This window comes from Halosimplex aquaticum (assembly GCF_028747785.1).
GTDB lineage: Archaea > Halobacteriota > Halobacteria > Halobacteriales > Haloarculaceae > Halosimplex > Halosimplex aquaticum.
This window is the reverse complement of sequence record NZ_CP118158.1, coordinates 2,961,481-3,018,691: the sequence shown is the minus strand read 5'-3', so window position 1 is coordinate 3,018,691 and position 57,211 is coordinate 2,961,481. Positions and strand designations below refer to the sequence as shown.

At 68.5% G+C, this 57,211-nt stretch carries 49 protein-coding genes (1 of these 49 cut by a window edge); 14 read left to right on the top strand and 35 right to left on the bottom strand.

Translation table 11 applies throughout. The features are described 5' to 3' along the window. Positions 1-905: the 5' portion of a branched-chain amino acid transaminase gene (locus PSC72_RS15130; RefSeq protein ID WP_274322253.1), read on the bottom strand. Its footprint begins 34 nt before the window's first position; 905 of the gene's 939 nt are visible here — the first part of the coding sequence; its start codon is at positions 903-905; its stop codon lies beyond the left edge, outside the window. Positions 906-1,067: 162 nt separating this feature from the next. Here PSC72_RS15130 and PSC72_RS15125 point away from each other — a divergent pair, with 162 nt between their 5' ends. Continuing rightward, positions 1,068-2,321 carry an RNA-guided endonuclease InsQ/TnpB family protein gene (locus PSC72_RS15125; protein ID WP_274322252.1) on the top strand — a complete coding sequence of 418 codons (1,254 nt, stop codon included), beginning with the start codon at positions 1,068-1,070 and terminating at the stop codon, positions 2,319-2,321. Positions 2,322-4,100: 1,779 nt separating this feature from the next. Here the strand turns inward: PSC72_RS15125 and PSC72_RS15120 are convergent. From PSC72_RS15120 to PSC72_RS15045, 16 genes are all read right to left on the bottom strand, one after another. Next, entirely contained in the window at positions 4,101-4,559 is a 459-nt protein-coding gene (locus tag PSC72_RS15120; protein WP_274322251.1) for a plastocyanin/azurin family copper-binding protein, read from the bottom strand. 70 nt (positions 4,560-4,629) lie between these two features. Then, positions 4,630-5,298 carry a 3,4-dihydroxy-2-butanone-4-phosphate synthase gene (gene ribB, locus PSC72_RS15115; protein ID WP_274322250.1) on the bottom strand — a complete coding sequence of 223 codons (669 nt, stop codon included), beginning with the start codon at positions 5,296-5,298 and terminating at the stop codon, positions 4,630-4,632. Position 5,299: 1 nt separating this feature from the next. Then, positions 5,300-6,007, bottom strand: a complete 708-nt coding sequence (locus PSC72_RS15110) for a CTP-dependent riboflavin kinase (RefSeq protein WP_274322249.1) — start codon at positions 6,005-6,007, stop codon at positions 5,300-5,302. 195 nt (positions 6,008-6,202) lie between these two features. Next, positions 6,203-7,786: a methyl-accepting chemotaxis protein gene (locus tag PSC72_RS15105; RefSeq protein WP_274322248.1), complete on the bottom strand. Its 1,584-nt coding sequence runs from the start codon at positions 7,784-7,786 to the stop codon at positions 6,203-6,205. Then, positions 7,779-8,075, bottom strand: coding sequence for a hypothetical protein (locus PSC72_RS15100; protein WP_274322247.1), 297 nt, complete (start codon positions 8,073-8,075; stop codon positions 7,779-7,781). Before PSC72_RS15100 ends, PSC72_RS15105 begins: the two co-directional genes overlap by 8 nt. Positions 8,076-8,188: 113 nt before the next feature. Beyond that, positions 8,189-9,172, bottom strand: a complete 984-nt coding sequence (gene twy1 / locus PSC72_RS15095; protein WP_274322246.1) for a 4-demethylwyosine synthase TYW1 — start codon at positions 9,170-9,172, stop codon at positions 8,189-8,191. Positions 9,173-9,252: 80 nt separating this feature from the next. Beyond that, a complete protein-coding gene (locus PSC72_RS15090) occupies positions 9,253-9,489 on the bottom strand; it encodes a type 1 glutamine amidotransferase family protein (RefSeq protein WP_274322245.1) in 237 nt (78 codons plus the stop codon). Positions 9,490-9,592: 103 nt separating this feature from the next. After that, on the bottom strand, positions 9,593-10,099 hold the full coding sequence (locus tag PSC72_RS15085) for an HTH domain-containing protein (protein ID WP_274322244.1): 507 nt from the start codon (positions 10,097-10,099) through the stop codon (positions 9,593-9,595). A 148-nt stretch (positions 10,100-10,247) separates the two neighbouring features. Next, positions 10,248-13,082: a polyphosphate kinase 1 gene (ppk1, locus tag PSC72_RS15080; RefSeq protein ID WP_274322243.1), complete on the bottom strand. Its 2,835-nt coding sequence runs from the start codon at positions 13,080-13,082 to the stop codon at positions 10,248-10,250. 5 nt (positions 13,083-13,087) lie between these two features. Next, complete coding sequence (locus tag PSC72_RS15075; RefSeq protein WP_274322242.1) at positions 13,088-13,825, bottom strand: metallophosphoesterase family protein; 738 nt, start codon at positions 13,823-13,825, stop codon at positions 13,088-13,090. 179 nt (positions 13,826-14,004) lie between these two features. Continuing rightward, positions 14,005-14,793: an inositol monophosphatase family protein gene (locus PSC72_RS15070; protein ID WP_274322241.1), complete on the bottom strand. Its 789-nt coding sequence runs from the start codon at positions 14,791-14,793 to the stop codon at positions 14,005-14,007. Further along, complete coding sequence (locus PSC72_RS15065) at positions 14,790-16,385, bottom strand: ABC transporter ATP-binding protein (RefSeq protein ID WP_274322240.1); 1,596 nt, start codon at positions 16,383-16,385, stop codon at positions 14,790-14,792. The genes PSC72_RS15070 and PSC72_RS15065 overlap by 4 nt, the downstream gene beginning before the upstream one ends. Further along, the gene (locus PSC72_RS15060; RefSeq protein WP_274322239.1) at positions 16,382-17,449 is read right to left on the bottom strand and encodes an ABC transporter ATP-binding protein; all 1,068 of its coding nucleotides are present in this window, start codon (positions 17,447-17,449) and stop codon (positions 16,382-16,384) included. Before PSC72_RS15060 ends, PSC72_RS15065 begins: the two co-directional genes overlap by 4 nt. Continuing rightward, on the bottom strand, positions 17,446-18,909 hold the full coding sequence (locus PSC72_RS15055; protein WP_274322238.1) for an ABC transporter permease: 1,464 nt from the start codon (positions 18,907-18,909) through the stop codon (positions 17,446-17,448). Before PSC72_RS15055 ends, PSC72_RS15060 begins: the two co-directional genes overlap by 4 nt. Before the next feature lies 1 nt (position 18,910). Further along, positions 18,911-19,930 carry an ABC transporter permease gene (locus PSC72_RS15050; protein WP_274322237.1) on the bottom strand — a complete coding sequence of 340 codons (1,020 nt, stop codon included), beginning with the start codon at positions 19,928-19,930 and terminating at the stop codon, positions 18,911-18,913. A gap of 161 nt (positions 19,931-20,091) precedes the next feature. Next, positions 20,092-21,960, bottom strand: a complete 1,869-nt coding sequence (locus tag PSC72_RS15045) for an ABC transporter substrate-binding protein (RefSeq protein ID WP_274322236.1) — start codon at positions 21,958-21,960, stop codon at positions 20,092-20,094. A 146-nt stretch (positions 21,961-22,106) separates the two neighbouring features. Here PSC72_RS15045 and PSC72_RS15040 point away from each other — a divergent pair, with 146 nt between their 5' ends. The 7 genes from PSC72_RS15040 to phoU all read left to right on the top strand — a co-directional run bounded on the left by PSC72_RS15040 (position 22,107) and on the right by phoU (position 30,350). Beyond that, entirely contained in the window at positions 22,107-22,589 is a 483-nt protein-coding gene (locus PSC72_RS15040; protein WP_274322235.1) for a DUF7529 family protein, read from the top strand. Then, complete coding sequence (locus PSC72_RS15035) at positions 22,586-23,584, top strand: metallophosphoesterase family protein (RefSeq protein WP_274322234.1); 999 nt, start codon at positions 22,586-22,588, stop codon at positions 23,582-23,584. The genes PSC72_RS15040 and PSC72_RS15035 overlap by 4 nt, the downstream gene beginning before the upstream one ends. Before the next feature lie 160 nt (positions 23,585-23,744). Next, positions 23,745-24,905 (top strand): substrate-binding domain-containing protein, encoded by a 1,161-nt coding sequence (locus PSC72_RS15030; protein ID WP_274322233.1) that lies wholly within the window; start codon positions 23,745-23,747, stop codon positions 24,903-24,905. Between the two features lie 65 nt (positions 24,906-24,970). Then, entirely contained in the window at positions 24,971-26,083 is a 1,113-nt protein-coding gene (gene pstC, locus PSC72_RS15025; RefSeq protein ID WP_274322232.1) for a phosphate ABC transporter permease subunit PstC, read from the top strand. Beyond that, on the top strand, positions 26,080-28,749 hold the full coding sequence (pstA, locus tag PSC72_RS15020) for a phosphate ABC transporter permease PstA (RefSeq protein ID WP_274322231.1): 2,670 nt from the start codon (positions 26,080-26,082) through the stop codon (positions 28,747-28,749). The genes pstC and pstA overlap by 4 nt, the downstream gene beginning before the upstream one ends. Next, the gene (pstB, locus tag PSC72_RS15015) at positions 28,742-29,674 is read left to right on the top strand and encodes a phosphate ABC transporter ATP-binding protein PstB (protein WP_274322230.1); all 933 of its coding nucleotides are present in this window, start codon (positions 28,742-28,744) and stop codon (positions 29,672-29,674) included. Before pstA ends, pstB begins: the two co-directional genes overlap by 8 nt. 4 nt (positions 29,675-29,678) lie before the next feature. Beyond that, entirely contained in the window at positions 29,679-30,350 is a 672-nt protein-coding gene (phoU, locus tag PSC72_RS15010; protein WP_274322229.1) for a phosphate signaling complex protein PhoU, read from the top strand. A gap of 72 nt (positions 30,351-30,422) precedes the next feature. Here phoU and PSC72_RS15005 read toward each other — a convergent pair whose 3' ends face one another. Then, the gene (locus PSC72_RS15005) at positions 30,423-31,550 is read right to left on the bottom strand and encodes a hypothetical protein (protein WP_274322228.1); all 1,128 of its coding nucleotides are present in this window, start codon (positions 31,548-31,550) and stop codon (positions 30,423-30,425) included. 338 nt (positions 31,551-31,888) lie between these two features. Here PSC72_RS15005 and PSC72_RS15000 point away from each other — a divergent pair, with 338 nt between their 5' ends. Beyond that, positions 31,889-32,011 (top strand): hypothetical protein, encoded by a 123-nt coding sequence (locus PSC72_RS15000; protein WP_274322227.1) that lies wholly within the window; start codon positions 31,889-31,891, stop codon positions 32,009-32,011. A gap of 51 nt (positions 32,012-32,062) precedes the next feature. On the opposite strand, the gene argS is transcribed toward PSC72_RS15000, so the two are convergent. The 3 genes from argS to PSC72_RS14985 all read right to left on the bottom strand — a co-directional run bounded on the left by argS (position 32,063) and on the right by PSC72_RS14985 (position 35,495). After that, positions 32,063-33,826: an arginine--tRNA ligase gene (gene argS, locus PSC72_RS14995; RefSeq protein WP_274322226.1), complete on the bottom strand. Its 1,764-nt coding sequence runs from the start codon at positions 33,824-33,826 to the stop codon at positions 32,063-32,065. A 120-nt stretch (positions 33,827-33,946) separates the two neighbouring features. Continuing rightward, positions 33,947-34,615, bottom strand: coding sequence for an AIM24 family protein (locus tag PSC72_RS14990; RefSeq protein ID WP_274322225.1), 669 nt, complete (start codon positions 34,613-34,615; stop codon positions 33,947-33,949). 76 nt (positions 34,616-34,691) lie between these two features. Beyond that, entirely contained in the window at positions 34,692-35,495 is an 804-nt protein-coding gene (locus PSC72_RS14985; protein ID WP_274322224.1) for a MinD/ParA family ATP-binding protein, read from the bottom strand. A 292-nt stretch (positions 35,496-35,787) separates the two neighbouring features. Between PSC72_RS14985 and prf1 the strand changes: the two genes are divergently transcribed. Then, positions 35,788-37,032, top strand: coding sequence for a peptide chain release factor aRF-1 (prf1, locus tag PSC72_RS14980; RefSeq protein WP_274322223.1), 1,245 nt, complete (start codon positions 35,788-35,790; stop codon positions 37,030-37,032). Positions 37,033-37,428: 396 nt separating this feature from the next. Here the strand turns inward: prf1 and PSC72_RS14975 are convergent, their stop codons facing one another. From PSC72_RS14975 to ahaH, 13 genes are all read right to left on the bottom strand, one after another. Then, positions 37,429-37,821, bottom strand: a complete 393-nt coding sequence (locus PSC72_RS14975) for a DUF6276 family protein (protein WP_274322222.1) — start codon at positions 37,819-37,821, stop codon at positions 37,429-37,431. A 94-nt stretch (positions 37,822-37,915) separates the two neighbouring features. Next, positions 37,916-38,617, bottom strand: coding sequence for a V-type ATP synthase subunit D (locus PSC72_RS14970; RefSeq protein WP_274322221.1), 702 nt, complete (start codon positions 38,615-38,617; stop codon positions 37,916-37,918). A gap of 142 nt (positions 38,618-38,759) precedes the next feature. After that, a complete protein-coding gene (locus tag PSC72_RS14965; RefSeq protein WP_274322220.1) occupies positions 38,760-39,842 on the bottom strand; it encodes a Brp/Blh family beta-carotene 15,15'-dioxygenase in 1,083 nt (360 codons plus the stop codon). Beyond that, entirely contained in the window at positions 39,833-40,558 is a 726-nt protein-coding gene (locus PSC72_RS14960) for a lycopene cyclase domain-containing protein (RefSeq protein WP_274322219.1), read from the bottom strand. Before PSC72_RS14960 ends, PSC72_RS14965 begins: the two co-directional genes overlap by 10 nt. 101 nt (positions 40,559-40,659) lie before the next feature. Beyond that, positions 40,660-42,654, bottom strand: a complete 1,995-nt coding sequence (locus tag PSC72_RS14955) for a bacterio-opsin activator domain-containing protein (RefSeq protein ID WP_274322218.1) — start codon at positions 42,652-42,654, stop codon at positions 40,660-40,662. A 143-nt stretch (positions 42,655-42,797) separates the two neighbouring features. Continuing rightward, entirely contained in the window at positions 42,798-44,210 is a 1,413-nt protein-coding gene (locus tag PSC72_RS14950; RefSeq protein WP_274322217.1) for an ATP synthase subunit B, read from the bottom strand. A gap of 2 nt (positions 44,211-44,212) precedes the next feature. Then, positions 44,213-45,991 (bottom strand): V-type ATP synthase subunit A, encoded by a 1,779-nt coding sequence (locus PSC72_RS14945; RefSeq protein WP_274322216.1) that lies wholly within the window; start codon positions 45,989-45,991, stop codon positions 44,213-44,215. Between the two features lies 1 nt (position 45,992). Next, a complete protein-coding gene (locus PSC72_RS14940) occupies positions 45,993-46,316 on the bottom strand; it encodes a V-type ATP synthase subunit F (RefSeq protein ID WP_274322215.1) in 324 nt (107 codons plus the stop codon). Next, positions 46,313-47,371 carry a V-type ATP synthase subunit C gene (locus tag PSC72_RS14935; RefSeq protein WP_274322214.1) on the bottom strand — a complete coding sequence of 353 codons (1,059 nt, stop codon included), beginning with the start codon at positions 47,369-47,371 and terminating at the stop codon, positions 46,313-46,315. The genes PSC72_RS14940 and PSC72_RS14935 overlap by 4 nt, the downstream gene beginning before the upstream one ends. Beyond that, on the bottom strand, positions 47,368-47,949 hold the full coding sequence (locus PSC72_RS14930; RefSeq protein WP_274322213.1) for a V-type ATP synthase subunit E: 582 nt from the start codon (positions 47,947-47,949) through the stop codon (positions 47,368-47,370). Before PSC72_RS14930 ends, PSC72_RS14935 begins: the two co-directional genes overlap by 4 nt. A gap of 23 nt (positions 47,950-47,972) precedes the next feature. Then, positions 47,973-48,227: a hypothetical protein gene (locus PSC72_RS14925; RefSeq protein WP_382261804.1), complete on the bottom strand. Its 255-nt coding sequence runs from the start codon at positions 48,225-48,227 to the stop codon at positions 47,973-47,975. 183 nt (positions 48,228-48,410) lie between these two features. Next, positions 48,411-50,648: a V-type ATP synthase subunit I gene (locus PSC72_RS14920; protein ID WP_274322212.1), complete on the bottom strand. Its 2,238-nt coding sequence runs from the start codon at positions 50,646-50,648 to the stop codon at positions 48,411-48,413. Further along, a complete protein-coding gene (ahaH, locus tag PSC72_RS14915; protein WP_274322211.1) occupies positions 50,635-50,967 on the bottom strand; it encodes an ATP synthase archaeal subunit H in 333 nt (110 codons plus the stop codon). The genes PSC72_RS14920 and ahaH overlap by 14 nt, the downstream gene beginning before the upstream one ends. A gap of 243 nt (positions 50,968-51,210) precedes the next feature. On the opposite strand from ahaH, the gene PSC72_RS14910 reads away from it, so the two are divergent. Then, positions 51,211-51,828 (top strand): methyltransferase domain-containing protein, encoded by a 618-nt coding sequence (locus PSC72_RS14910; protein WP_274322210.1) that lies wholly within the window; start codon positions 51,211-51,213, stop codon positions 51,826-51,828. A 246-nt stretch (positions 51,829-52,074) separates the two neighbouring features. On the opposite strand, the gene PSC72_RS14905 is transcribed toward PSC72_RS14910, so the two are convergent. Continuing rightward, the gene (locus tag PSC72_RS14905; RefSeq protein ID WP_274322209.1) at positions 52,075-53,409 is read right to left on the bottom strand and encodes a DUF7094 domain-containing protein; all 1,335 of its coding nucleotides are present in this window, start codon (positions 53,407-53,409) and stop codon (positions 52,075-52,077) included. 144 nt (positions 53,410-53,553) lie between these two features. Between PSC72_RS14905 and PSC72_RS14900 the strand changes: the two genes are divergently transcribed. From PSC72_RS14900 to PSC72_RS14890, 3 genes are all read left to right on the top strand, one after another. After that, positions 53,554-54,894, top strand: coding sequence for a helix-turn-helix transcriptional regulator (locus PSC72_RS14900; RefSeq protein WP_274322208.1), 1,341 nt, complete (start codon positions 53,554-53,556; stop codon positions 54,892-54,894). Between the two features lie 100 nt (positions 54,895-54,994). Next, positions 54,995-55,786 carry an electron transfer flavoprotein subunit beta/FixA family protein gene (locus PSC72_RS14895; RefSeq protein ID WP_274322207.1) on the top strand — a complete coding sequence of 264 codons (792 nt, stop codon included), beginning with the start codon at positions 54,995-54,997 and terminating at the stop codon, positions 55,784-55,786. Beyond that, positions 55,783-56,736, top strand: coding sequence for an electron transfer flavoprotein subunit alpha/FixB family protein (locus PSC72_RS14890; RefSeq protein WP_274322206.1), 954 nt, complete (start codon positions 55,783-55,785; stop codon positions 56,734-56,736). The genes PSC72_RS14895 and PSC72_RS14890 overlap by 4 nt, the downstream gene beginning before the upstream one ends. The last annotated feature ends 475 nt before the right edge of the window (positions 56,737-57,211 follow it).

Below are 57,211 nucleotides of genomic sequence, written 5' to 3'. Positions count from 1 at the left end.
AGCCGTCCCTCGACGAGGTCGAAGAACTGCGACTGGATCTCGTCGGTGACCGGTCCCTTCGTGCCCTCGCCGATGACGTTGTCGTCGACGCTGCGGATGGGCGTGACCTCCGCGGCGGTGCCGGTGAAGAACAGTTCGTCGGCGGTGTACAGTTCGCCGCGGGAGATGGTCGCCTCGTCGTGGACGGTGTAGCCCATGTCCTCGGCAAGTTCGATGGCGGTACGGCGCGTGATGCCGTCGAGGATTGACTCGGCGAGACCGGGCGTGTAGATCTCGCCGTCGCGGACGAGGAAGAGGTTCTCGCCGGGGCCCTCGGCGACGTTGCCCTCCTTGTTGAGGACGATGGCCTCGGTGTAGCCGTTGCCCTTGGCCTCCTCGGTGGCGAGCAGGGAGTTGACGTAGAGGCCGGTCGTCTTGGCGTTGGTCGGGATCTGGCTGGAAGCGTGCTTGCGCCACGAGGAGACCATCACGTCGACGCCGTTCTCCAGGGCGTCCTCGCCGAGGTAGGCGCCCCACGGCCAGGCGCCGATGGCGACGCGGGTCGGGCAGTCACCCGGGCTCACGCCCAGCGAGTTGTAGCCGTAGAAGGCGATGGGGCGGATGTAGCAGGATTCCAGGTCCTCGCGGCGGATCAGGTCGACGGTCGCCTCGGTGAGTTCCTCGGGTTCGAAGGGGATATCCAGATCGTAGGGTTTGCCGGACTGGTAGAACCGTTCGAGGTGCTCCTCCCAGCGGAAGATAGCGGGGCCGTCGGCGGTGTCGTAGCAGCGAACGCCCTCGAAGACGCCCGACCCGTAGTGCAGGCCGTGGGTGAGGACGTGGATCTGTGCGTCGTCGAAGTCGACGAACTCGCCGTCCATCCAGAGTTCGTCGACGCCCTGGAACATCTCTGGGCGCTCGGTCATGGGTCGTACCTCCCGGTGATGGGCGCCCCCGATTTATAGATAGCGCAAAGAGAGATCCCACGGCTTGGGCCGTGGGATAAAGTCGACAACTGAAACTGCAATTTCGCAACGATGGCAGGCCAACTCCCTACATTTAACAATCAAACACACCACATAGAAGATATGGAGATGCGGCGTACCGTCCCCGTTGCTCTCGACGTGGAAAGAGACGATGCCGCACTCCTCAGAGACACCGTAGACACGTTCCTCTGGTCTGCACAATACGTTGTAGACCACGCCTTCAAAGGTGAATACGTCACCACCAGCAAAACCACGCTAGACGAGGAAACCTACGATGACGTACGAGAAGCCACGGACAACTTCAACGGTGGACTGGTGCAAGCCGCGCGCGACAAGGCTACTGAAGCCTGCAAGAGTGTCGTTACGCGCTGGAAGCAAGGTAAAAAGGCGTCGAAACCACGCTTCACCAGTCCACACGTCGTCTACGACCACCGCACCGCAACGTTCCACGACGAGTATGTGAGTCTCGCCACGACCGACGGTCGCATCAAAGTCGACTACGTGCTACCCGACGAGGACAGTGAGACTCCACACTCAGAGTACCTATTTTCGGACGACTATGAGACAACGGGTGCGGAACTACACTACCGTGACGGCACGTGGGTACTTCATGTCCACTGTAAACTGGAGGTGAAGTCTGATACGTCGGAACAGACAACATCCGAGAACGGAGCGGTTCTCGGGGTTGATCTCGGCGTAAACAACCTTGCCGTCACTTCGACGGGCACGTTCTGGACGGGCGATGAATTCGACCACTGGCGCAGAGAATACGAGAATCGGCGTGGCGACCTGCAACAGTGTGGAACTCGCTGGGCACACGAGAACATCCAGTCCGTCGGTCGGAAAGAGACAGGACGGTTCAAGTCGATGCTGCACCGCATCAGCAACGAACTTGTCGCAGAAGCCCGCGAAAACGGGTGTTCCGTGATTGCGTTCGAAGACTTGACCGGCATCCGCGAACGGACAGGGGCGTCGTGGGGGCACAAGTGGGCTTTCGACCGCCTGTACGAGTACGTCGAATACAAAGCTAGAGAATACGGTATAGCAGTCGAGCAGGTTGCCCCCGAAAACACGAGTCGGCGGTGCTCACAATGCGGATTCACACACCCCAAGAACCGCGACCGCGAGAGATTCGGATGTCTGAAATGCGGCTACGAGAATCATGCTGACTACAACGCCGCGAAGAACATCGGTTTGCGGTATCTCCATCGCAACCAAACTGGAGGCGATGGAGGCGCGCCCTTGAGCGTGCGCTTGAACAGCGGGACGTTGAACGCGAACGGAGGCTATTCTCCTGCCTCACTAGAGGCCAGAACGGGAGTTCACGCTGAATCTCACCGCGATAGTGGTGGGTAGCTCAAACGTTGTCAGTCCGCCAGCCTCGCCACCGCTCGGTCTGTCCATGCCGGGTGTTGCGACCCTGCTGTAAAGAGTGTTGACAGTCCGTGTGGGTACGTGGCACTGCGCGCGGAGATGTTCGGCCCGTGGGCCTCCGCGTGGTCGCGTGCCCGGTCATGATCTTCCGGACAGTTCCAGCGCGTGGATCTGGTCGAACGTGCTCCGGCAGCGCTCCCCAGGGTAGCGGGTGCAGACGACTAGCCTGACGAGGGGATCTGAGAACGGAACCCCGGAGGCGGTCTCGCTTGCCCACGTTCCATCGGCTCACCACGAGATCAGTCGTGTATATCCGCGCAGGAACTGACAGTTTCCAATAATAGAAACTTTCTTTATTTGAGTTAGATATGAAGAGAGCGCGAGAATCGTCTCGACACCGATGTCGACCAGTGAGTTCCCCTGATTCGCCCAGAAGTCGGCATAGAATCGTAGACCTCGACCCAGCGGAGACGAAACCATCTAGTATCGGGACGAACGCGACCAGAATCGGCTCAGAGACGCACTTGCGGCCTGCCTCGACCGGTATTGGCGGTACTTCTGTTCGCTTGTACAGAGGCCCGGCGTTTTGGCTCGAATGGAGTGTATGCGTTCTCTCTACGCCTATCAGAGACACAGGCGGACAACGAGCGGCTGGAGAGCCGAGAGGGAGATAGGACACATGAGCATTACGCCCATACGACTGTAATATCCGAACGGACTGTGCAGAGAGATGTCAGAGGGCCCTCGAGAGCCGGACGTTAGTTCCGCGGATTATACGGTTCAATGGCCTGCTGCGGCCAGAATTCGCGAGTTCAGAGGGGGCGGATGAGGGGTACCAGGGCGGTGGATCGTTTTCCAAACTGAAACAGGGTGTCCCGTTTCGAACGACCGAGCCCACATGTGAAACTATGGGCGGAAGCCAGTTAGGATCTGTCTGTCGATGCCGAACGGTAGAGCTTCCGCCGAACTGGTATAGCCTCCGCCGAAAGCCCAGAGGTGATCGCGTGCCTGGGCAGAATGCCGTTCGATCCCCTGTGGATTGGGGCACCAGCAACCGGCTCACAGAAGCGATATCCTACTTCGGGTTTCAGCTACCAACGCAGACAAGGGCTACTGACGCGTCCGACCGGGCCGTTCACGGTGCGGGTAGACTGCGAGAGAGCCCCCACTGGCGAGCAGTGAAACTCGGAGGGGGACCCTCGCCACCTGAGCAAGCCTCTCCAGAGACATGCGGAGAATACCGGTAGATTTAACAGCCAAATTCGGGCTCGTGTAAACGCGGACAGGCTCAAGCGGCCAGTACCCATTGCCATGACTCACAGTGGGAGATCGGACGCGCAACGAACGGGGATCAAGCCCCCGGCGCGCCGTTGAGTGCTGTCTGCATCCGCTACCCCGTCGTGCGGGAGGCACCCCATCTGACGGTTTCGCCGTTCGTCTACTGGACCGGGAGAGAGATCCGACGCATGGGGAGGCAGCGTTCGGAGCGAACGGACGGAACCACGCGTTTCTCTCCGTGAAACGGAGCCGGTATCACGTTCCAACGACAGCTAGACGAATTTCAAGCCGTGTCTTCGGATATAATCCATCAGTCAGTTTCGTCAATGTGACGGATACCAATAACACTTCGAGTTACAGCCGTCCGTGTCGAAAGCGGTAGACGGAGAACGGAACCTGCATCGCTCCCGAGACGGATCAGCCGAGAGACTCCAGGGAGCCGGTGGTTCTTCGGCCGAGCCTTCGAGACGTGGCCGCGCTGCTCTATCCGTCCTCGCTCGCGCCGTTCGTCCCTCCTCGTTCTACTCTGACTGTCCCGACCATCCCCTGCCGGGCGTGCGGAATGCAGACGTACGTGTACTCGCCGGCCGTCTCGAACGTGTGCTCGTAGGTTTCGCCTTGCGGCACCGTTTCTCCGGGATTACCGTCTTCGTAGCTGGCGAACGGTTCGGCGCCGTCGGGCAGTGACACCTGTCGGTTGTCCTCGGGGACGCAGGAGACGTTGTGGGCCGGACTGGCGAACGACCACGTGACCGTCTCGCCGACGGAGACGGTGTACTCCTCGGGGTCGTAGGCGTACGAGCCGCCGGGACCGACGACGACGTCACCCGCGGGCGTCTCGCTCGGTTGATCGCCGGACGCACCGCTCGAACAGCCGGCGAGTGCGCCGACGACCGCGAGACCGCTCGCGCGGACGAACGACCGGCGTGAAACGTCTCTCATCGTCCGTGCTGGGGGACGTGTGCCCTTCAGTGCCGCGGAGTCGCTGTCGGAGAAGGCGGGTCGGGCGCGGCTATCCGAGGCGGTCGATGACGGCGCTGCCTTCGACGTAGACGAGCCCCTCGCGGTCGGCGTAGCTCCGGGCGGCCGCGGGCGAGAGGGCGCCGCCGGTGTCGTCGTCGAGCATCTCGCAGACGACCATCGCCGGCGGGAGGTCGGCGGCCTCCCCGAGCGCGACGGCGAGTTCCGTGTGGCCTTCACGGTCGGCCAGCAAGCCAGGTGCGGCGCGGAGGACGTGGACGTGGCCCGGGGCGCGGAACTCGCTCGCGAAGTCGGTGCCCTGCGGGTCGGCCGCTGCGGCGGCGAGTTCGGTGATCGTCAGCGCGCGGTCCTCGTCGGTGATCCCCGTGTACGTGTCGCGGTGGTTGACCGTCAGCGAGAACGACGAGCGGTCGTCGTACCCCAGTTCGTGGTCGGCGGCGGCCGGGTGGTCGAGCACGTCCTGGAGGTAGGGTAACTCGAAGGCCGCGGCGACCGCATCGCCGAGCGCGACGCAGACGAGGCCGCCGGCGTCGTTGCGCATCCGCGCGACGGCGTCGGGCGTGACGGCCCCGGCCGGATAGACGAGGTCGGTCTCCCCCTCGCGGTCGGCGGCGTCGTGGACGAGGATCGGTTCGCCGCGGCGGAGGGCGTCGAGCGCGCGCTCGACGCTCGCCGCAGCAGTCGATGCGTCGCCGGTCATGCTATCGCTGTTCGGTGACATCGATGGTGAGGGGGGCGCCGTCGTCCAGGCCGAGTTCCTCGCGGAGCTTCACCGGTGCGATCACTTCGAGCTGGTCGTCGCCGTGGTGGGTTCGCTCAGGCGTGATGACGTGCGCGTCCGCGAACGCCTCGCCGTCGCTGTTCTCGACGGTCGCCGGGTAGCAGTACGCCGGCCCGTACGTCCGCTCGTCGTCTTCCCAGCCTTCGATGGTGATGGGCTCGAACGAGGAGAGGTGCCCGCGCTCGCGGACGCTCTCCTCGGAGAGCTCGACGTTGAGCGTCCCCAGGAACGGCTCGTAGCCGAGCGTCTCCTCGAACTGGCGCATGTAGCCCGGCAGCGAGATGTAGTGGCGACCCTCGCCCATCCCGCTGGTGATCGAGCCGTGGAGTTCGACGCTCGCGTCGCGCTCGAATATCCGTCGGTAGTCGGCGTACTCCCGCTGGAGCGCGCGCTGGCCGGCGTCGGTCACCGTCACCCACTGCCCGTCGCTGACGATCTCCCGCTCGATGAGGTCGGCCTCTTCCAGCCGCTGGAGCCGCCGCGAGGCCGTCTGCGTCGACGCGTCGAGCCGGTCGGCCAGCGCCGAGCACGACACTTTCTGGTCGCCGTCGAGCCCGCCCTGCAACGCTAACGCCTTCAGCGTCGCCAGCTCGGCGTGCCCGACCGACGACGCCGTGATACCTGCCATACCAGTGAATAGTCCCTACCGGCCGATAAGTATACCGAATTCGGAACGCGTCTCAGAAGTGGAACGGCAGGTGCGTTTCGAGACGTTGTCTGTGAGAGTGTTCGGAACGGTCAGTGAAAACGGCGTCGGCATCGTCGCGGCGGACCCGGGCGTCCGCAGGTTCGGACCGGTTCGGTCGCGCTGACAGGCGGGGGCTCAGGCCGTCGGTCCGTCGCCGGAGGACGGGCCGCCGTCTGTCGCCGCACGCGGCGATGCGCCGTCTGCGACGGCCCCGTCGCCGACGACGAACTCGTCGAGCAGGTCCCGCAGGTCGTCCGCGCGGTCGGACATCGAGTGGGCGTTCTCGGTCGCCTGCGTGAGCGAGGCGGTCTGTTCCTCGGCGGCCGCGGAGACCTGGTCGGACTCCGAGTCGATCCGGCCCGCCATCTCGGATATCTCGTCGACCATACTCGCGACTTCCTCCGTGGAGGCCGCCTGGTCGTCGGTCGCCTCGCTGATCTCCCGGATGCTGTCGTGGGCCGTCCGGATCGTGTCGGCCATCTCGTCGAGCGCGTCCAGCGCTTCGCCGGTCGTCGCGGTGCCGGCGTCGACGCGGTCGCCCATCTCGCGGATGTTGACGACCGTCTCGTCGGTCGAGTCCTGGATGTCGGTGATGAGCTGTTCGACCTCGTCCGTGGCCTCGGCGGCCTCGCTGGCCAGCCCCTTGATCTCGTCGGCGACGACGGCGAAGCCCTCCCCGGCCTCGCCGGCCCGCGCCGCCTCGATCGACGCGTTGAGCGCCAGCATGTTCGTCTGCTCGGCGATCTCTGCGATCATGTCGACGACCTCGCCGATCTCGTCCATCTCCGCGGCCAGCGAGTCGACCTCCTCGACCGCCTCGTCGGCTTTGGCCTCGACTGCGTCCAGTTCGTCGAGCGCCTCGTTGGCCGACTCGCGTCCCCGCTCGCCGACCTCGACGGACTCCTCGGTCGCGTGGGCCAACTCGTCGGCCGAGGCGGCGACCTCCTCGACGGCCCCCGAGAGCGTCCCCATCTCGGTCGAGACCGACTGGAGGCGTTCGTTCTGTTCGTCGGTGTCCGCCGAGACCGTCTGCATCGACTCGGCGACCTGCTCGCTGGCGGACTGGCTCTCGCTCGCGCCGGCGGTGACTTCCCCGCTGGCCGTCCGCACCTCGTCGGCGAACGACCGGATCTCCACGAGCGTTCCCTCCAGGTCGGCCATCATCGCGTTGAACGACTCGGCGATCTCCGTCATCGCCTCGCTGTCGCTGTCGGGATCCATCCGTCGGGTCAGGTCGCCCTCGGCCGCCGCCGCCATCACGTCGCCGAACTCGGTCGCCTTCCGCCGGAGCGTCTCGCTGAGGCGCTCGGCCTGCTCGCGCTCGCGTTCGGCCTCCTCGCTGGCCCGCTCGGCTTCGAGCCGGGCGTCCTCGGCGTCCTCCTGTAGCTCGACGGCCTCCGCTCGCGCCTGATCGGCCTTGGCCTTCGCCGCTTTCATGTCGTCCACGACGGCCATGGTCCCCGTCGAACCCACCGCGTAGACGCCGATGGTCGTCCCGAGGAGCGTGTTGCTCAGCGCGTCCATCAACACGGGACTCACGCCGAGCCACTCCAGCAGGACGGTCCCCGTCCACAGGAATCCGAGCGCCGCGCCGAACGTGAAGTTCACCCAGAACGCGCGTTCCAGGTCCGTCTCCCGCCAGTTCCGTATTCCGAGGACCACCGCGCCGGCGAACGCGCCCGTCGCGACCAGGTCGAAGACGACGGTGAGTTCAACCATCGTCGAGAACCCCCTCCTCGCGCAGTCGGCGACGATGGACGAGCGCCGCCACGAGGAACGCGATCCCCGCGCCCATCAGTCCGATGGCGTGTTCCGCGAGGTTCAACAGTCCCCCGAGGAACAGACTTTCGAGGTTCGTGAAAAGCGTCGCCGCGACCAGCAGTCCGTAGCCGACCGCGAACCACTTCGAGCGGTCGCGGTACTGGATCACGACCGGGGCGATGCCTAACACGGCGATCACGGCCAGGGCGACCTTGGCCGGTTCGAGCGCCGCAAATATGCCTGACATTATGTAACACCGGGTACGGAGACACTCGTGACGGGTAGCATCAAGGTATCCCCCCGGTTACGAGGAGTGATAACCAGAAACGCAGTGAAGAGACGCGAACGGCCGGGATCCGGTCAGTCGCCAGCTTCGGCGTAGGGGTCCCGCTCCCAGAACTCGCTGTCCTTCCGCAGTTTCGGCACCCAGGTGTCCTCGGTCTTCGAGAGCAGGGTGACGTGCGAGACGGGCACGTCGTTCAGGTAGTCGTGTTCGGGCATGTGCTCCATGACGTTCTCGGTGAAGGCGCGGACCTCCTCGTGTTCGGGCATCGAATCGCGGTCGAGCCGGCCGCGCGAGTGGCCGACGTGCATGTACGCCTTCAGTTCGACGAAGTCGGGGTCGGCCCGCTGGAACATCGAGGCGTACCACTCGGGGTGGTGCATGTTGTTGCCCTTGACGAGCGTCGTCCGCAGGACCGTTCGGGTCTCGTCCTTCTCGGCGAGCACGTCCAGCGTGTCGATCAGCCGCTCCCAGGCGTCGTCCTCGACGGCCTTCACAGTATTATCGAACGTCCAGCGGTCCGGCGCGTCGACGCTGACGTACAGCTGCGTCGGGTCGCACTCGGCCAGGACCTCGGGTTTCGTCCCGTTCGAGACGAGGAACGTGGTGATGTCGCGGTCGCGGAACTCCTCGATGAGTTCGGGGAGGTACGGGTAGAGAGAGGGCTCGCCGTCCAGCGAGATGGCGACGTGACGGGGTTCCATCGCCTCCTCGAAGCGCTCGCGGGGGACCTGATCGTTGCCGCCGAACCCCGAGAGGAGCTTCTTCTGGAGTTCCAGCGAGGCGTCCGCGACGGCGGCGGGGTCGTCCCACTCGACGTCGCCGAGTTCGTAGGCGTGGCCCGCGTGGTCGCGCCAGCAGAAGACGCAGCGCTCGTTGCATTTGACGACCGGCGTCATCTGGATGCAGCGGTGGGACTCGATCCCGTAGAAGGCGTACTTGTAGCACTTGCCCTCTCCCCGGAGCGAGTTGGCCGTCCACCCGCAGGTCTGGGCGGCCGTGTGGTTCTCGCTGTGGTAGTCCGGGTCGTCTACCTGTTTCGGACCGTCCGATTCGCTCATTGACGGGGACAGGAGAGGCGCTCGTAAACATCTTTCCTCCGCGCCGCGGGCGAGACAGTCGTTCTCGTCTCGTCGTTCGACTACACCCGCAGCCGGACGGCGTTCTCCCGGATGTTCGAGACGTAGCGGTCGTTCAGCGTGTGGGTCTCCTGGTTCGTCCGCGTGTCCCAGCCCATGTGGTCGACGACGTCGTTGTTGTTCCCGACCGTGACGCGGACGACCATCGACCCGTCGTCGATGGCGGTCACCTCGCCGATCTCCTCGCCCTCCTGGGAGACGACGCGCTTGCCGACCTGTTCCTCGGAGTACTCGGCCATACCGTTCCCAGGGGTCGGCGCGCCGTAGGGGTTCTGTCGAAGTGGTTGCCCACCGGTAGCGGGTCCCTTCGGGCGGTATCGGCCGTCGCGGTCGTCGCCCGTGTCAGTCGCCGCGGAGCGCCTGCACCGCTTCGATGCGGTCGGAACCGCCCTCGCCGTCGCCGCGGTCGAGGCGGTCCAGCCGGTCGAGGCGGTCGGCGACGGTGCAGATCGCGTCGCCGGTGCTGTACGGGGCGACGTGGACCAGTTCGTCGCCGTCGTACTCGGCGAGACAGCACACCGGCAGTCGGAGGGCGGCGAACTCCTCGCCGGTCATCGCCGAGGAGCGCTCGCGAGCGTCGAAAAACGGCGACATCGAGACCCCGCGCTCGTCCGCCCACGCGCGGAAGTCCGCGATCCGGTCGAGGACGCACTGCCCGGCGCGGGTCCGGCGCGCCCGCGCGGAGAGTTCGATCTCCCGTCCCCAGACTGCGACTGACGCGTCCGCGACCCGCCCGGTGTCTTCCAGGTCGCGGACCCGCGCGACGTGGCCGGCCGCGGGCGTCTCGGTCGGCGACAGCGAGCGGACGAACAGTACTACCGAACGACGGCCGGGAGTTGCTGTGGCCATTGGTGGACGTCACGCGGAGTGTCACCCGCCATCGTCTAATAATTTCCTTCGATTGATACTTTATTTCACAGTAGTCTATATAGCCGCCGCGCGGCGGAGAACGCGTGACGGCGGACGGGGGAGCGAGACACCGCTGCCCGCTGGCGACTCACTCCTCGAACCGCTCGACGACGGCGGCGGCCCCCTCGGCGGTCTCGCGGTAGACGGTCCCGTCCGGCGTCCTGACGGCGAAGTCGTAGTGGTCGCTGTCGGGCCGGTACCAGGCGTCGGGGTTGTCCCGCAGCGGCCCCGGCAGGTCGCCGTTCTCCGCGACCGCGGAGTCGCCGCCCGCAGTCGCGACCACGGACTCGACGGCGGCGGACGTGCGGTCGTCAGTTCCGGCATCCGACGCTTCGCTGTCCGGTTCCGCGTTCGACGCGCTGCTATCGGCACCCGGCCCGGTCGCGTCACTGTCAGCATCCCGGTCGGCGCGGCCGCTACCGACATCGTTCCTGTCTCGGCTCGGTCCCCCGCGATTCGGTTCCCCGGGACCCGGTTCCCCGCGACCCTGATCGATCGCTTCCCGACCCGGACTGAACTCGCCGCGACCGGAGTCCGCCGGTTCGACCAGCAGGTCGCTCTCGGTGGCGTCGCCGGCCGGGATACCGCAGTCGACGTCGTCGTCGGCGGCGGCGCGGCGGGCCCGCTCCATCAGGACCTCCTGGGTGCTGATCACCGCTTCCCCGGGGCCGGGCTGGCGCTGCTCGTAGCTCCCGTCGGCGTTCATCTCCCAGCACTTCCGGTTGTCCCGGAGCAGCAGGTCGAGGACGAACCGCAACTGCTCGCGGATAGCGGTGTCCTCGACGGGCGCGACGGCCTCGACGCGGCTGTCGAGGTTGCGGGTCATCAAGTCCGCCGACCCGATGTAGTACTCGGGCTCGCCGAGCGGCGAGTCGTCGGCCCGCAGGTCGGGGTCGCGGGCGCCGTTCTCGAAGTAGTAGATCCGCGAGTGTTCGAGGAATCGGCCGACGACGCTGTAGACGTTCACGTTCTCGCTGACGCCCTCGATACCCGGGCGGAGCCGGCAGATGTCCCGGACGACGAGGTCGACGTCCACGCCGGCCATCGCCGCCTCGTAGAGCTCCGCGACGATCTCGGGGTCTTCGAGGGCGTTGACCTTCGCGACGATGCGGGCCGACCGGCCGGCGCGGGCGTGTTCGGCCTCCCGCCGGACGTATCGGGTCAAGCGGTCGCGCATCGTCACGGGGGCGATGAGGAGCTTCCGGAACTCCTCGTCCAGCGACGGACCGGTGAAGAAGTTGAACACCTTCACCAGGTCCTGGCCGATGTCGCGGTCGGCCGTCAGCAGGCCGAGGTCGACGTACCCCTTCGCCGTCTCGGAGTGGTAGTTGCCGGTGGCGACGTGGGAGTACAGCTCGACGCCGTCGTCCTCCTGGCGGACCACGAGCGCGGTCTTGGTGTGGGTCTTCAGGCCGATGGTGCCGTAGGCGACGTGGATGCCGTTCTCCTCCAGCCGCCGGACCCACTCCAGGTTGTTCTGTTCGTCGAAGCGGGCCTTCAGCTCGACCATCACGGCGACCTGTTTGCCGTTGTCGGCGGCGTCGATGAGCGACTGGATCACCTGCGAGTCGCTCGCCGTCCGGTAGATGGCGGCCTTGATCGCGAGCACGTCGGGGTCGGTCGCCGCCTCGGCGATGAACCGCTGGACCGTGTCGGTGAAGGAGTGATACGGGTGGTGCAGCAGGATGTCGTCCTCGCGGATGCGCGCGAAGATGTCGCCTCCGTCGTCGCTGGCGTCGTTCAGCGGCGTCCGCTGGCGCTGGAGGCGGGGGTGGGGCTGGGGCGTCCACTCGGGGAGTTTCAGCTCCGGCCGGTCGAGGTCGAGCAGGGTGTCGAACTCCCGGTAGTCCATCGGCCCGGGGCGCTCGAACACCTCCCGCTCGTCCAGGTCGAGCTGCTCGACGAGCGTCTGGCGGACGCGTTCGGACGTGCCGGCTTCGACCTCCAGGCGGACCGCCGTCGCGAACCGGCGCTGTTCGAGCACCTCCTCGATCATGTCGATGAGGTCCTCGGCGACCTCCTCGTCGCGGCGGACCTCGGCGTTGCGCGTCAGCCGGAACAGCGACGCCTCGACCACCTCGGCGTTCGGGAAGAGGAGATCGAGGTTCGCCCTGACGACCTCCTCGATGAGGACGTAGCGCTCGCCCGCCGCGATCTCGACCAGCCGCGGCAGGTTCTGCGGGATCTTCACCCGCGTGAACGTCGGCGACTCCTCGTCGTCCTCGCGGGTCAGCACCGCCAGCGACAGGCTCAGGTTCGAGATGAACGGGAACGGGTGGGCCGGGTCGAACGCGAGCGGCGTGAGCGTCGGGAGCACCGACCGCTCGAAGTACTCGCGCATCGACGCGCGCTCGTCGGGCGAGAGGTCGTCGTAGTCGACGACGTGGACGCCCGCCTCGGCGAGCGCCGGCCGGATCACCGACTCGTAACAGTCGGTCTGGCGCGCGAACATCGGCCGCGCCGCGTCGAGGACGGCCCCCCACTGCTCGCGGGGCGTGTGGCCGTCGACCGTCCGGTCGGTGATCCCCGCCTCCATCTGCTGTTTGAGGCCGCCCACCCGCTTCATGAAGAACTCGTCCATGTTGCGGGTGAAAATCGACAGGAAGCGGACCCGTTCGAGCAGCGGGTTGCGTTCGTCCAGCGCCTCGTGGAGCACGCGGCGCTGGTAGGCCAGTTCGCTCAGCTCGCGGTTCAGGTAGAACTCGGACGACGAGCGGTCGAACTCCCCCGCACGACCGCCGACCTCGTCGCCGGCGGCCTCGTCCGTCCCGCCGTCGGCCCCCAGCATCGAGACGGAGGCCGGCCCGGCGTCCAGGATCGACACCGTCCCGGCCTCTGCCGCGCCGTCGCCTGCGACCCCGCGGTCGCCGTCCCCGCCGTCAGTTGCGCCTCCGCCGTCGTCGTCGCGGCTACCTCCCGTCATGTGTATCAGCCGCTCGCGCGCGGTGTGACGATGCTGTCGGCGCTGCGCTCCTGGTAGGTCTCCGTCGGCTCGACGGTGACGAACTCGCCGGTGTCGACGTGGTAGGCGGTCAGCGCGCCACCGTAGACGCAGCCGGTGTCGAGCCCGACCGCGCTCGGCGACTCGAAGGGCTCGGCGAGCACGGTGTGGCCGAAGAACACCCGCGGACGCCCGTCGTACTCCTCGAACCAGTAGGGTCGGTCGTAGCTCCCTCCGGGGGCGAGCGAGCGCATCGTCAGCAGTTCCGCCGAATCGTGGTCCGCCAGCGCCTTGCGCGGGTCGATGCCGCCGTGGACCACGAGGTTGTCCTCCCACGAGATGGCGTGGGGGAGCGACTCGACGTACGCCATGTCCGCCTCGGAGAGTTCCGGGAGGTGTTTGTCCCCCCGGATCAGCTTGTCCTCGTTGTTGCCGCGGACGCTGATCACGGTGTCGCGCTCGCGGACGAACTCGACGACGCCGCGGCTGTCGGGCCCCTTCCGGACGAGGTCGCCGACGACGACCAGCAGCGTCTCCTCGTCCGGTCCGATGCGCTCGACCAGCCGTTGCAGCGCCGGCAGACACCCGTGGACGTCGCCGACGACGTAGATGTCCTCCCACCGGTCGGCGTCGATCCGCCTGTGGTCGTCGCCGTCGCCTCCGAGCAGTTCCTCACTCGTCACCGCGGCACACCCCTGCGTCCGTCCGTGACATGGCCGGAGCATCCCGATCCACGGTATAGGTGGTTTATATGAGTGTTCCCCGGAGCGATATATCACTCTATAGCGCTACTGACCGGTCCGTAGACGGACAGGATGGGTGCGCCGCGACGACCGCGGCGACGACGCGTCTCACGGTGGCCGGTCCGTGAGGAAGAAAACTGCGTTACAGCGGACGCCGCTGGTCAGATGTCGTTCGCGGCGGCGAGCACGGCGTCGTGGACGCCGCCGTTCGACGCCACCAGTCCGACCGAGTCGTGACGCCAGCGCTCGCCGTCGAGATCGGTCACGCGGCCGCCCGCTCGCCGGACGAGGTGGACGCCTCCCACCGTGTCCCAGGGGTGTGCGTCGACGTTGGTGAACACGCCGTCGAGTTCGCCGGCGGCGAGGCGGGCGAGCGCGGTCTGGACCGACCCCGGGCGCCGGAGGTCGCCGAACCGGGTGACGGCGGCCCGGGCGGCGGCGGCGAACTCGTCCCGGCGGTCGTGGGGCCACCAGACGGTCGGTGCGACCATGCACCGCTCGGGCTCGGTCCGGTCGCTGACGGTGACCGGTTCGCCGTTGCGCTCGACGCGGCCGTCGGCGGCGACGACGGCGTCACCGACCGCGGGACAGACCGTCGCCGCGGCCACGGGTTCGCCGTCGGCGACGGTGCAGACGCTGGTCGCCCACGTCCGCCCGCCGCGGACGAAGTTGTGACTCCCGTCGATCGGGTCGACGATCCACGCGGGACCCGTCTCGGGGACCGCCTTCGCCGCGTCGTCCTCCTCGGCGACGACCGGTTCGTCGGGGTAGTGCTCGCTGATCACCGCGAGCGTCTCCTCCTGGGCCTCCCGGTCGGCGCGGGTGACGTAGTCCGTCTCGTTTTCCTTCGTCTCGACGGCCACGTCGCTGCGGAACAGCGATTCGGCGACCGACGCGCCGGCGCGGGCCGCCCGCTCGGCGACGGCCGCCCGCTCCTGGGGGTCCGTCATCGCTCGCCCTCGCGCTGGCGCGCGGCGATGGTCTCGCTCACGCCGCGGTAGTCGGACTCGCCGCGGAAACAGCGGCTCTCCGCGTCGCCGACTGCGACGGCGTCGGGCGCCTCCCGGTCGCAGCGGGATCCGAACGCCTCGCGGAGCCTGTCGGCCGCCTCGCGGTCGTCGCCGCCTTTCGCCAGGGCGGCCGCCTCGTCGACGACCCGTTCGGCCTCCGACGGGAGCGAGTGGTCGCCGAGCAGTTCGTCCACCGCCTCGTCGACGGCGTCGGCGTCCACGTCCAGCCCGAGTGCGCCCTTCGCGCGGTCGAGCGCCGAGTCGTCGCCGCGGGCGCGCGTCCGGAACACCACTCTGAGTTCGTCGAGCGCCCGCCAGGTCGCCTCGGGCAGGTCGAACTCCTCGGAGCGGATCTTCGCCGGACAGCGCGTCGCGAACGAGCAGCCGTCGGGCGGGTCCCGCGGGCTGGGCGGCGTTCCGCGCAGTGTCACCCGCTCGCCGTCCCACGGCGACCCGCTCCCGGGGATCGCCGACAGCAGCGAGAGCGTGTAGGGGTGAGCGGGATCGCCGAACACCGACTCGGTCGGCCCGATCTCGACGACGTTGCCGAGGTACATCACCGCGACGCGGTCGGCGATGTGCCGGACGACACTCAGGTCGTGGGCGATGAACAGGTAGGTGAGGCCGAACTCGGCCTGCAGCTCTTCGAGGAGGTTGATGATCCGCGCCTGGACGCTCACGTCCAGCGCGCTCACGGGCTCGTCGAGGACGAGGAAGTCCGGTTCGAGCGCGAGCGCCCGGGCGATGCCGACGCGCTGGCGCTGGCCCCCGGAGAACTGGTGGGGGTACCGGCGGACGTGCTCCTCGTTCAGGCCGACCCGCGTGATCAGGGCCTCGGCGCGGTCCCGGCGTAGTTCGGCGACCGACTTCTCGACGGTCACCGAAACGGTCGGCCGCCCGGCGTCGTCGACCGAGACGGTCACGTCCGACCGGTCGAGCGGGAGTCGCTCGCGGACGGTCACGTCGTGGCCGCCCTCGGCGACGTCGACCGTGATGTCGGCGCTCTCGGGGTCGGGCACCGAGTCGCCGGCCGTCCGGTCCTCGACGGGGCCGCTCCCCGAGACGGACGCCTCGTCGACGCCCGTGACCGCGACGGACAGGGTCGGCCAGTCGTGCGCTTCGAGCGGTTCGCGGACGATCTGGCCGACCGTCTGGCGGTCGTTGAGGCTCTCCTGTGGGTCCTGGAACACCATGCCGACCCGCTGTTGCCACTCGCGGGCCTCCGCGCCCGACAGGTCGGTCACGTCCGTCCCCTCGGCGGTGATGGTGCCGCTCGTCGGTTCTTCCAGCCCGAGGAGCGTCCGCCCGAGCGTCGTCTTGCCGCAGCCGGACTCGCCGACGAGGCCGATCGTCTCACCCTCGAAGACGTCGAAGGAGACGCCGTCGACCGCCTTGACCGGCGGCGACCGCGAGAAGATCGAGCGCTCGTCGTAGTAGGTCCGCAGGTCGCGCACGGACAGCAGGGGTTCGCCGCGGGCCTCGCCCTCGTCGGCGTGACCGGCTGTCTGGCCGGTCGCCGGATCGGGTGTCACAGCGACTCACCTCCGTCCGGGCTGACGGCGCCGTCGCCCGTTCCGTCGGCATCACGGCCGCCGTCGAGGTCGCTCTCGCCCGGGTAGCGGTCGTCGTGGAGCAGGCACGCGGCCGTCCGGTCGACGGCCGGGTCGCCGACGGGTTCGTGCTCCGGGTGGACCTCCCGGCAGGCGCCGAACGCGTCGGGACACCGGGGCGCGAACCGGCAGTCGGTCGCCGGGCCGGTCGGCGTCGGCACCTCACCCTCGATGGTCGGCAACTGCTCGTCGGGCGGCGTCCGCCCGGGGATCGACCGCAGCAGCGCCCGCGTGTAGGGGTGTTTCGGGTCGTCGAACAGCGCCTCGGTCGGCGCGCGCTCGACCACCTCGCCGGCGTAGACGACGTTCACGCGGTCGGCGGCGTCCTCGATGACGCCCATGTCGTGTGTGATGAGCAGGATGGCCAGGTCCTCCTCGCGCTGGAGGTCGTCCAGCAGGTCGAGGATCTGCGCCTGGATGGTCACGTCCAGGGCGGTGGTCGGCTCGTCGCAGACCAACAGATCGGGGTCGCAGGCCAGCGCCATCGCGATGACGGCGCGCTGTTGCATCCCGCCGGAGAGCTGGTGTGGGTACTCGTCGACCCGGCTGGCGGCGTCGGGGATGCCCACGTCCTCCAGCAGTTCGATGGCGCGCTCGCGGGCCTCGCGCCCGCGCAGGTCCTGGTGGATCCGCAGCGCCTCGCGGATCTGGTTGCCGACGGTGTAGACGGGGTTCAGGGCGCTTCCGGGGTCCTGGAAGACGATGGCGACGTCGCCGCGGTGGGCCTCCCAGTTGTCGTCGGTGAGGTCCTCGCCGCGGAAGCGGATCGACCCCTCCTCGATGGCCCCGGGGTCGTCGATCAGCCCGAGGATAGACCGGGCGGTGACGGACTTGCCCGACCCGGACTCGCCGACGAGGCCGACGGTCTCGCCCGCGTCGACCTCGAAGGAGACGCCGTCGACGGCGTGGATCTCCTCGCGCTCGGTGTGGAACACCGTCCGGAGGTCCTCGACGGCCAGGAGCGGTTCGGTCTCGGGGCGACTCACGCGCCACCACCCCGCCCGGCCGCGCCGCCCTCCGCGTCGGACTGCGGGTCGATGGCGTCGCGGATGCCGTCGCCCAGCGCGTTGAACCCGGTGACGACGACGGTGATCAGCAGTCCCGGGATGAGCGAGATGTGCCACGAGCCCGTGGTCACGTAGTCCTGGCCGAGGTTGATCGCCCGCCCCCACTCGGGGGTCGGCGGCGAGACGCCCAGCCCGAGGAAGGACAGTCCGGCGATGGCGATGATCGCGCCGCCGAGGGTCATCGATCCGTAGATGAGCAGGTAGCCGGTGATGTACGGGAGCATGTGTCTGCGCATGATGACGTGGGGTTTCTGGCCGAAGCTCCGCGCGGCGTCGACCCACTGGCGTTCGGCTACCTGGAGGGCGGGCCCGCGCACCGACCGCCACATGTAGGTCCAGCCGGTCCCCGCCAGTATCAGCGCGAGGACGAACGCGCCGCTGTATATCCCGCCGACCCAGGTGTCCGCCAGCACTTTCGTGAGCATGATGAGCAAGAGCAGTTGCGGCATCGCCATCACCGCGTCGGAGACGAGCACCAGCCCGAGGTCGACCCGGCCCTTGTAGTAGGCCGCGGTCAGCGCGAGCGACCCCGCGAGCAGGACGCTCAGCCCGACCGAGAGCACGCCGATGATCAGCGAGATACGCGACCCGGCGGCGATGAACGTGAACAGGTCACGGCCGGTCGGGAGCGTCCCGAACGGGTGATAGCGGCCGTACTGGTCGTAGCTGAAGGGCATGACTCGCGACTGGGTGCCCGTCGACTGCGTGTCGAGGTTTGCCTCCCCGACGAGCGTCGTCTCGACCGTCCCCGTGTCGGAGTTCCAGTAACTGAACTCCGTGGAGTACGTGTTTCGCATGTTCTCGTCGACGGTCGTCGGTCCGAGCGCGGGGGCGAACACGGCCATCACGACGAACATGAAGACGATGGTGAGCCCGGTCAGGCCCCACGTGTGCGAGCGGAAGCGGTCGGCCATGTCGTCGCGCGGCGTCCACTCGATGTCGCGGATCTCCCGGCGATAGAGGCGGTATCCGAGCATCGCCCACCCCGCCCACGCGAACGCGTACGCGTAGACTAATATCACGCGGAGCGCCCACGCGAAGGCGGGTTCCAGCCCGAGGAACGTGCCGACGTAGCGCTGGCCGTTCCAGTAGCCGTCGTTGGGGACGGTCTCCCGCGAGAGCAGCGTCGGGACCGACTCGGCGGCCGACCGGGCGACCTCCAGCGCGTCGACGACCGGGGCCGCCGCGGAGGCGACGCCGGCGAGCGACGCCCCCGTCGACAGGAAGTCCGCGAGAATGCCGGCGACGAAGGCGGCGAGCGCGCCCGCCTCCAGGGCGAACAACACGGCGCCCGCGGCGACCCAGACGGCCAGCGGCGAGCCGGTCGGGAGGACCGTCGATTCGCGCGCGCCGGCGTCGGCGTCGTGTGCGCCGGCCATCTCAGGCCCCCTCCAGCGCGACGCGCGGATCGATCACCGTGTACAGCAGGTCTTGCAGCAGGTTGATACCGACGATCATGAGGATGAAGATGTACATGAGCGTGCCGACGAGCGGCAGGTCGCCCTGGATGGCGGCCTGGAAGAACAGCCAGCCGATGCCGTGGATGCTGAAGACGGTCTCGACGAGCACCGACCCGCCGATGAGCAGGAACGCCTCGCTCGTGATGATCGGTACAAGCGGCACCAGCGCGTTGCGGAAGATGTGCTTCCAGACGAGCGCCCGGTCCGAGACGCCCTTGGCCTTCGCCATGTCGACGAAGTCCTCGTTTCGCACTTCCAGCACGGCCGTCCGCCCGATCCGCATCTCGTTGCCCATCGAGGCCGACCCCAAAACGAGGGCGGCGGGCAGGACCTTCTTGGTCGCCGCGAGGAAGCCATCGACCGTGTGGAGCCGTGAGAGGTCCGGACTCCCCGATATCGCGTCGATGGGAACGAGGAGTTGCTCCCAGCTCACGCCGAGGACGGCCTGGGCACCGCCCAGCAGCGCCAGCAGCATGATCGCCAGCCAGAAGTTCGGCATCGCCCGCCAGACGATCCCGCCGAACGAGGCGAAGTAGTCGGAGACGGTGTTCGAGCGCAGGCCGGCGAAAAAGCCCAGGGGCACGCCGATCAGCACCGCGATGAGCACCGACCAGAAGCCCAGCCACAGGGTCCTCGGGAGGAAGTCGAGGATGAGCGCGTTGACGCTGGACCCCTGATAGAGCAGGAACGTCGGGCCCAGGTCGAACGTGTAGAGGTTGATCAGGTAGTCGACGTAGTGTTCCAGCGGCGGCTGGTTGAGCCCGAGCCGTTCCTGTGCGGCGGTGTAGGCGTCGGTGTTTCGCATCTGGCCTTCGCTGAGCAGCCGCGCCGCCGGGTCGATGGGACCCATGTAGATGACGAACCACGTCAGCGACGTGCCGAGCCAGACCACCGGTATCGAGAGGAGGAGCCGCTTCCCGAGGTACTTCAGTCGACTCACGGACGGACCCCTCCGTTTGCCGACGGTCGCTGCCGCTCGCCACGGTGGCCACACCCGCAGGGTCGAACCCGCGTGCAGTCGTTCGCGTACATCGTGATCAGATGGGGATCGAGCCGACGGTCGACCGCCCGCGACCGACCGACGGCGCCGGGACTGCGTCGTTACCGGTCTAGCGTGACGTCGTCGAACGTCTGGTTCTCCATCACGCCGTACATCTCGACGTTCACCCCGTCGTGCCAAAAGCGCTGGCTATTCGGATGGAAGAAGGGGAGTTCCTGCACGGACGCCCAGTTCATCTCCTCGACGGTCTGGAACGCCTTGTTGTGGTCGGCCTGGGTCGTCCCCTCGGCGGCGTAGTTCTTCTTCCACGCGTCCATGGCCGTCTGGCGGTACTTCTCGGTGTAGTTGCTGCCCTCGGCGCCCCAGCGGGTGAACTGCGAGCTCGGGCTGTCGCCGTAGAGGAACCGCAGGAAGTTCTGCGGGCCGGGGTACTCCATGCCGTCGCCGAGCCCGAACACCTGCATGTCGCCGGAGATGGCCTGGCTGATGATCGTCCCGAACTCGGCCTCGGTGATCTCCATGTCGATGTACGCCGAGCGGAGCTTCGGCTGGAGTTGGGTGAACATCTGCCGGTAGCCGTCGTTGCCCGAGATGGTCGTCGCCGTGACCGAGAAGCGGTTGTTCTCGCCGTAGCCGGCCTCCTCCATGACCGCGCGGGCCTCGTCGAGGAGGGTCTCGTTGTAGCCGTAGGGGTAGCCGTCAGCGCCGAACTCCGTGGTCGAGTGGGCGCCGTTCTCGGCGTGGGCGTCGTAGGACTCCTCGCCGGACTGGCCGTCCTCGAAGGTGGGGTACGGCGCCGGCGGCGTGATGTGGTAGCCGGGCTTGCCCATGCCCTTGTAGACGTTCTCGGCGATGTCGTGCTGGTTCATCGCGTAGGCGAAGGCCCGCCGGACCGCCAGCGGGACCTCCTTGGTGTTGAAGACGATGTACTCGGTCCGCAGCGACGGGATCTCGCCGTAGTTGACGGTGCCGCCGTTCTCGAACTCGTAGGTCCCGATCTCGCGGTTGCCCTCGCGGGTGTCGATCGAGACGTTGTCCGGGTTGAACGAGGAGGTCGGGATCGATTCGAGGATGTCCGCGTTGCCGTTGCGGAAGCGGCTGAGCCGCGTGTTCCCGTCCGAGACGACGGTGTAGGTGATCCCGTCGATCTTGGGGGCCTCGCCGTAGTAGTCCTCGAAGGCGGACAGTTTGAGGCTGGTCCCCTTGGTCCAGGAGTCGACCTGGAAGGGGCCGGCCCCGGCGAACGCGGGGCCCTCGCCCTCGGTGCTGAAGAACTCGTTGTAGCTGTAGTCGCCGTCGTACCCCTCGATGTCGCCGACCGAACCCTCGGGGATGATCGCGAACGCGCCGCCGGCGATCTGGAAGAGGGTGTACTGGAACGGCGACTGCAACTTCATCTCGAAGGTGTAGTCGTCGACGGCTTTCACGCCGAGGGACTCCGGCACCACGTCGCTGAGCGTCTCCTCGTCGCCCGGCGTGTTGCGACTCGCGTCTTTCTCGTGGACGAGCGTCAGCGTGTCGCCGATGATGTCGTCCCGGTTGCGGGAGTTGTCCGACTCGGCGAGGCGCCGGTAGGAGTAGACCACGTCGTGGGCCGTCAGCTCGGACCCGTCGTGGAACTTCACGCCCTCCCGCAGCGTGAAGGTGTAGGTCAGGCCGTCGTCGGACATCTCGTAGCCCTTCGCGATGGCCGGCTCGGGCGGGTACTGCCCGTTCGGGAACTCCATCAGCGACTTGTTGTACTGGTTGTAGCCCGCACCCGAACCCTTCGCGTTGATCGGATCGAGCGTCTGGATCGACCCGGTCGCCATCAGCTGGAGCGTCTCACCGCCGCTCCCCTCGGTCGCGTCACCGCCGTCGCTTCCGTCGCCCGGCGTCGAGGTGTCGTCGCCGGTGCAGCCGGCGAGCACGGTGGCCGCGCCGGCTCCCGCGGCAGTGAGGAAGCGTCGTCGGGTCTGTTTCTCTGGCATCGGTGGAACCGTTCGATGGAACGCAGATATAGGTTATGAAACGGTTTATGGATAGTTATAGGAGCCAATTTTTGGTATATAGTGGAAATACCGAGTCAGAAGTTGGCATCCGGAACTGACATGTAGCGGTAGACGGAGGGTCACATATGGCCGCCGAGACCGACGACGACCCGTCGGCGTGGAGTCGCACGTTGCGGGAAGCCAACGAGATGGCCGAGGCCCTCCGGGCGGACGACTGGGAGGTCGTGACCGTCCGCGCGGGCCACCTCGCGCCGGTCGCGCCGGACAGCGGCGAGACCGACCGCTTCGGGCTGGTGTACGTCGCGCCCGACGGCGTCGCCGAGTCGCTCCCGGCCGCCGTCGACGGCGCCGAGTTCGAGCGCTCGGCGGCGTTCCGCCAGCGGGTCGGGGACGATCTCTTCCTCCTGACGCGCGTGGAAGACCCCGACGAGCGGGTCGCCGTGTTGCTCGTCGGCGCGCTCGATCTGAGCCGCCCGGAAGCCAGCGACCTCGCCGGCGCCGCCCGCGACCGCGGACGCCTCTACTCGCACGTCGAACTGCTGGACGGGACCCACCTCGCGACGTTCCGCCACGACCACCCCGCGGACTTCCTGCCGGAGGCGCAATGAGCCCCGCGAGCTCGGACGACGGTGTGACGGGCCGCGACGACGCGCCCGGGTCGGTCTTCGCGCGCCTCGACCGGCCGGCCGGGGAGCACACCCGGATCGCCCTCGTCGCCGACCCGCACGTCTCGACGAGGGCCGAGGGCACCTCGAAGCTGTTCGAAGAGACGCTCGACCACTTCGAGGCCGCCCTCGCGGACATCGAAACCCGGGACGTCGACGCGGTGCTGTCGCCGGGCGACCTCACCAAGGACGGCGAGCCCTGGAACTACGAGGCCGTCGACGAGGCGCTCGCCGACCTCGACGTGCCGTTCCTCGCCGTCCCCGGCAACCACGACGTGCCCAAGGAGCGCGACGAACACGAGACGCCCGGACTCGGGCGGTTCACCGAGCGCTACACGCCCGACGACCCGGTCTCGCGCGGGCCGGACGGGCTGTCCTTCCGCACGCGTGTGGGCGGACTCGACGTGTTCGGCCTGAACAGCGCCGGGACGGCCGAGCGCCTGTTCGACTCCCACGAGGGCCACGTCGAAGCGCGCCAGCGCGAGTGGCTGGCCGACGAACTGGAGACCGCCGAGACGCCGGTCGTCCTCGTCCACCACAACCTCCCCGCGATCACCGAGCAACTGGACGCCCACCGCGAAGCCGTCGAACCGGAGTTCGCCGACATCCCCGCGATGGCCGACCCGGAGCCGTTCGTCGAGACGGTCGCCGACGGCGACGTCGAACTCGTGCTCGCCGGCCACTACCACATCCCGACGACGGGCGTCTCCGGCGGCGTCCGCGAGGTGACGGTGCCGACGACCTGCTCGTTCCCGCAGTCGTACCTCCTCGCCGACGTGACGCCGGAGGGGACGACGGTCCGACTGGTCTCCGTCGCCGACGACACGGGACTGGAGTCGGCCCACGCCCGTCGCGTCGCCGACTCGCCGACGGCGCGCGGGCTGACCTCCGTCGCCGCCGCCCGGCTTGCCGCGTTCCCGCTGGTCGACGAGCGCTGACCGACGGCCACCGTCCACGACAGTAGGTCTATATAGCGATACCGAGCGCCCAGTGAGGATCGTTCACAGGGAAAGCCGACAGTACGGGATCGGCCGGGGGCGTATCCGCCAATACACCTATTATAAACCCGTTTAGTTAGCTCCCATCTCCGTTCAGGTGATGACGCACGATTCGGAGCGTCCGGCAGACGGGGTAACGCGGCGAAAGTTCTTGCTCACGTCCGGTGCGATCGGAGCGGCGGGACTGGCTGGATGTACCGGCGGCGACAACACGGACACGCCGGAGTCCAGCGACGGCGGCTCGAACTCCAACGGCGACGGCTCCTCGGACTCGACGCCGACGCCGACGCCTGAGCAGACGGCGACCGACAGCGGGATGGCGAACTCCGGTCCGCTCGAGGCTGGCGGTTCCTCGACGGTCTACCCGATCGCGAACACCGGGGCCTCCTACTGGAACGCCAACCGACCCCCGAGCGACACGGAGTACTGGCCCCACGGCGAGTACGACATCGACACGAAGGAGAACCTCGCCGACTACTGGGGGAGCCTCTACGGCTTCGAGGCCGGCGACGGCGGCGACGCGCCGTTCACGGTCACCGTCGCCCTGTCGCACTCCGGCACCGGCGTCGAGAAGGTCATGAACGGCCAGCACGACATCGGTAACTCCTCGGGGAACGTCGAGGACGAGCTCCCCGACCGGGACTCCTACGAGAACTTCGTCGACCACGTCGTCGGCGTCGACGGCCAGCCGATCGTCGTCTCCAGCGAGATCGCCGACGCCGGCGTCACGAAGATCACCGGCCAGCAGCTCAAAGACCTCTACAAGGGGAAGATCACCAACTGGTCGGAGCTGGGCGGTCCGGACAAGGAGATCCAGGTGCTCGGCCGCGTCAAGGGCTCGGGGACGCGAACCGCGTTCGTCAGCAACGTCTACGGCAACCCCAAGGAGAACACCCAGGTCGCCAACCGCTACGGCCAGAACCAGCGCCTCGCCCAGGCGGTCAAGCAGGCCGACAACGCCATCAGCTACCTCGCGCTCGCCTTCCTCGACACCGACGGCGTCACGCCAATCTCCCTGGAGTGGGAGGGGACGACCTACAGCTACCAGGACGACCAGAACGGCCTGGACTCGAAGGAGTACCCCCTCTCGCGTGACCTGCACATGTACACGTGGAAGGACACCTCGATGAAGGAGGCGGCGTTCATCAACATGATCCTCCACGACTTCGGGCAGGACACCTTCGTGGCGCCGAACGACTACTTCACGCTCGGGAAGCGGCGCCAGAAGGCCCAGATGGACAAGCTCCCCGACCAGGTCTAAGTCGGCCGCAGTGAGGTGGCAGTCTCGCACTTTCCGACTGTTTATCAGTACTCGATAGAGATTCCATGCAACAAGACATCGAAACGAACCGAAACAGATTCTCGCCGGGCGACGACGGGAGTTACGTGGTCATGGGGGTCATGGGGTGCACCCTCGCGGCGACGGTGGTCGCGTTCCTGTTCAGACCGGGGCTCGTCGCACCGCTGCTCGCCGCCTTCCTCGTCTCGACCGCCGTCGGATGGCTGGTCGCGCAGGCGGTCGTCGCGCGTGCGCTCGGATTCGTCGCGACCGTCTCGACGGTGCTCACGGTCGCGTTCATCACGTACTTCCTCTTCGTGAGCGCGGCGCCGGCGTTTCTCGAACACGGCCGCGGACTGTTTATCATCCCGGTCCAAGACGGACGGGTGCAGTGGTTCTTCGGACTCGACGCCGTCCTCCCGACGAGCGACGAGTACTGGAACCCGGCGGCCGACGCGTACTCGCTGATCCCGGCGATCTGGGCGACGGTCATCGTGACGGTCATCGCGGGCTCGGTCGCTGGCCCGCTCGGCCTGTTCGGCGCGCTGTTCATCGCCGAGGTCGCGAGCGACGGGCTGCGATCGGTGGTCAAACCGGGCGTCGAGGTGCTCGCGGGGATCCCCTCGATCGTCTACGGGTTCATCGGGTTCCAGGTGCTCAACGGCTTCGTCCAGAACTCGTTCCTCGACGACGGCGCGAGCTACCTCATCGCCGGCATCGTCGTCGGGATCATGGCGCTGCCGACGGTCGTCTCCGTGGCGGAGGACGCCATCTCGTCGGTGCCGGGGTCGATGCGCGACGGGTCGACGGCGCTGGGCGCCACCCGCTGGCAGACGATGAAGAGCATCTCGATCCCGGCGTCGTTCTCCGGCGTCTCGGCGGCCGTGATCCTCGGGCTCGGGCGCGCGATCGGCGAGACCATGGCCGTGGCGGCGATCATGGCCTCCGGTACCGGCCTCGCGAACCCGCTGTACGACGTGTTCGACGCGAGCGTGACGCTGACGAGCCTCATCGCCACCCAGTACGGCAGCGCCTCCGAGAGCACGCTCGACGTGCTGTTCGCCGCCGGCGTCCTCCTGTTCGTCATCGTCGCCGGCATGAGCGTCGTCTCTCAGGCCGTCGAGCGCCGGATGAAACGCAAGCTGCGGGGTGAACGATGAGCGACGCCACCGAGTCGGCGCGGCGCTCGCCCGCCGACACCGGCCGACGCGCCTCGCTCGTCAACGCCGAGTCGAACGCCTACGACCGCGGGCTCGACGGCGTGATCGCCCTCGGCGTGGTGAGCTTCGCGCTGGGGCTGCTCTCGCTGGTCGACCTCGTCGCCCTCGACGCGAGCGGCGCGGCGCTCGGCCGGTCGCTGCTCGTCCTGCTCGCCGTCGCGGTCGGCGGGATCGGCGCGGTCGGCGTCGCCTCGTGGGCCAACGTCGTCCCGGTCACCTCCGACCGGGTCCGGGGCATCGCGCTCGGGGTCCTCGTCGCGACGGCCGCGCTCGCCGTGGTCGCGTTCGCGGTCGACGTCCGCCTGGCGACGCTGCTGGGCGTGATCATGCTCGTCGAGGCCGCCGGCGTCCTCGCCGCGGGGTTCGCCTCGCGGACCGGCGCGGTCGACACGTCGCCCGACGCCTCGGCGGGCCTGCTGGCGGGCCTGTCGTTCGCCGTCGTGGGCGCGCTGTTCGGCGGCGCGGTCGGCGGGTCGCTCGTCGGCTTCGGCTCCCCGGCCTGGATCGTCGTCGCGCTCGCGGCGGCGATCGGGCTGGGCGCGGTCACGATCTTCCCCCGGGAGGACATCGGATCGACGCTCCCGCCGGCGCTGATCGTCGGGGCGCTCGGCGCCGTGATCACCGCCGCACTGATCGGCGTCGGCTGGCAGTGGGACCCCACGTCCATCGACGGCGGGTTCACCGGCGGGGCGGTCGTCCCCCTGTTCGTCGTCCTCGGCGCCATCCTCTCCTCGTGGGCGGCCGCGAAGTGCCGCGCCGGCTTCGGCGCCCGCGGCCGACAGTACGGCGCCTTCCTCGTCATCGACCTCACCGCCGCGCTGCTGATCTGCGTGATGGTCGCCATCGTCGCCTTCGTCACGATCAAGGGCGTTGGCTACGCGCTCCACGGGTTCACGATCGGTGCGCTCTCGGCGCTGGTCCTCCTGACACCGGCCCTCGTCTTCGCGGTGTCCTTCGCGCGCACGCCCGCGGGCGGCACCGACTGGCACCCCGGGGCTCGCCACCTCGTTCGGACGCTCCCGCTCGCGCTCGTCGGGGCGGCCGCGGCGGTCCTGGCCGGCGCACTCGCCACCGGGAGCGCGCTGCGCTACCCGTTCACCTACACCGTCCAGGTCAACCGACAGCCGAAGGTGCTCGACACGGCGGTCGCGGTCACGGCCGAACCGGCGGTCGGGTCGCTACTGCTCGCCGGGGTCGGTGCGGTGCTGTCGACGATCTTCTACCGGCGCTACGGCTCGCTGCGCGACGTCGGTACCGCGACGGCTGTCGACGAACGGCTCCGCCGGGCCGTCCCGGCGGCTGTCGGCGCCCTGCTCGCCCTCGCCGGACTGTTCGTCCTCGTCGGGCCGACGCCGCTCGGCCTCCCGCTGGCGGGGACGCTCGGCCTCGCGCTGGTCGCCGCCGGCGCCGCCGGCGCGTTCGCGCTGTCCGTCGCGCCGCTGGCCGCCCTCGCGCTCGGCGACGGGGGCGCCACCGAGCGCGCGCCGCTGGCCGTCACGGGCGTCTTCGGCGGGCTGGGACTGCTTGTCGCGACGGTCGTCCTACAGACCGCGAGCGGCGCCGTCCCGTCGGTCGGACCGGCCGCGATCGTCCCGGGCGTCGCGCTCGCCGGTGCGGCCGCCAGCGCGGCGTTCGCACTCCTCGTCGGCCTCGCTCGACAGTCGGTCGACGAGTCGCTCCCCCGCCGGTTGCTCGGCGAGGCCGGCACGCTCGGACTGGTCGGCGCGACCGGATTCGCGGCGATCGCCGGCCTGCACGTCCAGCTCGTCGGCTCGTCGTTCACCGCGCTGGGCGTCACTATTTCGACCGCGGGCACGCTCTCGTGGCCGATGACGATGCAGGCGTACATCCCGCTGGGCGCCGAGCCCGGCGGGATCATGCCGGCGGTCGTCGGGACCGTCTGGCTCGTCGTCGGCGCGACCCTGTTCGCGGTGCCGCTGGGCGTCGGCGCCGCGGTGTTCCTCACCGAGTACGCCGAGCAGGGCGCGTTCACCGCCGTCGTCGAGGTGGCGACCAACGCGCTGTGGAGCACGCCCAGCGTCGTGTTCGGCCTGTTCGGGGCGGCCTTCCTCGTCCCGCGACTGGGCGGGGACACCTCGCTCGCGGCCGGGATGCTCGTCCTCGGGTTCATGCTCCTGCCGCTGGTGCTCATCACGAGCCGAGAGGCGATCCTCGCGGTGCCCGACGAGTACCGCGACGCCAGCGCAGCGCTCGGGGCGACCCAGTGGCAGACGATCCGCAGCGTCGTCCTGCCAGCGTCGATGCCCGGCGTCATCACCGGCACCATCCTCGGCGTGGGCCGCGTCGCGGGCGAGACGGCGCCGCTGATCCTCGTGCTCGGCTCGACGCTCAACGCGACCGAGTCCGTCCACGTCTTGCAGGGGTTCCAGTTCGTCGGCCATCCGCCGTTCGTGACGAATCCGGAGCTACTGTCGGCGTCGGCGTCGCTGCCCACGCAGGTGTGGGCGGTCATCGCCGCCGGCGTCAGCGGCTCCCCGTCGATGGGATGGGCGACCGCGTTCGTCCTGCTGACGGTCGTGCTGACGTTCTACGCCGTCGGCATCACCGCGCGCAGCTACTTCAGAGCCAAGATCAACTATGAGTGAGAGCTTCGGCGACACGGCGACGGCAGAGAGCGATCGGACGACCACCGGCGGGACCACCGCCGACGGACCGACGACCGCCGGCGAGACCGACGAGCGCGTCCGCGAGGAGTGGACGCAGTTCTCCTTCCAGGGGGAACCGAAGCTCGCCGTCGAGGACCTGGACGTCTACTACGGCGACGACCACGCGCTGAAGGGCGTCTCGATGGACATCCCCAGCGAGAGCGTCACCGCGCTCATCGGCCCGTCGGGCTGTGGGAAGTCCACGTTCCTGCGCTCGCTCAACCGCATGAACGACCGGATCAAGAGCGCTCGGGTCGCGGGGTCGGTCGAACTCGACGGCGAGGAGATCTACGGTTCGGGGACCGACCTCGTCGAACTCCGCAAGCGCGTCGGCATGGTGTTCCAGGCGCCCAACCCGTTCCCCAAGTCCATCCGGGAGAACGTCTCCTACGGCCCGCGCAAGCACGGCGACATCGACAAGAGCCTGCTGGCCAGACTGACCGGCCGCGACGACAGCGAGGCCGAACGGGAACTCGTCGAGCGCTCGCTCAAGCAGGCCGCGCTGTGGGACGAGGTGAACGACCGCCTCGACGACAACGCGCTTGGCCTCTCGGGCGGCCAGCAACAGCGGCTCTGTATCGCCCGCTGTCTCGCGGTCGACCCCGACGTGATCCTGATGGACGAGCCGGCCAGCGCACTCGACCCGGTCGCCACTTCGAAGATCGAGGACCTCGTCGAGGAGCTCGCCGAGGACTACACGGTCGTCGTCGTGACGCACAACATGCAGCAGGCCGCGCGCATCTCCGACCAGACCGCCGTGTTCCTCACCGGCGGCGAACTCGTCGAGTACGACGACACCGAGAAGATCTTCGAGAACCCCGAGAGCCAGCGCGTCGAAGACTACGTCAGCGGCAAGTTCGGGTGATCCCGTGGCGCGAGACGAGTACCAGACGGCGCTCGAAGACCTCCGCGCCGACGTGCTCGATCTCGGCGCGGACGTGATCGCCCAGCTCGAAGACGGACTGACCGCTCTGGAGAGCGGCGACGAGACGATCGCCCGCGACGTGATCGACGCCGACGACGGGATCAACGACCGCTATCTCACCCTGGAGGGCGACTGCGTCGACCTGCTGGCGCTCCAGCAGCCCGTCGCTTCGGACCTGCGCTTTATCGCCGCCTCGTTCAAGATCCTCACCGACCTCGAACGCGTCGGCGACCTCGCGACCAACCTCGCGCGGTACTCCCTGTCGACCGAACACCACGCTCACGAGGTCGACGTGCAGGCCATCGGCGCCGATGCCTCCGACCAGCTCGAAGCGGCGCTGACCGCGTACGAGACCGAGGACGCCGCGGCGTGCCACGCCGTGGCCGCCCGCGACGACGACCTCGACGCGCTGTGTCAGCGCGCGAGCGAGCGGGTCGTCCGCGACCTCCTCGAACGGGAGGCCGGCGACGACTCTTGGGCGGTCGAGCGCGTCCTCGACGACGTCTCGCGGATCCTGCTGACGATCCGCGACCTCGAACGCGTCGGCGACCACGCAGTCAACGTCGCCGCTCGGACGCTGTACATGCTCGAAAACGACCCGCAGTTGCTCTACTGACGGTGAAAATCGAACGCGGGTCGAGCGCGCCGGCGTCGGTGCCGGCGCGCTCGGCCGACGCGACTGTTCTCGCTACTCGTCGCCGTCGAGGCCCGACCGGCTGTCTTCGAGCGCTCGCTCCACCGCGCCCCACTCGATCGGCGGCGCGAACGCGTCGACCTCCCGCTCGAACGCGTCCAGGCGGTCGCCGAACCGCTCGCGCCAGGCGGGTTCGGCCAGAGCGTCGAGACGCTCGTCGAGCGCCCCCCGTCGGCTGTCGAGGTCGTCGAGGCGCGCTTCGAGGGACGCCAGGTCGTCGCCGGACCCGGCGTCGCTCGCCTCGGCCTGGGAGCGGTCCGCCCAGGTCCGCAGATCGGCGAGTTCCGCCCGCAGGTCGTCGATCGTGAGCCCGGTCACCTGAACGCGCAGCGTGGCGTCGAACCAGACGGCGGCGACGCCGGCGTCGTCGTCCGCGTCGCCGTCCGCACCGTCGCCGGTCGCCGCTTCGGCCGTCGCGTCGCCACCGTCGCCCTCGGTCGCGGCGGCCAGGTCGTCGACGGCCGCCGCGAGGGCGTCGAGCGACGATGCGAGGGCGTCGACGTCGTCGCCGAGGTCACCGACGCGCGCCTCGTGGCCGTCGAGCCAGCGTTCGAATTCTTCGAGGTCGAACTGGAGTTCGTCGGCGGTCCGCTGGACGGCCCGCGACCGGGCCTCCAGTCGGCGGATGCCGTCCGCGACGGCGAACCGGGCTTCCGGGTCCTCGCTGTCGTCGACGACGGACTGGACGACCTCGCCGAGATCCGCCGTTCGCTCCTCGACGGCGGACACCTCGGCCTCGAAGCGGTCGAGTCGCGCGGCGACCGTCGGGAGGTCGGCCACGGGCTCGGCGGCCTCGCGGGCGTCTTCGAGCGCGATCCGGGCGAGTTCGGTCCGCGTCTCCGCGGTGGCGACGAGTTTCGACGTCTCCTTCAGCGCCTCCGCGACGGCCTCCCCGCTGACGACGCCGTCGGCGGCCACGTACTCCAGCGACGCCCGGACCGTCTCCGGGTCGCGCTCGCGGTCGTGGGCGACGACGCGTTCGACCGCCTCGTCGAGCGCCAGGCCGTCGATCGACGGGCCGTCCGCCGCGTCGGCGTCCGCCGCCTCGACGGCCGCGTCGGCCCCCGAGTCCGTCTCGCTCGTCTCCTCGGTCGCGCCGGCGTCGTGCGTGGTATCGGTCATGGTGAGGTCTGGACGCGGGGGCGTGACCCCGCGTCGGTCGTCCGTGGATACCCGGTCAGCAGTGAAGACGGTGACTAAGTTCGCTCCATAAACCTTCCTACCGGTACGTACTGCTATATATCTCCGCCGGACACGACGACCGCGAGAGCGTGACCGACAGCGCAGGCGACGGCGAGAGCGAGAACCGGGCTGGCGGCTGTGATCGCGGCAGCCGGGCCGACTGGCGCGATCCGCGGCGAGGCCGGCACCACATATTAGTCCGTTCGCCGCCAATTACTCCCGATGGCAGAGCCCACGGCGAACGCGACCCGGACCGGCGGCGCGTCGGAGGTCGACAGATGAGCGCGGGCGACACCGACGACGCCGGCGACGAGCCGGTCCCGGGCTGGTGGGTCTTCGTCTTTCTCGTGCTCGCGCTCGCCACGCTCGCCGGGGTCCTGATCGCCCTCGGCAGCCTCTGAGCGCGGTCGAACCGGGAACGCCGACGACGGATCCGCGCCGAGGCCGCCGGGCTACATCGAGTCGGGAGCGGCGACGCCGAGCAGGTGCAGGGCGTTGCCGACCGTCTCGCGAGCGGCGGCGACCAGCGCGAGGCGGGCGCGCCGGGTCGCCTCGTCGTCGGCCGAGAGGACCGGGCACTCGCGGTAGAAGGCGTTGAACTGCTCGGCGAAGGTGCGAGTGTACGTCGCGACGCGGTGGGGTTCCAGTTCCTCGGCGGCCTCCTCGACGACGGCCGGGAAGCGCGCGATGGTCCGGAGGAGGTCGCGCTCGGCGTCCGTGTCGAGCAGGTCGGCGTCGACCGAGTCGGCCGGTTCGAGCCCCTCGCCGTCGGCCTCGTCGAGGATCCCGCAGGCGCGCGCGTGGACGTACTGGACGTAGGGGGCCGACTGCGCCTCGAAGTCCAGGGCGCGCTCGAACTCGAAGGTGATGGCCTTGGTCGGCTGCTTCGAGACGATGTCGTAGCGGACGGCGCCGGTGCCGACCTGCTCCGCGATGCGCTCGATGTCCGCCTCGTCGAGGTCGTCGTCGCGGATGCGGTCGTCGAGGCGGTCTTCGACCTCCGCGCGGGCGCGGTCGATGGCCTCGTCGAGCAGGTCGTCCAGGTCGATGCCGGTCCCCTCGCGGGTGCTCATCCCCTCGCCGCCGGGGAGGTTCACCCAGGAGTAGAACACCTGGTCGAGCTGGTCGGTGTCGTGGTCCAGCAGTTCGAGCGTCCGGTCGAGCTGCTCGAAGGTGAGCTGGTGGTCCTCGCCGATGACGGTGACCGCGCGGTCGTAGTTGTCGAACTTCCACTCGTGGTGGGCGATGTCGCGGGTCGTGTACAGCGTCGTCCCGTCCGAGCGCAGGAAGACGAGGTTCTTCTCCAGGCCGAACGCCGAGAGGTCGAGCTGCCAGGCGTCCTCCTCGTAGACGGCCTCGTCGAGGGCCTTGAGGCGCTCGACCACGTCGTCGGTCGAGCCGTCGCGCATGAACCGGCTCTCCTTGACGAACTCGTCGAACGCGGCGGGCAGGCGGTCGAGCGTCTCGGTCATCCCCGAGAGGACGGTGTCGACGACGCGCTCGACGCGCTCGTAGACCTCCTCGTCGTCATCTTCGAGGCCCTGCATGATCGCCTCGATCTCGGCCTCGGCCTCCTCGACCTCCTGGGGGTCGCCGTCTTCGAGGAACTCGTTGCCCTTGCGGTAGTAGCGGACGAGTTCGTAGTCGGCCTTCTCGCGCTCCGGCTCGGGGAGATCCTCCTCGTCGAAGGTCTCGTAGGCCCAGGTGAACACGGCGACCTGGCGGCCGGCGTCGTTGACGTAGTAGTGGGTGTCGACGTCGTAGCCGGCGAAATCGAGCAGGCGAGCGACGGCGTCGCCGACGATCGGGTTACGTGCGCGGCCGACGTGGACCGGTCCCGTCGGGTTCGCGCTGGTGTGTTCGACGACGACCGAGGTGTCGCGGTCGGGCAGGCGGCCGTACTCGTCGGACTGGCCGCGCTCGACGGTCTCGGCGAGGTACCGGTCGGTCGGGTAGAAGTTCAGGTAGGGGCCCTGCGTGTCGACGCGCGCCAGGTAGTCGTAGCTCGCGGGGTCGATCTCGGCCGCCACGTCGGCGGCCACCTTCGGCGGCGGGGCGCCAACCTCGTTCGCCAGCCGGAAGGCGACGCTGGAGGCGACGGCGGCGTCGACGTCGTCCGGCGGGCGCTCGATGCCCAGGTCCGCGGTCGGCAGGTCGAGGGCGGTCAGCGCCGCCGCGAGGGCGTCCTCGACCTCCGCGCGCAGGGAGAGATACATACCTCCCGGTTTTCGAGCGGCGGATATATGAATGACGAATGTGCGCGGGACGGCCGCCGACGCGCATCGGTCGTAGACGGCGACGGGCGCGAGGTCGTGCGACCCGCTACGGGCCGATCGTCACTGCCGACCGGGGCCTTCCTCGTAGGGCTGGACGACGACGAACCCCTCTGTCCCCGAGAAGTCGAGCTGGTAGGTCTCGCCGGAGGACTGCCCGATCGCGTCGCTGAGGCTCCGGTCGGTGTTGATGCTCGGCGAGAGGTTGCTGCTCCACGCGACGGTCGCGTCGGGGTCCGTCCGCACCGGCGGTTCGAGCACCAGCGGGTCGCCGTGGGTCGTGATCGCGACCGTTCCCGGTCCCGAGAGGAAGACGTTCGTGAGCCCCGCGGCGGACGCGCCGCCGATGCTCCCGATCGTCCCGATCTCGTAGTCGACGCCGCCCTCGAAGGCGAGGACGTCCTCGCCGTTGACCGAGATGGACTCCTCGTCGCCCAGCCGGAGGAGCTGGATCTTCTTCTCGCGGTCGGCCACGTAGACGTGGCCCTGCCCTTCGACCTCCATCACGGGCGTCCCCTCGCTGGTCGCCTTCTCCTTGATGAAGCCGGTGAGCCCGCCCTCGGCGGAGGACTTGCCGGTGAAGGAGAGATCGCCCGTGTAGGCGACCATCGCGCCGGCCTTGGTGAGGACGGTGCCGTCCACGTCGATGTCGAGTAGCTTGCTGTTCTCCAGTTCGAAGCGCTCGCCGCCCTCGTCGGGGGCGTTCGCGCTGACGAATTCGTCGAGTTCCATGGACCAATCCAGAGCCGCGTGCGCGGCTCTACGCGGAGTTCGACTGCCCGCGTCAAATAAATGCCCGATCCGTCGGTCAGCCGAACAGTCCGAACCGGCCGCCGGAGTCGTCGTCGTCTTCCTCCTCCTCGCCGTCGACGAACCACCCGGGTTCGACGGCGGTCTCGACCTCGTCGATCTCGACGCCCTCGAAGAAGACGCCGATCAGCCGCTCGGTCAGCTGGCGGTAGGCCTCGGCGGCCGCGCTGTCGGGCGCGTTGAGGACGAGCGGTTCCTCGGCGGTCGCCTCGATGTCGTCGGGGACGACCGCGAACAGCTTCGAGTCGAAGCGGTCGGCGATGGCCTCCACGTCCGTCTCGGTCGTCGTCCGGTTGAGGACGGTGCCGATGACCTCGCCGTCGACGCGGTCGGCGAGTTCGGCGGTCTTGATGGCGTCGCCGACGGCCACGTCGTCGGGCGTCGTGATGAGGACGACGCCGTCTGCCAGTCCCAGCGGGACGGTCGTCTCGTGGCTCAGCCCGGCGCCCGTGTCGATGAGGACTACGTCGTAGGCGTTACGCAGCGTCTTGATGACCTTGCTCAGTTTCGCGGGGTCGGCGTCGGCGAACGCCTCCAGGCTCTGCTCGCCGGGGACGATGGTGATCCCGCCCTGCACGTCGGTCAGGGCCTCGCTGACCGCGCGTCCGCCCGCGAGGATCTGGTGGATGCTCGTCTCCGGTTCGACGCCCAGCATCGCGCCGAGGTTCGCCATCCCCAGGTCCGCGTCGACGACGACGACGTCGTACCCGTCCTGTTCCATGGCCGCCGCGACGTTGACCGCCGTCGTGGTCTTGCCGACCCCTCCTTTACCGCCGGCAACGGTACACACGTAGCCCGCCATTGTGTACGTCCAAGTGACGGGTCACACATAAACCCGCCGTCCGTGCTGACGCGCGTCAGACGGCCGCCCGCGGAGATGGCCGGAGTCGACGGTGAAGACCGTCGAACCCGTTCGTCCGTCCAATCGTCCCGTTCGTCACAGCCGACGGGCCGTTCGACTGCTCCGACCGGTCAGTTCGGCGGCCGCTCGGACGGCCGGTGCGTCGACGAATTGCCCCCCGTTCGACGCGCGCGCGGTCGCGCGTCCCGACAGGTCAACACTTACTTAGCCCCGACAGCCCGAACGAGACACAATGAGCGAGCAAGAAGGACAGTCGGACAAACAGAAATACGAGTTCCGCAAGGTCATCGAGGAACTCAAGGGGTACAGCGGATCGGGGACGCAACTGGTCTCCATCTACATCCCCGAGGACCGCCAGATCAGCAGCGTCGTCGCCCACGTCACCCAGGAGCACAGCGAGGCGTCGAACATCAAGTCCAAGGACACCCGTACCGCCGTCCAGGACGCGCTCACCTCTATCAAGGACCGACTGCGCTACTACGACACCTACCCGCCTGACAACGGCATGGTCGTCTTCTCCGGCGCCATCGACACCGGCGGCGGCCGCTCGGAGATGGTCACGCGGACCCTGGAGAGCCCGCCCCAGCCCATCGAGTCGTTCCGGTATCACTGCGACTCGGACTTCCTCACCGAACCGCTGGAGGAGATGCTCGCCGACAAGGGCCTGTTCGGCCTCATCGTCCTCGACCGCCGCGAGGCGAACGTCGGCTGGCTCCGCGGCAAGCGCGTCGAGCCCGTCAAGTCCGCGTCGTCGCTCGTCCCGGGCAAGCAGCGCAAAGGTGGCCAGTCCGCACAGCGATTCGCCCGCCTGCGCCTGGAAGCCATCGACAACTTCTACCAGGAGGTCGCGGGGATGGCCAACGACCTGTTCGTCGACGAGCGCCACGACATGGACGGCATCCTCGTCGGCGGCCCCTCGCCGACGAAAGACGAGTTCCTCGACGGCGACTACCTCCACCACGAGCTCGGCGACATGGTGCTGGGCAAGTTCGACGTCTCCTACACGGACGAGTCGGGGCTGTACGACCTCGTCGACGCCGCCCAGGACGTCCTCGACGAGCACGAGATGCTCCAGGACAAGAAGTACATGGAGCAGTTCTTCGACGAGCTCCACGACGGCGACCTCGCGACCTACGGGTTCGGCCCCACCCGCGAGAACCTCAACATGGGCGCCGTCGAGACGCTGCTGCTCAGCGAGGACCTCCGCCAGGACGTCGCCATCTACGACTGCCCCAACGGCCACACCGAGCGGGAACTGCTCGGCCAGAGCGACGGGCTCGACGACGAGCGACAGTGCGACCGCTGCGGCGAGCCGATGGAGGGCGAACGAGAGGACGCCATCGACTACCTCATGACCATCGCCGACCAGCGCGGCACCGAGACGTACTTCGTCTCGACGGACTTCGAGAAGGGCGAGCAGCTCCTCTCGGCGTTCGGCGGCATCGCCGGCATCCTCCGGTACTCCACCGGCGTCTGATCTGAATCGACTGTCTTCTCGTCGCTGCGCGTTTCTCGTTTTCACCCGCCAGACAGCCGGCCGGCTGGTCGCTGCTACGTTCGCGGCGACGTCGGAAGCGATCGCGGCTACCCGTCGGTTACGAAAGGGGGGAGAGAGAGTGTCGCCGGCGTACCCGGGAGGCGGGGGGAGAGTGCCTCCGTCGGGCCACCACCGGCGACGCGAATTGGGTGCTGGTGGTTAGGGGGGGATTGGGGGGGAGACGACGACGGGTCCTAAGTGTCGTCGCGGCGGCACCTGGCATCGATGCCGCAATCGTTTCTAGCACCCCCGGGTGTAAATGCGGTGTACCTAACAGAGTAGGGAACGGGGCGAGACGGGAACACGTTCGGGGTCGATTCGCCGGACAGCGCGGGGTCACAGCAGCTGTTCGAGCTGGCGGCGACGGGTCCGCAGGTCCGCCTCGGGGTCGACGTCCGGGTCGGCGGCGAGGCGGTCGAGCGCGAGGAGCGGGTCGGTCCCAGCGCGCTCGACGCGCTCCAGGAGCGCGGAGATCTCCGAGCGGTTCGTCGCCAGCGACGGGATCAGCCCGACGAGGAGGACCAGCGGGAGGGCAGCGTCTCGATTCGAGGGGATCGCGTCGCTGATAGCCATGAAATCGGGGATATCCTCGGGCGGGTCGTCGACGGGTCGGAGCGCGAGACAGCCGGTGCACACCTCGGCGCCGGCAGCGTCGGCGGGCAGGTACTCGCGGTACTCCGACGGGACCGAGAACGCGAGCGTCGGTGCGCCGCAGTCGGGACAGTCCATACCGTCGGTGGTGCCGCTTGCGACTAAACGCTGCCGGCGGGTGAGAACGAACGCGAAGAAGAGGGCGAAATCGCAGAACGCAACGGGGCGAGCGTCAGTCGTCGGCCGCGACGGTCTCGGCGTCCTCTTCGGCGTCTTCCGCCTCGGCCTCCTCCCGCTCCTCGGCCTCCTCGCGCTCCTTCTTGTCTTTGATCTTCTTCATGCGGAAGATCTCCTCGCGCTCCTGCTCTTCGAGTTTCTGCTCGATGTACTCCTCGCTGGCGCGGAGTTCGGGGAGGAGCTTGAACTCCAGGGCGTTGACGCGGCGTTTGGTCGTCTCGATCTCGTCGAGCATCTTCTTCATCGCCGTCTCGACCTCTGCGGCGAGGATGATCTGGTCGAGCAGCTCCTCGTAGGCTGAGGCGGCCTCGTCGATGCGGGCGCTGGTCCCGAGGACGCCGTAGCCGCGCTCGTCGAGGTTCTTGGAGACCTTCGTGGCGTCGATCTGGGGGATGTAGACGCCCATGACGCTCTTGGACTCGGTCGTGATCTCCGGGTGTTCCTTGAGCGCGGCGGCGGCGCCGCGGACGGCCACGTCGCCGTCCAGTGCGCGCGCCATGTTGATCGCATTCTGGGCCTCCTGGTACTTCTCGTCGAGGTCCGACCGGACGTCCTGGGCCTCGTCCAGAATGTCCATGAACTCCATGATGAGGCCGTCGCGTTTCTGCTCCAGCGTGTCGTGCCCGCGCTCGGAGAGCTCGATGCGCTCCTCGATCTGCATGAGCTCCTTGCGAGTCGGTTTGACGTCCTCGGCCATTTGATCCGGGTTTGTCGACGTAGGCAGTTAACCGTTTTCAGTTCGGCCGTCCGAAACGCCGGCAGATCGGTCGGACTCGCGGACGAACCGACTCCACGCGGCGGTCGCCAGTCCCCGACCGCCCCGTCGCGTCGAGCGGGCGCTACCAGTAGCCCGCGAACCGGTCCAGCCACGTCACGACGACGACGTGCGGGAGCGTCAACACCGCGATCGCGACGAGATAGACGGCGGCGGCGCCTTCCAGCGTGGTTTCGGGCGCCGGCGCCAGCCGCCAGAGGGCGCCACAGCCGACGAGGGCGATCAGCGTCGGAACGGCCGCCTCGCGGGCGAACCGGGCGAGCGGGCCGGCGAGGTGTCCTCGCGAGAGCGCGTCGCGCGCTCGGCCGTCCAGCACGAGGACGCGTGCGACGTGACGCGGAGCGTGCCAGCAACAGAAGTACAGCCCGACCGCGAACACCGGCGGCACCGCGAGGAAGTACGCCCACAGCAGTGCGGTCTCGCCGGCGTCGAGCGCCCACCCCCGACGGTCGCCGGCGGCGCGATATCCTGCGGCGAGCGTCCCGACCGTCAGCGCGGCGAGGGCGCCACCGAGTGCGAGGCGGCCGTCGGCGCCGAACGGCCAGGCCGGCACCGTCCCGCCGAACGGCGCGACGAACGAGTCGAGGACCGTCCGGTAGCGGCCGGGGAAGGCGAGCAGCGGGACGCCCATCGGGAGCGCGCCGCGGACGGCGACCGTCAGCCCGCGCCGCCAGCGGGCGTCGAGGTGGTCGGCGCCCAGCACCTCGCGAAGCGGGTGGAGTTCGCCCTGCCCCCAGTGAAACCACGTCAGCGCGAGGAACGCGACGGCCGCTGCGGCCGGCGCGAGGAACCAGCCGACGGCGTAGGCCCCGCCGAAGACCAGGTAGACGAGGCCGACGACCGCCAGCCACCGGCGGTCGAGGCGCGCGTGGCGTCCGCGCCGCCACGGCCTGTAGAGGTCGGCCCCGCCGACCGCCGCCCGCGGCAGCGCCGCCCAGTCGACGGCGCCGTGGGGGAGTCCGAAGGCGGCGACGCTGACGACCAGCGGGACGTAGCGCCACTCACGGGGGACCGACAGGCCGAGCGCGAACGCGAGCGTCGCGGCGGCGACCGGGAGCCAGGGGAGCCAACAGACCAGTATCCGGAGCGGACCGCGGGCGGTCGCCGGGACCCCCTCGCTTCCGCTCACCTCGCGAGTTAGCGCCATCGGTGGACCACCCAGCGGAAGAGGACGACCCCCTGGACGACGAAGCAGTTCGTCACGACGAAAAACAGCATCTCCTCGACGGGCAGTCCGGCGACGGCCAGTCCCGTCGTGTACGTCTCGGAGATAGCCCAGACGCCCGCCTCGATCGCGAGGCGGTCTGCGATCCAGAGGTACGCCGAGGGGACGAGGACGGCGACGGCGACGCGACCGCGACGGCGCCAGAGATACCGCCAGCCGACGGCCCACTGGAGCGCCAGCACCGGACCGGCCCACGCGAGGATTGCGCCCAGATAGAACGTTCTTCGCCCGGTGAGCAGCGCCGCACCGACGAGCCCGACGGCGAACCCGGCCGCGGCGCCGGCGATCCGGTCCCGACGGCTGTGTGCGACGCCGTCGACGACCGGGCCGGCGACGTGGACGGTCCACAGCGTCGTCAGCGCGGGCTGGAGGACGAAAAACAGGACCTCCTCGTATGGGACGCCCCACAGCCTGCCCGTGACGGCGTCGGCGCCGTAGGTCCAGACGCCCGCTTCGATGAGCAGGCGGTCCCAGGGCATCGTGTACGTCACCGCCAGCGCGGTGACGAGCGCGAGTCCCCCGCCGCTGACCCGCCAGTCGACGCTGTCCCGGCGGTAGTGGACCGTCGCCGCCAGCACCGCGAGCGCGGGCAGCACGTAGACGGCGTGGAACTGGACGTAGGTCAGCGACGGCGCCATTCGATGCCCGAAGCGTGGGACAGCGCCGCCGTGAATCGTTCGGCCCAGTTCTCGCGGGTGATAGCGACTGATCGCCGCGCGTGGTCGGCAGTAAGGAGGGCCTATCCGTACAGTTCCTCGAAGACCTTCCGCTGGACGGCGCGGAGGTGCTGGTGGAAGGTCGAGCGGCCGATGTCCATCGAGGCGGCCAGATCCTCGCCGTTGGTCTCGCGCGGCCACTCGAAGAACCCGCCGACGATGGCCGTCCGGAGCGCCGTCGACTGGCGGTCGGTCAGCCGGTCGTCGATGCGCGCCCTGACGTCCGTGCGGGTGCCGGCCGGCCGCTCGTGTTCGCGGTACGCCGTCAGGTCGGCGCCGGCCACGCCGTCCTCGACGGCCTCGACGACCTGTCGCGGCTGGGCCTCGGGCGGGCTCTCGACGGTCAGTTCGCCCGCCCCGTCGGAGGCCGACGCCGCCGCGATGCGGCCGCCGCGGTCGAGTAGCAACTGGACGAGGGGCGACTCCGCGACGGTGAACTCGACGACCGAGCGGCCGTCACCGCTGGTCACGGCCGTGCACCCGAGGACGTCCTCGCGGGACGCGGCCGCCTCGACCACGGCGTCGGGGTCGGCGTCCGTCTCGAAGAAGAGCGTCGTCGGCCCCTCCTCGCGCGTGACCGTTCCCGCGTGGACGAACTCGGCGTCGAGTTCCGCCGAGAGATCGACGAAAAACGGGTCCGCGCCCGACAGCGAGAACGTCAGTTCGGTCACGTCGTCCGAGCCGAGCAGCCGCTGGGAGGTCAGGTCGTGCAGCGCCATGGCCGTCGACTGGGCGACCGCCGACAGGACCCGCTCCTCGGGCTCCGAGAGCGACGCGTCCGCCCGGAGCACGACCGCGAGGACGCCGTAACTCACGTCGCCGTACCGGAGCGGGAGCGCCGCCAGTCCGCCCGCGCCGTCGGGGAGCTTGTCGGCGTACACCTCGGGAACGCCGTCGGCGCCGACGAACTGCCGCTCGCCCGTCCGCACGGCGCGAGCGACGGGGTCCTCGGCGTCGGCCGCCAGTTCGAGCGCCGGCGGCTCCGCGTCGCCGGCCCACGTGTCCGGCGTGATGGTGTCCGTGCCGGGTTCGGCCTCGCCGATCCACGCCACCGCGTACTCGTCGGTCGCGACCAGGCGCTCGGTCACCGCCGCTTCCGCCGCCGCGCGCGTCTCCGCGCCGAGCAGGCCGCTGGTCACGTCGGTCACCAGCCCGTCCAGCCTGTCGAGCAGCGCCTCGACCGTCTCGCGTTCGGCCCTGGCTTTCTCGGCCTGGCGCCTGGCCTCGCGCTCGGCCTCGACGCGCTCGGTCACGTCCGTCTGGAACCCGACGTAGTGGGTCACCTCGCCGGCGTCGTTCTCGACCGGTGCGATGTCGACCCGGTTCCAGAACTCCTCGCCGTCGCGAGTGTAGTTGCGCAGTTCGACCCTGACAGGTTCGCCGGCGTCGATGGCCTCCGCCATCTCGGCGACCGACTCGTCGGCGGAGTCGGGCCCCTGGAGGAGGTTACAGTTGCGGCCCAGCACCTGCGCCTCGTCGTAGCCGGTGAGTTCCTCGAAGGCCTCGTTGACGTAGATGAGCGGCGTGTCCCGTCGGTTCCCGTCGGCGATGGTGATGCCGACCGGCGCCTCGTCCATCGACCGGTCCTTGAGCGCCTCGGTCACGTCGGCGAAGCGGCGGTCGGCGTCGGCCAGCGCCGCCTCGACGGCGTCGACGAGCGCCCCCCGCTGTTTCTCGGGCGGGTCCCGGGGCACGTAGTCGGTCACGCCCGCCGAGATGGCGGCGCTCGCCAGGTGTTCGTCGCCGACGGCGGTGAAGATGAGAAAGGGCAGCGCCTCCCACTGCTCGCGCACCTCGCCGAGCAGTTGCAGTCCCGATCCGTCGGGCAGATCCTGCTCGCTGACCACGCACGCCGGCGGGTCCGTCGCGAGCGCGTCGCGCGCTGCCTCCGCGCTCGGGGCGCGCTCGGCGGTGAACCCGGCCTCCCGGAGCGCGTCGACGACCGGCGTCGCCCGCTCCGCGGCGCCGTCGACATAGAGGACGCGCGCACCGGGCCGGTCCCCACTCTCGTTCGTCATGCGCCCATCTACCCGAGCGCATCCAAAGAACGTTACTCCGGAGCGGCCCGGTATCGCGAGTCGCCTGCCCGAGCGGCGGCCGACGAGCGGTCCCGCGAGAGTAGCGCTGGCCGGACAGCGAAACTGAAAGAAAAACTACGGCGTCAGTCCGCGGCGACTTCGGCTTCGACGTCCTCGCGGTAGTACTCCTCGATGTTCTCCTCGTCGATGCGGTTGAGCTCCTCTTTGGGGAGCATCGAGAGCAGGTCCCAGCCGATGTCGAGCGTCTCGTCGATGTCGCGGTCGGTGTCGTACCCCTGCTCGACGAACTGCTCCTCGAACTCCTCGGCGAAGTCGAGGTACTTGTTGTCACGCTCGGAGAGCGCCTCGCGACCGACGATGTTCACGAGGTCGCGCAGGTCCTCACCCTCCGCGTACGCGGCGTAGAGCTGGTCGGAGACGCCGCCGTGGTCCCCGCGGGTCAGCCCCTCGCCGATACCGTCGTCCATCAGCCGGGACAGCGACGGCAGCGGGTCGATCGGCGGCTGGATGCCCTGGCTGTTGAGGTCGCGGTCGACGAGGATCTGCCCCTCCGTGATGTACCCGGTCAGGTCCGGGATCGGGTGGGTGATGTCGTCGGACGGCATCGTGAGGATGGGGATCTGCGTGATCGACCCCTCCTCGCCCTTGATGCGGCCGGCCCGCTCGTACAGCTGAGCGAGGTCGGTGTACATGTACCCCGGGTAGCCACGGCGGCCCGGGACCTCTTCGCGCGCCGCACCGATCTCGCGCAGCGCCTCACAGTAATTGGTCATGTCCGTCAGGATGACCAGCACGTGGTACCCCTTGTCGAAGGCGAGGTACTCGGCGGTGGTCAGGGCCAGTCGCGGCGTGACCGTCCGCTCGACGGCGGGGTCGTCCGCGAGGTTCATGAAGACGACGGAGCGTTCGAGCGCGCCGGTGCGCTCGAAGTCGTCCATGAACTCGTTGGCCTCCTCGGCCGTGATCCCCATCGCGCCGAAGATCACTGCGAACTCGGTGTCGCCGTCGCCGTCGTCGCCTTCTTCCTCCGGGACGGAGGCCTGGCGGGCGATCTGCAGCGCCAGGTCGTTGTGCGGCAGCCCCGAGCCCGAGAAAATCGGGAGCTTCTGGCCGCGGACCAGCGTGTTCATGCCGTCGATGGCGGAGACGCCGGTCTGGATGAAGTCCTCGGGGTACTCCCGGGAGTAGGGGTTGATCGCGGCGCCGACGATGTCGCGCCGTTCGTCCGGGACGATGTCCGGGCCGCCGTCGATCGGGTTGCCCGAACCGTCCAGGACCCGCCCGAGCAGGTCCTCGGTGACGGGCATCTTCATCGTCTCGCCGAGGAAGCGGACCGAGGAGTTCATGTCGATCCCCTCGGTGCCCTCGAAGACCTGGATCGCGACGTGGTCGGACGAGGAGTCCAGCACCTGGCCGCGGCGGGTCTGGCCGTCGCCGGTCTCGATCTCGACGATCTCGTCGTAGCCGATGGGCTCGTCCGTCTCGACGTGAACCAGCGGACCGCTGATTTCCGTGATTGTCTGGTATTCTTTCATTGTTAGTACAGGGAGCGCAGTTGCTCGGCGATGTCGTCTTCGAGGTCGTCGACGAACTCGTCGACCTCGTCGTCGGGCGTCGTGCCGATCCGGTTGAGCCGCGGAACGGCGTCGATGCCCGTGATCTCGTCGATCGGGACGCCCGCTTCGAGGGCCTGCTCGGCCTCGTCGTTGAACGTCCGGATCGCGCCGAGGATCCGGTAGGTCTTCTCCGGCGGACAGTAGCGGTCGACGTCGTGCAGCGCGTTCTGCTGCAGCCACGCCTCCTTGATGTACCGGGCGACCTCCAGCGTCAGCTGCTGGTCTTCCGGCAGGGCGTCCTTGCCGACGAGCTGGACGACCTCCTGCAGTTCGCCGTCCTCGTCGAGGACGTCGATCGCCCACTGGCGCTGTTCGGGCCAGTCGTCGGCGACGTTGTCCTCGAACCACGGGTCGAGCTGGTCGCGGTACAGCGAGTAGGAGTCGTTCCAGTTGATCGCCGGGAAGTGGCGCTTCTCGGCGAGGTCGGAGTCCAGCGCCCAGAACGTCTTGACGATGCGCAGCGTGTTCTGGGTGACCGGCTCCGAGAAGTCGCCGCCGGGCGGCGAGACGGCGCCGATGGCCGAGATGGAGCCCTCGGTGCCGTTGATGTTGTCGAAGTAGCCGGCCCGCTCGTAGAACTGCGAGAGGCGGGCGGCCAGGTAGGCCGGGTAGCCTTCCTCACCGGGCATCTCCTCCAGTCGCGAGGAGATCTCGCGCATGGCCTCGGCCCACCGCGAGGTGGAGTCGGCCATCAGCGCCACGTCGTAGCCCATGTCGCGGTAGTGCTCCGCGATGGTGATCCCCGTGTAGACGCAGGACTCACGGGCCGCGACGGGCATGTTCGACGTGTTCGCGATGAGGCACGTCCGGGCCATCAGCGCGTTCCCGGTCTGCGGGTCGGGCAGCTCCGGGAAGTCGTCGATGACCTCGGTCATCTCGTTGCCGCGCTCGCCGCAGCCGATGTAGACGACGATGTCGGCGTCGGCGAACTTGGCGAGGCTCTGCTGGGTGACGGTCTTCCCGGAGCCGAACGGACCCGGGATGGCCGCGGTCCCGCCCTTCGCGAGCGGGAACAGGCCGTCGAGGATGCGCTGACCGGACGTCAGCGGCTCGGTCGGGGTCTGCTTGTCCAGCGTGGGTCGGGCCTCGCGGACCGGCCACTCCTGGCGCATCTGGACCTCCGTCCCGTCGTCGAGTTCGACGACCGTGTCCTCGACGGTGAAGTTGCCGGACTCGACCGAGACGACCTCGGCCGTCTCGCCCTCGTCGAGGGCGTGCGGCGGCACCATCACCTTGTGGTCGATACTGGGCGTCTCGGGGACGCTCCCGACGATGTCGCCGCGACCGACCTCGTCGCCCTCCTCGACTTCGGGGGTGAACTCCCAGGTCTTCTCCAGGTCGATACCGGGGGCGTCGACGCCGCGGTCGAGGAACGCCGACCCCATCTTCTCTTCGAGGACGTCCAGCGGGCGCTGGACGCCGTCGTAGATGGAGTCCAGCATGCCAGGACCGAGGTCGACCGACAGCGGCGACCCCGTCCCTTCGACGGGTTCGCCCGGGGCGACCGCGGACGTCTCCTCGTAGACCTGAATGGTCGTAATCTGCCCCTCGATCTCGATCACCTCGCCCATCAGTCCCTCTTCGCCGACGTAGACGACGTCGTTCATCTTCGCGTCGAGGTTCTTGGCCGTGACGACCGGTCCCGACACGCTCTCGATGACGCCGTCCTCGCGAACGGTCGTGTCTGTTGCTTGGCTCATGTTAGTCTTCCTCCATCAGGTCGATGCCGATGGCGCGTTTGATCTGCTCGCGGAGTCCGCTGGAGCCCGCGCCGCCACCGAGGGTGACCAGCACCGGCTCCACGCTCGTCTCGACGTCGGACCGAACGCCGCGGGAGAGTCGCTCCAGGTCGTCGTCGTGCATCACGAGGATGCCCACGTCGTCGTCGTCCAGCATCTCCCGGACCGCCTCGTCGAACTGTTCGTCTGGGTCGTCGTCGCGGACGTCGGCGAACCGCCGGACGCCCGCCAGTCGGAAACCCGTCGTGAAGTCGGGGCTCCCGACGACGCCGATCTCCTGGCTCATATTGTCACCAGCTCCTCTTCGATCTGGTCCGGGCTCAGGCCCGCTTCGCGGCCGCGGGCGATCGCCCTGACGTTGTCGACCTCGCGCTCCTTCGCGAGGACGAACGAGAGCACCGGACACACGGATAGGGGATAGCGATTTGAAAGGGTGTCGGCGTACTCCAGCAGCGCCGCGTCGAGCGCGTGCTCGAACTCGATGAGGCTCGCCGCCTCGTCGAGGACGCGCAGCGCGTCCGAGAGGTCGTCGCCGTAGGTGCTCTCGCGGATCCGCTCGACGAGCAGCGCCTCGTCGTCGACCAGCTGTCGGAGCTCGGCGGCGTCGAACAGCCGCCCGCCCTCGATGAAGTACTCCGCCGGGTCCATGTCGGTGTCCGTCCGGGCCAGCCGGAGCGCGTTCCGGAGGTTCCGGAAGTCGATCTCCGCCCGCAGGAACTCGACGTACAGCTCGGTCGGCCGGTTGGGGTTCGACGGCAGCCCCTCGATGAGCATCTCGTAGAACGTCCGGTCGACCGCGTTCTCGAGCGGGACGAGCAGGTCCGTCTCCTCGTAGTCCTCCATCGCGGCGACGAGCGGCTCGCCGAATATCGTCCCGTCGAGCGCGGCGACGACGTCCTCGACGGATTCGGCCGCGACGAGCGATTCGAGCAGCGGCTCGGAGAACTCCCCGGCGCGGATGAGGTCGTCCTCGACGTCCCCGGCACTGGCGTCCGAGTAGACGCCGCGGAGGACCGTCTTGACGTTCCAGGCGTCGAACTTCCGCAGGTAGCGGGCGACGTAGTCGTACAGCCGCCCCTCGCACCAGCGGAGCAGGTCCTCGAAGTGGTTCGCCAGGTTCTGGTTCAGGGCGTACTCGATGAGGTCGACGCCGGAGTGTCGCGAGCCGAGGCGGTTCATCTCCTCCTCGTACTCCGACTCCTCCATGAACCGGGCGATCTCGCCGGGCCCCATCCGGACCAGCTTCCGGTAGTCGTCGTCGTCGAACAGCGACGCCCGCCGGGACCGGACCCGGGCGTTGACGTACTCGTAGTTGCTGGTCTCGTATTCGGAGGCACTCATTGTGCTTCGAACAGCCGGTCGCTGATCTCCCGGAGGTTGTCCTCCCAGACGTCTTCGAGCAGCGAGTCGAACGTGTTGTTGACCCGGACGCGGGAGGTCTCGCTCTCGACGACGACGCCGCCGAGGCAGTCGCGCTCGCCGGCGTGCTCGTAGCCGAACTCCTCGGCGAGGTCCTCCAGCAGCGCCGCGTCGTCGGCGCGACCGTAGACGCTCACGTCGTCGTCCTCGTCGAACTCGGTGCTCGCCGCCTCGAGCAGCGTGCGGGTCAGGTCCTCGCGGCGCTCTCCTTCGAGGGAGGCGAGCTCGTCCTCGACGGCGTCGCGGACGTCCTGGAGGACGTCGCGGCGCGCTTCCAGCCGCGCCTGCTTGGCTTCGAGTTTCGCGCTCGAGAGCTTCTGTTCGCGCTCCTGCTCGATGGTGGCCTCGACCTCCCGCTGGCGCTCCTCGCGGATCGCTTCGGCCTCGGCCTCGGCCTCCTCGGTGATCTCCTCCGCCTGTGCCTCGGCGTCGGCCCGAATCTCGTCCGCACGCGCGCGGGCCTCGTCTCGAATGTCCTCTACGACAGTATCGAGGCTCATGTGTAGTGAAAGGGGGAGGAGTGTTAGTTCGCGATGAAGATCGTCACGAAGGCGATGATGATCAGTGTCTCCGGCAGCGCTGTGAAGATCAGCGCCGGAACGAACATGTCATCGTCCTCCGCGACGGCGCCGACGGCGGCGGACCCGATGCCGCGCTGTGCGTAGCCCGTCGCGAGAGCCCCGAGACCGACCGCGATGGCCGCTGCGCCCTGGTTGTTAAGTGCCGGACCGCCCTGCTGCAGTGCAACTTCCGCCATCTGAATGGTGGTGTCCATCATAGTTGTGATCGAACTCGCGGATTTGGTTTCCGTACAGGTGTTGTATACTCTATCCAGTTCATAAAGGTTCTCAAATACGTCGATAGACATTCCGAGTCCAGACAATTCTCACCGCTGACGAGCGGGGATCCGGCCCCAACGAACGTGGCAGAAACCGCGGCGAAACGGGAGAGTCGGCGCGCGTTACTGGTCGCGAGTGAACACGCGCTCGCGGCCGAACGGCGAGTAGGTCTTGCCGTCGCCGTCGTAGAACTTCTCGAAGAACTCGAAGAACTCCAGGCGGATGGACTGGATGCCCGAGGAGGTGACCCCGAGGATGAGCACGACGAGGTGGCCGACGATGAGCACGAGGATGCCGAACACCAGCATCGCCGGACTGCCGTGAGCCATCCCGCCGAAGATGATCGACGCCTCCTCGTGGTGTTCGAGGACGTACTCCGGCCCGTGGGCGAGCATGTAGTGGTACTCGCCGTGGGTCTCGTAGGCGCCGAAGAACAGGAGATTGACCGCGAAGGCCATCCCCGCCTTGGCGAGCAGGACCGCGGCGATCCGCAGGTACGAGAGCGCGTGGGCCAGCACGACGTGGATCTCGATGAGTTCGTGGGCGGCGGGCCCGAAGGCCAGCAGCGCCATCCCGGCCAGCACCATCGCGGCACCGACCATCCCGACCTCCGTCGGGAACCCGGCGAAGCCGAGTTCGAACGCGGCGCCCTCGCCCTCGTTGAACACCTGATAGATGAAGTTCGGCTTGGGGCCCTCGAACCAGTCGCTGAAGATGAACAGCCAGAGGCCGTTCAGCGCCAGGATCCACGAGCCGCTCTCGAAGACCGCTTCCTTGGCGCCGTGCAGCGAGTAGTTCTCGATGAAGTTGAGGGTGTACGCCGTGTTCAGGTGCAGGATGCCGAACAGCACGCTCACGACGAACCAGGCGCGGGCCCAGTAGCTCGACGCGGGCGAGAGGCCCTTCTGGATGGGCGCGTGGTCCATGTGGAACACGCCGTGCCAGAGGTGCTCGGCGACCAGGTGCAGCCCGAATATCTCGCCGTAGAGGATGCCGAACACCGTCGTCGAGATCCCGGCCGCGATGGTGATGACGCCGAGGTTCTCGAAGGCGTCGGAGTCGAAGTTCTTGTAGATGTAGTAGCCGATAGCGGTGTAGATCAGCCCGTAGCCGGTGTCCCCGATGATGAAGCCGAACATCAGCGGGAACGTCAGGAAGAGGATGATGGTCGGGTCGAACTCGGAGTAGTTCGGACGCCCGACCGCCCTGGTGAGCAGTTCGAACGGCCGGATGACCGAGGGGTTGTCCTGGACGACCGGCGGGTCGTCGTGCTCGTTCATCGAGACGGTCCCGCCGTCGGTCCGCGCCTCCTGGGGCGCGGGCGCTTCCTCGGCGTCGGCCGCGCCGTCGTCTGCCTCGCCGTCGGCCGCCTGCTCGGGTTCGATGCCGCCGGCGGTCTCGGTCTCGGGAGCCTCCGCCTCCGTGTGGCCGTGACCGTGGCGGTCGTAGGCGGCCGTTTCGAGCTCCTCGATGTGGACGTGGCCGTCGACGGACTCCTCGACCGCGCGCTCGAACGTCTCGACTTCCCCGGTCGGGAGCCACCCCTCGGCGACGAACGCGTTGTCGGTCGTCGCGAAGGCGAGCGGCGCCTCGGCCTTCTGGGCGCGGATGTTGAGTTTCTCCTCGGCCGCCAGCAGGAAGCCGGCGACGTCGTAGCGCAGGTCCTCGAGCTGCCCCTCGACGGTCGAGCGGTTCGACTCCAGGGACTGTTTCTCGTGGCGCAGTTCCTCGAGGTACTCCGCGGGGTCGCCCTCGCCGTCCGGGACTTCGAGGACGGAGAAGTCGGCCTCGACGAGCGCGCTCTGGAGCGTGTCCTCGTCGGTGTGCGCGAACGCGGCGACGACGCCGTCCTCGGCGAACACCTGCGTCGCGGCGTCGAGGTTCGCGAGCGCGAGTTCGACCGTTTCGGGGTCGCCCTCGCCGACCTGGACCGCCAGCGAGTCGTACCCGTAGAGCAGGTCGAGGTCGATGCCGAGCGTCGCGAACGGTTCCAGCGCGTCGATGCGCTCCTCGATCGAGCGGAGTTCGTCCTCGATCTCGGTCCGTCGGTCGTCGAGCTCGTTGACTTCGGTCCGGATCTCCTCGAGTTCCGTCTCGAGGGTGTCGTCGGTGACGATCCGGCTCGGACCGGCGTCCTCGGGCTCGACCCCGAGGATGCTCTTGAGCGATCGGACGGTCACGAGCTTCTCGGAGGCGTCGTCGCCCCCTTCCATCGGGTTGCCGTTGTCGAAGCCCGGCCAGTGGCCGTCGTAGTCGTTGAGGTGCAACACGCGCAGGTCGTAGGCGGCCTCGATGACGTCGTCCATAACGGACTTCGCGCCCGTCACGGACACCTTGCTCATTCGCTTAGGTCTGAGCATGCACCGCCTCCTCGAACTGTGTCACCACGTAGTCGACTACCTCGTCGGTTCGTTCCTGTGCGCGCGCCTCGAGGTCCTCACGCTCCTCGGCTCCCCCTTCGAGGATGCGTTCGCGCTCGGCCTCGATCTCTTCGCGCGCCGCTTCGAGGCGCTCCTCGGCCTCGGCGTCGGCGTCTTCGCGCGCCTGTTCGCGGATCTCGTCGGCCTCGTCGCGAGCCGCCGCGATCGTCTCCTCGGCGTCCTCCTCGGCCTCGGCGACGATCTCGTCCGCCTCCTGTTCGGCGTCTTTGACTCGGTCGAGAACCTCTGGCCTTGGCATTTGCTAATCGTGGAGAGATCCGTTCAGGGCCTATTTGGTAGTTGCGAAGTGGGCCGGCCGAACGCGCCGCGAGCGCGCTCGTCCGCCGTCGCTACGCGCGACCCCGGTGACGGAAAGTGAGCCCCGCTCGTCGGCCCCGGCCCGGCCGTCGCTTCTCTTCCGCCGTCCGCCCCCAGCCGTTCGCTCGACGCCGAAGCGTCGGAAAACAGGGGAATTATGCCCGACTGGGACGAACGGCCGGCAATGGCCGTCCAAGACAAGACGCGGGCCCGCCTGTTCTACAAGTATCTCTCGAAGGTGTACGACCAGATCAACCCGTTCATCTGGACGGAAGAGATGCGGACGGAGGCGCTCGACCTCTTGGACATCGAGGAGGGCGACCGGGTGCTCGACGTGGGCTGCGGCACCGGGTTCGCCACCGAGGGCCTGCTCGAACGCACCGAGAACGTCCACGGTCTCGACCAGAGCGTCCACCAGCTGGAGAAGGCGTGGGCGAAGTTCGGCAAGCGCGGCGCCGTCCCGTTCTACCGCGGTGACGCCGAGCGGCTCCCGTTCAAGGACGACACCTTCGACGTGGTGTGGTCCTCGGGCTCGATCGAGTACTGGCCCGACCCGGTCGCGGCCCTCGCCGAGTGTCGCCGCATCGCGAAACCCGGCGGCCAGGTCCTCATCGTCGGCCCCAACTACCCCTCCAACACCGTCTTCCAGAAGCTCGCCGACGCGTTCATGCTCTTCTACGGCGAGCGCGAGGCCGACCGCATGTTCCGCGAGGCAGGTTTCGAGCAGTTCCGCCACGTAACGATGGGGCCCTCGTACAGCCCCGAAGTCGCCATCACGACCGTCGCAGAGGTCCCGGAGTAGCGACCGAAGGGCACGACGTAACGACGGACCGAAACGACCTACGAGCGTCCGTAGCGAGCGTTTCTGGCGCTGATTCTCCGCTGAAGAGCGCACAGTGGCGAGAGTACAGTGAACGAGAGTACAGTGAACGAGAGCACAGTGAACGAGAGCACAGTGAACGAGAGGGTCAAATACGCGACCGCGATCTCTACGGAGTTCGGTGGCCGGGTGTCCTCGCCAGCGGCGCGGCGCCGAGAACCGCCCCGGTCAGTCGGCGAAGAATCGCTCGGCGACGGTCCGGCCGTCCGGGGTGGTGATCTTGATCCGGACGGCCTGGTGCGGTGTCAGCGTCCAGAGACGGCCGTCGTCGCCGGTCGAACCGACCTCGTTGCCGTTGATCGTGACAGTCGCGTCGAGCGGTTCGCCGGTCTCGTTGTCGGTGACGGTGAGGTGCATGGGCCCGGTGGCGTGGGTGCGGTTGACGCGGAGGGCGACCCCGTCGCTGGCGTTGGTAGTCGTCCGCGTGGGAAGCGCACTGAGTCGCTTGGTCTGGAACTCGCGGAAGACGGACTCCGTGCGTCCGTCGAGGTACGTGTCGAGCGAGCCGTGGGGGTGGCCGACTTTGACGTAGTAGATCGAGGTGTTCCCGATCGTCTCGACGTCTGGACCCTCGCGGGCGTTGTTACTGACCCAGGGGTAGAGTTCGGTCATCCGACTGACCGCGGCCCTGACGCCGTTCGGAGTGCTCTCCGTGACGAAGCGGTCGGGACCGATCTTGTCGCGGTTGTCACCGATGTACGCCTCGCGGTAGTACTGCGACCCCTGAGTCGACGCCAGCACGATCCCGGTTTGGGACGTGACCGCGTAGACGGGCACTGGACCCCGGTCCCCAGTCATCGCCTGCGCCATCTGCTGGCGGACCGGACCGTGCAGCGTGAGCAGGTCCCCCTCGAGGTTGTACATCTTCGTCTTGAGATCCGATGGCAGCCCCAGCCCGGCGGCCTTTCTGACCCTGGCGAACTGCGACTCGATCGCGCGCGCCGCCGTGTCGATCGCTACCAGTTCTCGATAGAACGCCGCGGTCTCCATCTCGCCGCTGTTGTACTCGTCGATAGCCTGGTTGCGGCGCAGTTCGAGCTGCTGGACGCGCCGTTCGAGCCGGTCGACTTCCGACCGGAGCACGTTCATCCGCGCCTCGCGACCGGTGGTGTTCTCGTACCGCTGCTCGAACGTAAGCGACGCGTACTCGCTCCTGAGGGCGGTAACGTCCTGTTGAACCGCGCCGGCGATGTTCAGCGAAGCGCGGTCCTGGGCTGTCCGTTCGGCCGCCTCCTCCCGGATTTCGAGGTAGTTCGACGTGTTCCCCCGGAGACTGGCACCCACGATGGCGCTCTCGGTCGTTGCGGGCGGGCTCTCGTTGTCGACCGTGGACGAGAGGGCAGTCGCGAGATCCGGGGACGGGTAAGCAGTCGTTCCGACGGACGGCGCGGCCGAACCCGTGGACGGAGGCGGCATCGTCGAGGCGGCGCCGACGTGGGTAATCGGCGCCAACACGAGGGCTGCAGCGAGAAGCGCGAGGAGGACAGGACGGTTCCGTGGCATCGTCACGTCTCTTTCGTCCGCGATTACAAAAACCCATCTACTCTTAACGAGCGCGCGAGAGAGCGAGAGGTGCGCAGACGTTTCAAAAGCCTCGGAGACGTTTTAATGGAAAGCGTTTTCCCCCAGGCCAGGGATGGATGGAATATGTCCCCGCGGTCGTTCGTCGCAGTCGTCACAGCCCTCCTCCTCCTGGCGGGGGTCGCACCAGCGGCCGCTCTCGCCGGGGTGTCGGCGGGCTCGGACGGCGGCGCGGTCGCCGACGCGAACGCGCTCCCGCACAACAGCTCGCTCGATCCGGGCGAGTTGGAGATGCGAGTCGACTTGGCTGCGAACGGCGACGCGCGATGGCGAGTGAAGACCGCGGTCCCCGTCCGCGAGGGCGACGAGCAGGGCTTCCGCGAGCTGGTCGAGAAGTTCAACGAGAGCGAGTCACCGCTCGGGATCGACGCCTTCAGGGAGGCAGCCGCGAACGCGAGCGAGGCGACCGGCCGCTCGATGGAGATCAGGAACGTCGAGCGCCACCACGCGCTGCACAACGAGACCGGCGCACTGTGGATCACGTTCACGTGGACGAACTTCGGCCGGACGAGCGGCGACCGCCTCGCCGTCGACGACGTGTTCAACACGAGTTCGGGCCTGTCGCTCCCCCAGCTCAAGGCGGGGGAGACGCTCGTCATCGTTCCGCCGGAGGGGTACGGCGTCAGCAGCGCACCGACGGGGTCGAGTTCCGCCCCGTCGAGCCTCTCGAACGGCGTCGCGCGGTGGATCGGACCGCAGAACTTCGGCGATCGCGGGCCGTGGATCGTCTACTCTGGCGACGCGCCGACGGCGACGCGAACTCCGACCGACGCGAGGCCGAACGGAACGGCGTCGCCAACTGACGGTGGCCCAGGCACCGGGCCCGGGACGTCACCGGACGGCCCGGGCAAGGACTTGCTGCCGGGCGCGCTCCCCATGGCCGTGCTGATCGTGCTCGCGGCCGCGAGCGCCGCGATGCTCGCGGCCTACATGCGCGGCGAGGACGACGGATTCGACGGACTCGGCGCGCTCGTCGGATCCGGTGGGAACGACGGCGGGTCGAGCGCCGAGACCGACTCCGGAGCCGACTCTGGCCCCGACACCGGCGTCGAGGTGGACGCGGCCAGCGGGAGCAGCGCCCCGGCCGAGAACGGAAGCGGAGCCGACGACGGCGCCGCCGGTGCGGCTGCCGGCGCGGCCGCAGACGACGCGGACGAGCCGGCCGAGGACGACGAGATCGACGAGGAGTTACTCAGCGACGAAGAGCGCGTCGAGCGGCTCATCGAGCGGAACGGCGGGCGGATGAAACAGGCCGCCATCGTGCAGGAGACGGGCTGGTCGAACGCGAAGGTGTCGCAGTTGCTCTCCGCGATGGACGACGACGGCCGGATCGACAAGCTCCGGATCGGCCGGGAGAACCTCATCTCGTTCCCCGACGAGGATGTCGCCGACCTCGACTCCGAGTGAACTGCGGACTGGCCGGAGCGGGGATTTCGACGGCGAAAACGCCGAACAACGGGCTGATCCTCGGAAACGTTTAACCGCCGACCGGGCCAAGGTTCGATGCATGAAAGTCCTCGTCACAGTCACGGACGTGGCGGTCGTCGACGACGAGTTCGAGATAGACGGACTCGGCGTCGACGAGCGCTATCTGACCTACGAACTCAACGAGTGGGACGACTACGCCGTCGAGGAGGCCGTCCAGATCGCCGAGGCGGGCGAGGAGGTGGAAGTCGTGACCGTCACCGTCGGCCCCGAACGCTCCGACGAAGCCATCAGGAAGGCGCTGGCGAAGGGCGCGGACCGCGCCGTACGCGTCTGGGACGACGCCGTCGCCGAGCGGGACCTGCTCGACGCGGAGACCAAAGCCGACTTACTGGCGGCGGTCGCCCGCGAGGAAGATCCCGATCTGATCCTCTCGGGCGTCCAGAGCGGCGACGACAGCTTCGCGGCCACGGGCGTCACGCTCGCGGAGAAACTCGACATGGAGTGGGCCGCGGTCGTCAATCAGCTCGACCTCGACGCGGGCGAGGGCGTGGCTTCCGTCCACCGCGAACTGGAGGGCGGCGTCGACGAGCTGACCGACGTCGAGTTGCCGGCCGTACTGACAATCCAGACGGGTATCAACGAGCCCCGCTACGCCAGCCTGCGGGGGATCCGCCAGGCGCAGAACAAGCCGCTGGAGGTGAAGTCCCTCGGTGATCTCGGGCTCGACGAGGGAGCACTTGAGACCCCGCTCCGGTGGACGGCGACCTACGAGCCCGAGAGCGAGGGCGAGGCGACTATCTTCGAGGGGGACTCCGACGAGACGGCGGGTGAACTGGCCGGCGTGCTCCGCGACCAGGGGGTGGGCCAATGACGGTCCTCGCCGTCGCGGAGCACCGCCGCGGGGAGCTACGCGACGTGAGCCACCAACTGATCACGGCCGGTCGCGAACTCGCAGACGCGGTCGGGTCGGAACTGCACGTCGCGGTCGTGAGCGGCGACGTCGAGCGCTTCGGCGAGGACCTGAACCGCGAGGGCGTCGACGTCGTCCACACCGTCGACCACGGCGAGGAGTTCAACCACGACGTGTACGTCCAGGCCGTCGAGGCGCTGGCGACGGACCTCGACCCGGCGTACTTGCTCCTCCCGCACACGGTCAACGGGCTGGACTACGCGCCGGCGGTCGCCGAGCGCCTGGGCTACCCGCTGGTGACCGACGCCGTCGATCTGGCCGTCGACGGGGCGCTCGAGGTCACCCGCGAGATGTACGGGTCGAAGGTCGAGACGACCATCGAGGTCGAGAGCCGACCCGCGGCGGTGACGGTCCGGCCGGCCGAGTGGCCCGGCGCGCCCAGCGGCGGCGACGCCGTCGTCGAGCCCTTCGACGTGAGTATCGACGAGAGTGCCGTCCGCTCGACCGTGACGGGCTTCGAAGAAGCGGCCGGTGGCGACGTGGACATCTCGGAGGCCGACGTGCTCGTCTCCGTCGGCCGCGGTATCGAGGAGGAGGACAACCTCGACATCATCTTCGACCTCGCGGAGGCGATGGACGCCACGGTCTCGGCGTCGCGTCCCGTCGTCGACAACGGCTGGCTCCCGAAGAACCGGCAGGTCGGCCAGAGCGGGAAGGTCGTGACCCCCGACGTGTACCTCGCAATCGGCATCTCCGGTGCGGTCCAGCACGTCGCCGGGATGAAGGGAGCCGACACGATCATCGCGATCAACAAGGACCCCAACGCGCCCATCTTCGACATCGCCGACTACGGCATCGTCGACGACCTGTTCGAGGTCGTACCGGCGCTGACCGAGGAGTTCGGTGGATAGCACGGCTAGTTCCGTTTGTTTCGTACTTCGCAAGTCGAGTCTTCCGTTCATCTCGTCCTGCACGTTAAGCGGGTGTTTCTGGTTGATCCGAGGTGAAGAGAAGTTGATTGTAGACAACCCCTGGGGACAACAAGCGATGAAAGCCCTCGGCGCGCTCGCCCTTTCAGTCCGCCAGGACAGCGACTGCATCGCGCCTCACGCCTCCCCAGCCGATTGCGGTACTCGCTTCGCTGCGCTCCTCATCCCTCGCACGGCTTCGACTCGCGGCCCTCGCACTGCTCGGGCACGCTTGACAGCGCGCGCCACCGCGATTGGTCGCTTTATGGGCTGTACTGAGCATCCGGCGCCGAAGCGCCGGTTCACCGCTCGCGCCGACGGCGCGAGCGGCCTTTTTCACCCATGTTTTTGGCTTAGCGAGGGGCCGAAGGTCCCTCGGACCATGCGAACGGCGCGAAGCGCCGTGAGCAGACGGGGG

Bases quoted from the DNA above. Each gene is read 5' to 3' on its own strand.
- PSC72_RS15030 (WP_274322233.1), top strand. From the start codon at position 23,745: ATGACGCACGATTCGGAGCGTCCGGCAGACGGGGTAACGCGGCGAAAG.
- PSC72_RS14970 (WP_274322221.1), bottom strand. From the start codon at position 38,617: ATGGCCGAGGACGTCAAACCGACTCGCAAGGAGCTCATGCAGATCGAG.
- ahaH (WP_274322211.1), bottom strand. From the start codon at position 50,967: ATGCCAAGGCCAGAGGTTCTCGACCGAGTCAAAGACGCCGAACAGGAG.
- PSC72_RS15045 (WP_274322236.1), bottom strand. From the start codon at position 21,960: ATGCCAGAGAAACAGACCCGACGACGCTTCCTCACTGCCGCGGGAGCC.
- PSC72_RS15100 (WP_274322247.1), bottom strand. From the start codon at position 8,075: ATGTCAGGCATATTTGCGGCGCTCGAACCGGCCAAGGTCGCCCTGGCC.
- PSC72_RS14960 (WP_274322219.1), bottom strand. From the start codon at position 40,558: ATGGCGCCGTCGCTGACCTACGTCCAGTTCCACGCCGTCTACGTGCTG.
- PSC72_RS15125 (WP_274322252.1), top strand. From the start codon at position 1,068: ATGGAGATGCGGCGTACCGTCCCCGTTGCTCTCGACGTGGAAAGAGAC.
- pstB (WP_274322230.1), top strand. From the start codon at position 28,742: ATGAGTGAGAGCTTCGGCGACACGGCGACGGCAGAGAGCGATCGGACG.
- PSC72_RS15040 (WP_274322235.1), top strand. From the start codon at position 22,107: ATGGCCGCCGAGACCGACGACGACCCGTCGGCGTGGAGTCGCACGTTG.
- ribB (WP_274322250.1), bottom strand. From the start codon at position 5,298: ATGACCGGCGACGCATCGACTGCTGCGGCGAGCGTCGAGCGCGCGCTC.
- PSC72_RS14975 (WP_274322222.1), bottom strand. From the start codon at position 37,821: ATGGACTGTCCCGACTGCGGCGCACCGACGCTCGCGTTCTCGGTCCCG.
- PSC72_RS14955 (WP_274322218.1), bottom strand. From the start codon at position 42,654: ATGACGAACGAGAGTGGGGACCGGCCCGGTGCGCGCGTCCTCTATGTC.
- PSC72_RS15090 (WP_274322245.1), bottom strand. From the start codon at position 9,489: ATGGCCGAGTACTCCGAGGAACAGGTCGGCAAGCGCGTCGTCTCCCAG.
- PSC72_RS14990 (WP_274322225.1), bottom strand. From the start codon at position 34,615: ATGGAACTCGACGAATTCGTCAGCGCGAACGCCCCCGACGAGGGCGGC.
- PSC72_RS14985 (WP_274322224.1), bottom strand. From the start codon at position 35,495: ATGGCGGGCTACGTGTGTACCGTTGCCGGCGGTAAAGGAGGGGTCGGC.
- PSC72_RS14910 (WP_274322210.1), top strand. From the start codon at position 51,211: ATGGCCGTCCAAGACAAGACGCGGGCCCGCCTGTTCTACAAGTATCTC.
- PSC72_RS15085 (WP_274322244.1), bottom strand. From the start codon at position 10,099: ATGGCCACAGCAACTCCCGGCCGTCGTTCGGTAGTACTGTTCGTCCGC.
- prf1 (WP_274322223.1), top strand. From the start codon at position 35,788: ATGAGCGAGCAAGAAGGACAGTCGGACAAACAGAAATACGAGTTCCGC.
- PSC72_RS15120 (WP_274322251.1), bottom strand. From the start codon at position 4,559: ATGAGAGACGTTTCACGCCGGTCGTTCGTCCGCGCGAGCGGTCTCGCG.
- PSC72_RS14965 (WP_274322220.1), bottom strand. From the start codon at position 39,842: ATGGCGCTAACTCGCGAGGTGAGCGGAAGCGAGGGGGTCCCGGCGACC.
- PSC72_RS15070 (WP_274322241.1), bottom strand. From the start codon at position 14,793: ATGACGGACCCCCAGGAGCGGGCGGCCGTCGCCGAGCGGGCGGCCCGC.
- PSC72_RS14925 (WP_382261804.1), bottom strand. From the start codon at position 48,227: ATGATGGACACCACCATTCAGATGGCGGAAGTTGCACTGCAGCAGGGC.
- PSC72_RS14920 (WP_274322212.1), bottom strand. From the start codon at position 50,648: ATGCTCAGACCTAAGCGAATGAGCAAGGTGTCCGTGACGGGCGCGAAG.
- PSC72_RS14930 (WP_274322213.1), bottom strand. From the start codon at position 47,949: ATGAGCCTCGATACTGTCGTAGAGGACATTCGAGACGAGGCCCGCGCG.
- PSC72_RS14935 (WP_274322214.1), bottom strand. From the start codon at position 47,371: ATGAGTGCCTCCGAATACGAGACCAGCAACTACGAGTACGTCAACGCC.
- PSC72_RS14945 (WP_274322216.1), bottom strand. From the start codon at position 45,991: ATGAGCCAAGCAACAGACACGACCGTTCGCGAGGACGGCGTCATCGAG.
- PSC72_RS14895 (WP_274322207.1), top strand. From the start codon at position 54,995: ATGAAAGTCCTCGTCACAGTCACGGACGTGGCGGTCGTCGACGACGAG.
- PSC72_RS14940 (WP_274322215.1), bottom strand. From the start codon at position 46,316: ATGAGCCAGGAGATCGGCGTCGTCGGGAGCCCCGACTTCACGACGGGT.
- PSC72_RS15000 (WP_274322227.1), top strand. From the start codon at position 31,889: ATGAGCGCGGGCGACACCGACGACGCCGGCGACGAGCCGGTCCCGGGC.
- argS (WP_274322226.1), bottom strand. From the start codon at position 33,826: ATGTATCTCTCCCTGCGCGCGGAGGTCGAGGACGCCCTCGCGGCGGCG.
- pstA (WP_274322231.1), top strand. From the start codon at position 26,080: ATGAGCGACGCCACCGAGTCGGCGCGGCGCTCGCCCGCCGACACCGGC.
- PSC72_RS14890 (WP_274322206.1), top strand. From the start codon at position 55,783: ATGACGGTCCTCGCCGTCGCGGAGCACCGCCGCGGGGAGCTACGCGAC.
- pstC (WP_274322232.1), top strand. From the start codon at position 24,971: ATGCAACAAGACATCGAAACGAACCGAAACAGATTCTCGCCGGGCGAC.
- PSC72_RS15105 (WP_274322248.1), bottom strand. From the start codon at position 7,786: ATGGTTGAACTCACCGTCGTCTTCGACCTGGTCGCGACGGGCGCGTTC.
- PSC72_RS15005 (WP_274322228.1), bottom strand. From the start codon at position 31,550: ATGACCGATACCACGCACGACGCCGGCGCGACCGAGGAGACGAGCGAG.
- PSC72_RS15075 (WP_274322242.1), bottom strand. From the start codon at position 13,825: ATGCTCCGGCCATGTCACGGACGGACGCAGGGGTGTGCCGCGGTGACG.
- PSC72_RS15035 (WP_274322234.1), top strand. From the start codon at position 22,586: ATGAGCCCCGCGAGCTCGGACGACGGTGTGACGGGCCGCGACGACGCG.
- PSC72_RS14900 (WP_274322208.1), top strand. From the start codon at position 53,554: ATGTCCCCGCGGTCGTTCGTCGCAGTCGTCACAGCCCTCCTCCTCCTG.
- twy1 (WP_274322246.1), bottom strand. From the start codon at position 9,172: ATGAGCGAATCGGACGGTCCGAAACAGGTAGACGACCCGGACTACCAC.
- PSC72_RS15110 (WP_274322249.1), bottom strand. From the start codon at position 6,007: ATGGCAGGTATCACGGCGTCGTCGGTCGGGCACGCCGAGCTGGCGACG.
- ppk1 (WP_274322243.1), bottom strand. From the start codon at position 13,082: ATGACGGGAGGTAGCCGCGACGACGACGGCGGAGGCGCAACTGACGGC.
- PSC72_RS14950 (WP_274322217.1), bottom strand. From the start codon at position 44,210: ATGAAAGAATACCAGACAATCACGGAAATCAGCGGTCCGCTGGTTCAC.
- PSC72_RS15055 (WP_274322238.1), bottom strand. From the start codon at position 18,909: ATGGCCGGCGCACACGACGCCGACGCCGGCGCGCGCGAATCGACGGTC.
- PSC72_RS14905 (WP_274322209.1), bottom strand. From the start codon at position 53,409: ATGCCACGGAACCGTCCTGTCCTCCTCGCGCTTCTCGCTGCAGCCCTC.